The sequence below is a fragment of the Zobellia sp. OII3 genome, from assembly GCF_002211465.1.
In the GTDB taxonomy this organism is placed as follows: Bacteria; Bacteroidota; Bacteroidia; order Flavobacteriales; family Flavobacteriaceae; genus Zobellia; species Zobellia galactanivorans.
On sequence record NZ_MWRZ01000002.1, the window covers coordinates 288,357 to 346,027 of the forward strand.

53 protein-coding genes (1 of these 53 only partly in view) are annotated in these 57,671 nt (G+C 42.5%); 28 read left to right on the forward strand and 25 right to left on the reverse strand.

Going from position 1 to position 57,671, the window contains the following annotated elements; translation table 11 throughout:
* On the reverse strand, positions 1 to 132 hold the 5' portion of the coding sequence (locus tag B4Q04_RS08340; RefSeq protein WP_088696541.1) for a YegJ family protein. The gene continues 744 nt to the left of window position 1, outside the view; only the first 132 of its 876 coding nucleotides appear in the window; the start codon lies at positions 130 to 132; its stop codon lies off the left edge, out of view.
* 70 nt (positions 133 to 202) lie between these two features.
* Positions 203 to 601, reverse strand: coding sequence for a YchJ family protein (locus tag B4Q04_RS08345; RefSeq protein WP_013995417.1), 399 nt, complete (start codon positions 599 to 601; stop codon positions 203 to 205).
* A 176-nt stretch (positions 602 to 777) separates the two neighbouring features.
* On the opposite strand from B4Q04_RS08345, the gene B4Q04_RS08350 reads away from it, so the two are divergent.
* The 5 genes from B4Q04_RS08350 to B4Q04_RS08370 all read left to right on the forward strand — a co-directional run bounded on the left by B4Q04_RS08350 (position 778) and on the right by B4Q04_RS08370 (position 6,667).
* Entirely contained in the window at positions 778 to 1,635 is an 858-nt protein-coding gene (locus B4Q04_RS08350; RefSeq protein ID WP_088696542.1) for a sugar phosphate isomerase/epimerase family protein, read from the forward strand.
* 230 nt (positions 1,636 to 1,865) lie between these two features.
* On the forward strand, positions 1,866 to 4,250 hold the full coding sequence (locus B4Q04_RS08355) for a TonB-dependent receptor (RefSeq protein WP_013995419.1): 2,385 nt from the start codon (positions 1,866 to 1,868) through the stop codon (positions 4,248 to 4,250).
* A gap of 37 nt (positions 4,251 to 4,287) precedes the next feature.
* A complete protein-coding gene (locus B4Q04_RS08360; protein ID WP_088696543.1) occupies positions 4,288 to 5,442 on the forward strand; it encodes a PepSY-associated TM helix domain-containing protein in 1,155 nt (384 codons plus the stop codon).
* A gap of 197 nt (positions 5,443 to 5,639) precedes the next feature.
* On the forward strand, positions 5,640 to 5,999 hold the full coding sequence (locus B4Q04_RS08365; protein WP_088696544.1) for a pyruvate kinase: 360 nt from the start codon (positions 5,640 to 5,642) through the stop codon (positions 5,997 to 5,999).
* Between the two features lie 101 nt (positions 6,000 to 6,100).
* Entirely contained in the window at positions 6,101 to 6,667 is a 567-nt protein-coding gene (locus B4Q04_RS08370; RefSeq protein WP_013995422.1) for a TlpA family protein disulfide reductase, read from the forward strand.
* A gap of 21 nt (positions 6,668 to 6,688) precedes the next feature.
* Here the strand turns inward: B4Q04_RS08370 and B4Q04_RS08375 are convergent, their stop codons facing one another.
* Entirely contained in the window at positions 6,689 to 7,084 is a 396-nt protein-coding gene (locus B4Q04_RS08375; protein WP_013995423.1) for a DUF983 domain-containing protein, read from the reverse strand.
* 198 nt (positions 7,085 to 7,282) lie between these two features.
* On the opposite strand from B4Q04_RS08375, the gene B4Q04_RS08380 reads away from it, so the two are divergent.
* Positions 7,283 to 8,158, forward strand: a complete 876-nt coding sequence (locus tag B4Q04_RS08380; RefSeq protein ID WP_088696545.1) for a helix-turn-helix domain-containing protein — start codon at positions 7,283 to 7,285, stop codon at positions 8,156 to 8,158.
* A 16-nt stretch (positions 8,159 to 8,174) separates the two neighbouring features.
* On the opposite strand, the gene B4Q04_RS08385 is transcribed toward B4Q04_RS08380, so the two are convergent.
* Both B4Q04_RS08385 and B4Q04_RS08390 read right to left on the reverse strand, forming a co-directional pair.
* The gene (locus tag B4Q04_RS08385) at positions 8,175 to 8,939 is read right to left on the reverse strand and encodes a TIGR02757 family protein (protein ID WP_088696546.1); all 765 of its coding nucleotides are present in this window, start codon (positions 8,937 to 8,939) and stop codon (positions 8,175 to 8,177) included.
* Between the two features lie 32 nt (positions 8,940 to 8,971).
* Positions 8,972 to 9,664, reverse strand: a complete 693-nt coding sequence (locus B4Q04_RS08390; protein ID WP_013995426.1) for an ABC transporter ATP-binding protein — start codon at positions 9,662 to 9,664, stop codon at positions 8,972 to 8,974.
* 208 nt (positions 9,665 to 9,872) lie between these two features.
* Between B4Q04_RS08390 and folE the strand changes: the two genes are divergently transcribed.
* From folE to B4Q04_RS08415, 5 genes are all read left to right on the forward strand, one after another.
* Positions 9,873 to 10,472, forward strand: a complete 600-nt coding sequence (gene folE, locus B4Q04_RS08395) for a GTP cyclohydrolase I FolE (RefSeq protein WP_013995428.1) — start codon at positions 9,873 to 9,875, stop codon at positions 10,470 to 10,472.
* A 79-nt stretch (positions 10,473 to 10,551) separates the two neighbouring features.
* Complete coding sequence (locus B4Q04_RS08400; protein ID WP_013995429.1) at positions 10,552 to 10,857, forward strand: hypothetical protein; 306 nt, start codon at positions 10,552 to 10,554, stop codon at positions 10,855 to 10,857.
* Positions 10,858 to 11,140: 283 nt separating this feature from the next.
* Positions 11,141 to 12,361, forward strand: coding sequence for a sulfite oxidase (locus B4Q04_RS08405; RefSeq protein WP_088696547.1), 1,221 nt, complete (start codon positions 11,141 to 11,143; stop codon positions 12,359 to 12,361).
* A complete protein-coding gene (locus tag B4Q04_RS08410; RefSeq protein ID WP_013995431.1) occupies positions 12,362 to 12,850 on the forward strand; it encodes a hypothetical protein in 489 nt (162 codons plus the stop codon). It begins immediately after the preceding gene.
* A gap of 45 nt (positions 12,851 to 12,895) precedes the next feature.
* Positions 12,896 to 13,792, forward strand: coding sequence for a sterol desaturase family protein (locus tag B4Q04_RS08415; protein WP_013995432.1), 897 nt, complete (start codon positions 12,896 to 12,898; stop codon positions 13,790 to 13,792).
* Positions 13,793 to 13,836: 44 nt separating this feature from the next.
* Here the strand turns inward: B4Q04_RS08415 and B4Q04_RS08420 are convergent, their stop codons facing one another.
* The 8 genes from B4Q04_RS08420 to B4Q04_RS08455 form a co-directional block, all read right to left on the reverse strand.
* Positions 13,837 to 16,056: a TonB-dependent receptor gene (locus B4Q04_RS08420; protein WP_088696548.1), complete on the reverse strand. Its 2,220-nt coding sequence runs from the start codon at positions 16,054 to 16,056 to the stop codon at positions 13,837 to 13,839.
* 53 nt (positions 16,057 to 16,109) lie between these two features.
* Positions 16,110 to 16,439: a hypothetical protein gene (locus tag B4Q04_RS08425; RefSeq protein WP_013995434.1), complete on the reverse strand. Its 330-nt coding sequence runs from the start codon at positions 16,437 to 16,439 to the stop codon at positions 16,110 to 16,112.
* A 52-nt stretch (positions 16,440 to 16,491) separates the two neighbouring features.
* Positions 16,492 to 16,794 (reverse strand): DUF6787 family protein, encoded by a 303-nt coding sequence (locus B4Q04_RS08430; RefSeq protein WP_013995435.1) that lies wholly within the window; start codon positions 16,792 to 16,794, stop codon positions 16,492 to 16,494.
* Positions 16,795 to 16,821: 27 nt separating this feature from the next.
* Positions 16,822 to 17,277, reverse strand: a complete 456-nt coding sequence (locus tag B4Q04_RS08435) for a DUF6146 family protein (protein ID WP_013995436.1) — start codon at positions 17,275 to 17,277, stop codon at positions 16,822 to 16,824.
* A 106-nt stretch (positions 17,278 to 17,383) separates the two neighbouring features.
* The gene (locus B4Q04_RS08440; RefSeq protein ID WP_088696549.1) at positions 17,384 to 18,016 is read right to left on the reverse strand and encodes a DUF937 domain-containing protein; all 633 of its coding nucleotides are present in this window, start codon (positions 18,014 to 18,016) and stop codon (positions 17,384 to 17,386) included.
* A gap of 287 nt (positions 18,017 to 18,303) precedes the next feature.
* A complete protein-coding gene (locus B4Q04_RS08445) occupies positions 18,304 to 19,254 on the reverse strand; it encodes a D-2-hydroxyacid dehydrogenase (RefSeq protein ID WP_013995438.1) in 951 nt (316 codons plus the stop codon).
* A 106-nt stretch (positions 19,255 to 19,360) separates the two neighbouring features.
* Complete coding sequence (gene serC / locus B4Q04_RS08450) at positions 19,361 to 20,425, reverse strand: 3-phosphoserine/phosphohydroxythreonine transaminase (protein WP_013995439.1); 1,065 nt, start codon at positions 20,423 to 20,425, stop codon at positions 19,361 to 19,363.
* 76 nt (positions 20,426 to 20,501) lie between these two features.
* Positions 20,502 to 21,542: an acyl-CoA reductase gene (locus B4Q04_RS08455; RefSeq protein ID WP_088696550.1), complete on the reverse strand. Its 1,041-nt coding sequence runs from the start codon at positions 21,540 to 21,542 to the stop codon at positions 20,502 to 20,504.
* Between the two features lie 130 nt (positions 21,543 to 21,672).
* On the opposite strand from B4Q04_RS08455, the gene B4Q04_RS08460 reads away from it, so the two are divergent.
* Entirely contained in the window at positions 21,673 to 22,026 is a 354-nt protein-coding gene (locus B4Q04_RS08460) for a 4Fe-4S dicluster domain-containing protein (protein ID WP_013995441.1), read from the forward strand.
* Positions 22,027 to 22,178: 152 nt separating this feature from the next.
* Here B4Q04_RS08460 and B4Q04_RS08465 read toward each other — a convergent pair whose 3' ends face one another.
* Genes B4Q04_RS08465 through B4Q04_RS08475 form a run of 3 tightly spaced genes read right to left on the reverse strand, consistent with a single transcriptional unit; the run spans position 22,179 to position 27,102 of the window.
* Positions 22,179 to 25,436 carry a TonB-dependent receptor gene (locus tag B4Q04_RS08465; RefSeq protein ID WP_088696797.1) on the reverse strand — a complete coding sequence of 1,086 codons (3,258 nt, stop codon included), beginning with the start codon at positions 25,434 to 25,436 and terminating at the stop codon, positions 22,179 to 22,181.
* 35 nt (positions 25,437 to 25,471) lie between these two features.
* Positions 25,472 to 26,467, reverse strand: a complete 996-nt coding sequence (locus B4Q04_RS08470) for a FecR family protein (protein ID WP_013995443.1) — start codon at positions 26,465 to 26,467, stop codon at positions 25,472 to 25,474.
* Positions 26,468 to 26,523: 56 nt separating this feature from the next.
* Entirely contained in the window at positions 26,524 to 27,102 is a 579-nt protein-coding gene (locus tag B4Q04_RS08475) for an RNA polymerase sigma factor (protein ID WP_088696551.1), read from the reverse strand.
* Positions 27,103 to 27,383: 281 nt separating this feature from the next.
* Here B4Q04_RS08475 and ychF point away from each other — a divergent pair, with 281 nt between their 5' ends.
* The 3 genes from ychF (at position 27,384) to B4Q04_RS08490 (ending at position 31,835) form a co-directional block, all read left to right on the forward strand.
* The gene (gene ychF, locus B4Q04_RS08480) at positions 27,384 to 28,478 is read left to right on the forward strand and encodes a redox-regulated ATPase YchF (protein ID WP_013995445.1); all 1,095 of its coding nucleotides are present in this window, start codon (positions 27,384 to 27,386) and stop codon (positions 28,476 to 28,478) included.
* A gap of 210 nt (positions 28,479 to 28,688) precedes the next feature.
* Positions 28,689 to 31,016 carry an ATP-dependent helicase gene (locus B4Q04_RS08485; RefSeq protein ID WP_013995446.1) on the forward strand — a complete coding sequence of 776 codons (2,328 nt, stop codon included), beginning with the start codon at positions 28,689 to 28,691 and terminating at the stop codon, positions 31,014 to 31,016.
* 198 nt (positions 31,017 to 31,214) lie between these two features.
* Positions 31,215 to 31,835 carry an L-threonylcarbamoyladenylate synthase gene (locus tag B4Q04_RS08490; protein ID WP_013995447.1) on the forward strand — a complete coding sequence of 207 codons (621 nt, stop codon included), beginning with the start codon at positions 31,215 to 31,217 and terminating at the stop codon, positions 31,833 to 31,835.
* Between the two features lie 24 nt (positions 31,836 to 31,859).
* Here B4Q04_RS08490 and B4Q04_RS08495 read toward each other — a convergent pair whose 3' ends face one another.
* Positions 31,860 to 32,666: a DUF1853 family protein gene (locus B4Q04_RS08495; RefSeq protein ID WP_013995448.1), complete on the reverse strand. Its 807-nt coding sequence runs from the start codon at positions 32,664 to 32,666 to the stop codon at positions 31,860 to 31,862.
* 152 nt (positions 32,667 to 32,818) lie between these two features.
* Here B4Q04_RS08495 and B4Q04_RS08500 point away from each other — a divergent pair, with 152 nt between their 5' ends.
* From B4Q04_RS08500 to B4Q04_RS08510, 3 genes are all read left to right on the forward strand, one after another.
* Entirely contained in the window at positions 32,819 to 34,216 is a 1,398-nt protein-coding gene (locus B4Q04_RS08500; RefSeq protein ID WP_088696552.1) for a Gfo/Idh/MocA family protein, read from the forward strand.
* Positions 34,217 to 34,334: 118 nt separating this feature from the next.
* Positions 34,335 to 35,492, forward strand: a complete 1,158-nt coding sequence (locus tag B4Q04_RS08505) for a vWA domain-containing protein (RefSeq protein WP_013995450.1) — start codon at positions 34,335 to 34,337, stop codon at positions 35,490 to 35,492.
* Positions 35,493 to 35,562: 70 nt separating this feature from the next.
* A complete protein-coding gene (locus B4Q04_RS08510; protein WP_088696553.1) occupies positions 35,563 to 37,032 on the forward strand; it encodes a magnesium chelatase in 1,470 nt (489 codons plus the stop codon).
* 71 nt (positions 37,033 to 37,103) lie between these two features.
* Here the strand turns inward: B4Q04_RS08510 and B4Q04_RS08515 are convergent, their stop codons facing one another.
* Positions 37,104 to 38,468: a Kelch repeat-containing protein gene (locus B4Q04_RS08515; protein WP_013995452.1), complete on the reverse strand. Its 1,365-nt coding sequence runs from the start codon at positions 38,466 to 38,468 to the stop codon at positions 37,104 to 37,106.
* Between the two features lie 417 nt (positions 38,469 to 38,885).
* Between B4Q04_RS08515 and B4Q04_RS08520 the strand changes: the two genes are divergently transcribed.
* From B4Q04_RS08520 to B4Q04_RS08530, 3 genes are all read left to right on the forward strand, one after another.
* On the forward strand, positions 38,886 to 41,207 hold the full coding sequence (locus B4Q04_RS08520) for a chondroitinase-B domain-containing protein (RefSeq protein ID WP_088696798.1): 2,322 nt from the start codon (positions 38,886 to 38,888) through the stop codon (positions 41,205 to 41,207).
* A gap of 16 nt (positions 41,208 to 41,223) precedes the next feature.
* On the forward strand, positions 41,224 to 42,282 hold the full coding sequence (locus tag B4Q04_RS08525; RefSeq protein WP_088696554.1) for a polysaccharide lyase family 7 protein: 1,059 nt from the start codon (positions 41,224 to 41,226) through the stop codon (positions 42,280 to 42,282).
* Positions 42,283 to 42,432: 150 nt separating this feature from the next.
* Positions 42,433 to 44,766, forward strand: coding sequence for a chondroitinase-B domain-containing protein (locus B4Q04_RS08530; RefSeq protein ID WP_088696555.1), 2,334 nt, complete (start codon positions 42,433 to 42,435; stop codon positions 44,764 to 44,766).
* Between the two features lie 63 nt (positions 44,767 to 44,829).
* Here B4Q04_RS08530 and B4Q04_RS08535 read toward each other — a convergent pair whose 3' ends face one another.
* Both B4Q04_RS08535 and B4Q04_RS08540 read right to left on the reverse strand, forming a co-directional pair.
* Positions 44,830 to 46,323 (reverse strand): sensor histidine kinase, encoded by a 1,494-nt coding sequence (locus B4Q04_RS08535; protein ID WP_088696556.1) that lies wholly within the window; start codon positions 46,321 to 46,323, stop codon positions 44,830 to 44,832.
* Entirely contained in the window at positions 46,320 to 47,018 is a 699-nt protein-coding gene (locus B4Q04_RS08540; protein WP_046288092.1) for a response regulator transcription factor, read from the reverse strand. The genes B4Q04_RS08535 and B4Q04_RS08540 overlap by 4 nt, the downstream gene beginning before the upstream one ends.
* Before the next feature lie 387 nt (positions 47,019 to 47,405).
* On the opposite strand from B4Q04_RS08540, the gene B4Q04_RS08545 reads away from it, so the two are divergent.
* Entirely contained in the window at positions 47,406 to 48,296 is an 891-nt protein-coding gene (locus tag B4Q04_RS08545; protein ID WP_088696557.1) for an anti-sigma factor, read from the forward strand.
* 65 nt (positions 48,297 to 48,361) lie between these two features.
* Here B4Q04_RS08545 and B4Q04_RS08550 read toward each other — a convergent pair whose 3' ends face one another.
* Both B4Q04_RS08550 and B4Q04_RS08555 read right to left on the reverse strand, forming a co-directional pair.
* Positions 48,362 to 48,844, reverse strand: coding sequence for a hypothetical protein (locus B4Q04_RS08550; RefSeq protein WP_013995459.1), 483 nt, complete (start codon positions 48,842 to 48,844; stop codon positions 48,362 to 48,364).
* Positions 48,845 to 49,041: 197 nt separating this feature from the next.
* Positions 49,042 to 49,479 (reverse strand): hypothetical protein, encoded by a 438-nt coding sequence (locus B4Q04_RS08555; protein WP_046288093.1) that lies wholly within the window; start codon positions 49,477 to 49,479, stop codon positions 49,042 to 49,044.
* 73 nt (positions 49,480 to 49,552) lie between these two features.
* Here B4Q04_RS08555 and truA point away from each other — a divergent pair, with 73 nt between their 5' ends.
* The 3 genes from truA (at position 49,553) to B4Q04_RS08570 (ending at position 52,353) form a co-directional block, all read left to right on the forward strand.
* On the forward strand, positions 49,553 to 50,350 hold the full coding sequence (gene truA, locus B4Q04_RS08560) for a tRNA pseudouridine(38-40) synthase TruA (RefSeq protein WP_088696558.1): 798 nt from the start codon (positions 49,553 to 49,555) through the stop codon (positions 50,348 to 50,350).
* A gap of 40 nt (positions 50,351 to 50,390) precedes the next feature.
* Positions 50,391 to 51,482 carry a magnesium/cobalt transporter CorA gene (gene corA / locus B4Q04_RS08565; RefSeq protein WP_013995462.1) on the forward strand — a complete coding sequence of 364 codons (1,092 nt, stop codon included), beginning with the start codon at positions 50,391 to 50,393 and terminating at the stop codon, positions 51,480 to 51,482.
* 73 nt (positions 51,483 to 51,555) lie between these two features.
* A complete protein-coding gene (locus B4Q04_RS08570) occupies positions 51,556 to 52,353 on the forward strand; it encodes an alpha/beta hydrolase (protein WP_013995463.1) in 798 nt (265 codons plus the stop codon).
* A gap of 5 nt (positions 52,354 to 52,358) precedes the next feature.
* Here B4Q04_RS08570 and cysM read toward each other — a convergent pair whose 3' ends face one another.
* Both cysM and epsC read right to left on the reverse strand, forming a co-directional pair.
* Complete coding sequence (cysM, locus tag B4Q04_RS08575; RefSeq protein WP_013995464.1) at positions 52,359 to 53,243, reverse strand: cysteine synthase CysM; 885 nt, start codon at positions 53,241 to 53,243, stop codon at positions 52,359 to 52,361.
* The gene (epsC, locus tag B4Q04_RS08580; protein WP_088696559.1) at positions 53,233 to 54,027 is read right to left on the reverse strand and encodes a serine O-acetyltransferase EpsC; all 795 of its coding nucleotides are present in this window, start codon (positions 54,025 to 54,027) and stop codon (positions 53,233 to 53,235) included. Before epsC ends, cysM begins: the two co-directional genes overlap by 11 nt.
* A gap of 93 nt (positions 54,028 to 54,120) precedes the next feature.
* On the opposite strand from epsC, the gene B4Q04_RS08585 reads away from it, so the two are divergent.
* Positions 54,121 to 54,801, forward strand: coding sequence for a DUF2461 domain-containing protein (locus tag B4Q04_RS08585; protein ID WP_013995466.1), 681 nt, complete (start codon positions 54,121 to 54,123; stop codon positions 54,799 to 54,801).
* Here B4Q04_RS08585 and B4Q04_RS08590 read toward each other — a convergent pair.
* Positions 54,790 to 55,200 (reverse strand): hypothetical protein, encoded by a 411-nt coding sequence (locus tag B4Q04_RS08590; RefSeq protein ID WP_046288094.1) that lies wholly within the window; start codon positions 55,198 to 55,200, stop codon positions 54,790 to 54,792. The two genes, B4Q04_RS08585 and B4Q04_RS08590, sit on opposite strands and share 12 nt — an antisense overlap.
* Before the next feature lie 150 nt (positions 55,201 to 55,350).
* On the opposite strand from B4Q04_RS08590, the gene B4Q04_RS08595 reads away from it, so the two are divergent.
* Positions 55,351 to 56,706, forward strand: a complete 1,356-nt coding sequence (locus tag B4Q04_RS08595) for an NAD-dependent succinate-semialdehyde dehydrogenase (RefSeq protein ID WP_088696560.1) — start codon at positions 55,351 to 55,353, stop codon at positions 56,704 to 56,706.
* 240 nt (positions 56,707 to 56,946) lie between these two features.
* Positions 56,947 to 57,546, forward strand: a complete 600-nt coding sequence (locus B4Q04_RS08600) for a hypothetical protein (protein WP_013995469.1) — start codon at positions 56,947 to 56,949, stop codon at positions 57,544 to 57,546.
* Positions 57,547 to 57,671 lie beyond the last annotated feature (125 nt).

Below are 57,671 nucleotides of genomic sequence, written 5' to 3' on the forward strand. Positions count from 1 at the left end.
GAAGGTTAATCTGGCCTTTTCCATTGCCCAATTCATCCTTTCATCTTCATTGGGCATATCGTAAACATCTGGGTTTCCCCTACGTTTCCTGATGTTCTGTTTTCTGCCGAATATTTTCTTTATGATGCCCATAGTAGGATTTTTTAATAGTTAATACAGTTGTTTTTAATAGAAGCTCATTTCGAAATATGTGTTTCAAACCTTATAAATTTCTATGGACGCCATCAACATATACCCAATGACCATTTTCTTTGCTAAAGTTCGATTTTTCATATATAACGCCCATTTGACCGTTTTCCATATAATAGGCCTTGAATTCTACGGTGCCCGAACTATCGGTTTCGCTTCCTTCGGAAGTATATAAGACCTCAAGTTTTAACCAGTTTACCGCCTTGGCCCAGGTCTTTATCCTACGTTTTTCAATTTTGTTTGGTCGGGTAGTGCTGTGGTGGCTTTTTTGTAGATAATCGATGTCCCCTAAAACAAAGGCACTATAACGGGAACGCATTAGAGCCTCGGCCGTGGCTACGCTACGAATATCCGTATGGGCTTTTTTACAGCAGTCGCTATAGTTCACTTGAGGGTTGCAAGGACATGGCATACGAAGAGATTTAAGACTTAAAACTACATATTTCGAAGAGCTTGTAAAAATTATATTCGACCTATGTAGGTGAATTTCCGTTTTTCTAAACCAGAGGTGCCGTATTTTAAGATTATGGCCAGATAATTTTTAATCAGATATAGTATCTTAGCTTATTACAGAAAACTCAACGACAAATGAAAACATTTAAAGTACTATGTATGTGCCTACTAATGGCAAGCAGCTCATTTATCAACGCCCAAGACAGTTACGGGGGCCTCGCTCTATATACCCTAAGGGATGACATGGCTTCCGATGTGGAGAGCACCTTGAGAGCGGTAGCCGATGCCGGTTACAAGTATATTGAAGCGGCAGGATATGAGGACGGAAAGTTCTACGGAATGACGCCATTGGAATTTAAAAAGAAGTTAAAAGAACTAGGCTTGAAGCCCATAAGCAGTCATCAGGGAAGTGTGACCCTTGAAAATGCCGATGCCATGATAATCGATGTAAAAACAGCCGGGTTTAAGTACTTTGTGGTTCCCGTACCCCCGATGGGACTCTTTACGGTTGACGAGGAAACCATGACAATGGGTATGACGGGAGGTGCCGAGAATTTGGCGGGAATTTTAGATATACTGGGTGAAAAATGCAAGAAAGCGGGACTCAAGTTGTTGTACCACAATCATGACTTTGAATTTGAGAAGGATGAAAATGGGGTAGTGGTCATCGATTATCTTTTAGAACACTGCAATCCGAAATGGGTCAATTTTCAAATGGACTTATTTTGGGTGACCAAAGCAGGTGCCGATCCTATAGCCTATTTCAAAAAATATCCGAAGCGATTTAAGATATGGCATGTAAAAGACATGAACGAAGACGGTTGGTTCGCACCGGTAGGTACGGGAAGTATCGATTTTGCCCGAATCTTAAAAGAGAAGAAATTATCCGGTATGAAATACTATATGGTGGAACAGGATAAAACCTATAAAACAACACCATTGGAAGCCATTAAGATAAGTAGAAAAGGACTCGAAAAATACGGGTTTCATTAAGTAATATAGATTACTAAATAAAAAACCACCGTCATGCAAGGGTGGTTTTTTTATGCCTTATATCAAGGGTTTGGCCCGCTTTTAAATGTTAAAGTTTAATATTTATGATTTGTATATCAACAAGTTAATTATCTCTATTTAGATTTAGTATAAATAATTTGGATGTTTTGCAATGTCGCTATATTTTTGCGTCGAATTTAACTATTTGTAACAAGTCTAAATAAAAACCAATGAGATTTTCTCTACTATTCCTCCTTGGATTCAGCTTTTTTTGGGGGCATGCACAAGAAGCACAGTATAGCATTAACGGAAGGGTAACGAGCAATGACGGAGAGCCAGTGGCCTATGCCCATGTTGCCATACTGAAAGCCAAGAACGGAGCGGCTGCAAACGAAAATGGGGAATATAAAATTACCGGGGTGGTACCTGGCTCCTACGAATTACAGGTCAGTGCCGTTGGGTTTAAAACCATAAAAAAAGCGGTAAACCTTAGCGATAGAGATATTACGGTCGACTTTTCCGTTCGTATGGATACCGAGCTTGAAGAAGTAGAAGTATTCGGTTCGCGTTATGAACATCCTGACAAAATAGAGGCCTTGACCCGTTTGCCATTGGCCACCTATGAGCAGATCCAAAGTATCTCGGTAATTTCTGAAAAAGTCATCGAAGACCAAGGTACCCTTACCATTGCCGATGCTACCAAAAACGTACCGGGGGTATATTCCTTTGCTACTTATGGAAATCGTAGCGAAAGTATGTCTTCACGAGGGTTTAGGGGCATTCCTATTTTAAAGAACGGGGTACGTGTGCATTCCGATTTTAGGGGTACGGGTATTCTTACCGATATGCAAGGGGTTGACAACATTCAAGTCCTAAAAGGGGCAGCTTCCATTACCCAGGGCGTCGCCACCGATTTGGGTAGTCCTGGTGGAGTCATCAATATCGTTACCAAAACTCCCAAGTATCAATTTGGCGGTCAAGCCTCTTTTAGAGGGGGGAGCTTCGGGCAGACCCGTCCCACATTCGATGTTTACGGACCATTGACCGAAAAGCAAAACACCGCCTTTCGAATCAACGGGGCCTTGGAACAAGCCGATAGCTATCGCGCCGGGGTTTCTTCCCAACGTTTTTACATTAACCCTTCCTTTGAATGGCGTATCGACGAGGGAACCACATTGACCATGGAAATGGATTATTTTGATGACAGTAGGACTCCCGATCCAGGTACGGTAAATTTGGCAGAAAACGACACCAATGCCATATATGACCTTCCCCATAGTCAGTTTTTAGGCTATAAAAATGATAAAAGCCTTACCCAGAACCTGAATTATTCCGCTCGCTTTAAAAAGACGCTCTCCGATAAATTGAGCTTGAATGCGGCTTATTTCGCCTCGAGTTTGGATCTAGATCTTAAAAATGCCAGTTTAGGAGGCGCCATTACCGACGGGGAAGGCAACACGGTTTACAATCTAAGGACGCGAGGGTATGCTATATCTACCAGGGAAGATAAAAACAGTGTGCTTCAAATAGACCTTATCGGTGACGATATGCAAACAGGTTCTATCGGACACACCTTTCAGGTAGGTATGGATTATAGAACTTCTAAGTACAACACCTCTAGCAGTAGTGTAGCCGTGCTGGACACCTTGGACGTTTTCTCTACCATATCGAATCAACTGCCCGACGACCTTGGTCTAAGCGACCCAAGTACGGCCGGATCCGAGTCTAGGTCCATAGGCTTTGTGGCCCAAGACGTTATTACCTTCAACTCTTGGTTAAAATCGTTTTTAGGCTTCCGTTACAGTACTACGGAAACCAGTACCGAGACCGAAACTACGGATAGCGATGCCTTCAATCCCCTTGGTGGTATTATTGTTTCGCCTATGGAGAACCTTAACGTGTTCGCTTCCTACACCAATAGCTCCTACCCAAGAACAGGTACCCGTTTAGGGGAAGACGGTAAGGAATTGGGTAACGAGCGTTTTGATCAGTTCGAAGCCGGTATTAAGACCAACTGGCTCGATAGCCGCTTGCGCTTTAACCTGACCTATTTCAAAATCAACAATAAGAACATTAATCTTCCCGTATATGACGAGAACTGGATCGCTACCGGATTCTATCAAAAAGGAGGAAACGACCAAAGACAAGGGGTAGAAGTAGAACTTACCGGGCGTATACTTGAAAACTTCGAAGTCATAACCGGATATTCGTACATCGATGCCCAATATAAAGAACACACTTCCTATGTGTATGGTTCCGCACCCTTGAATACGCCTAAGCATACGTTTAACGTGTACGGTAATTACGCCTTTAGAAACAGCTTGAAAGGCTTGTCAATAGGAGCCGGCGCCTATTATACGGGTGAACGGCCGATCAATGATTGGAGTGCCGGAGCCGTAACCCACGAGGGTATCGTTCCTGGCCAAAAACCTTTTGATGTTGAGGCCTATACCTTGGTGAACGCACAAGTCGCCTACCGAATTAACGAAAACTGGGGCGTGCGTGTCTTGATGAACAACATTTTTGATGAAATCGGTTACAATGCCTACCGTACCCGATATATCAATCAAACCGACCCTAGAAGTTTCTATGGGATGATTACTTATAAGTTTTAGAATCAATTAGGGTGCCGAACCAACCAATACGAAGGCAATGCAGAAATATAGCTTGAGAAAATTTATCAACGATGTACATTTATGGCTAGGATTGGCCAGTGGTATTGTTTTGTTCCTTGTTTGTTTGAGTGGCACCCTACTTGTTTTTGAAGATGAAATAAAGTCGTTTTTTACCGATGATTTTGTAGTCGAGGCTACCCAAGGGGAGAAAATGTCGATCGAGCTGCTCTCCGACAAATTGAAGGAAGAGGGCGATATCACTGCGGTAACCCTCCCTGCCACGGCGAAGGAGCCTTATCTCTTTTCCATAAAGACCGACCCCAAACAACGAAGGGGGAGTACGTATTATGTAAACCCCTATACGGGAGAGTACCAAAAGGAATTGAAGTCCTCCCTCGATGGATTTTTTATGACCATGTTCCGCCTGCACCGTTGGTTGTTGCTCGATATAGAAATAGGAAGGCCTATTGTGGGGATAGCCACGATCATATTCTTGATCCTATCCATCAGTGGAATCGTTTTATGGTTCCCCAAGCGGTTAAAATGGAAAAATTTCAAGCCAGGCTTTAAAATTAAGTTTTCGGCCAACTGGAAGCGTATTAACCATGATTTACACAATACCTTGGGTTTTTATGCCTGTATTTTTTTGGTGATTATGTGTTTGACCGGACTTTGTTGGTCCTTTCAATGGTACCGAGATGCCGGAAGCGCAGTGCTTGGGGCTAAAATATTCGGAAATCGAGGAGGTGGCCCTAAGGTAAGCTCTTCCCTCGCCAAGGATGCGAAAGTAGTGTCCGTAGCCGAAATACTGGAGGTGGTCAATACAGAACTGGCCTATGAAGGACAGATTAGGCTTGCTCTGCCCAAAACCGAAACAGAAGTATACACCATTACCAAAAATGATGCTTCAGGACGCTCTCCTGTCATTACCGATAAATTGGTTTTGGATCGAGACGGTACGGTCTTAAAAAAGGAAATATTTGACGAGAAACCCCTGAACGTTCAGGTCGCGTCTTTGATCAGACCTTTACACCTAGGCGATATCTATGGTAGCTTTTCAAAGACCTTATACTTTTTGGCCTGCCTGATCGCCACAAGTTTACCTATTACGGGAACATTGATCTGGTGGAACAAGTTGCAGAAAAAAAGAAAACGAAAAAAAGGAAAGCCCCTAAGGCTGGAAACGGTTTAGTTGCTCGACTTTTATTCAAAAGGATGCCTATCGTTCGCTGTTGGCATCCTTTTTTTTTATACTTAGGCTTCACTTTCATATGGGGATGCTTAGCCGCCAGTCCCTTATCCTACAAAACCAATTTTGTTGATAATTTCTTTGCCCCGGATTCTTGAAATGAAGTGGGAAGCCATTAATTTTGCGGGCTTTCAACAATCATGAGACAACTAAAAGTAGGCGATAAATTATACAATACAAAGCAAGAAGGGTTTAACGACTTTGTCAGGTACTCCTTTTCCGAAGTAGTAAGACTTACCAAAACCTTGGCGGTTCTAAGAAATGGGATCAAACTCATTAATCAGCCTAGAATATCCTATATAACCGAAGATATTGGCTACTCGGTAAACCGACAAAAAGGGGTACATTGGCACTTGGTATCCTTAGAGGCCATACGAAAGGCCCAGATTGAAAACGAAAAAATTGCGGCTTACGAATGGTTTGAGAATAAAAAGTTTTCCTTGCAAGAAAAGCAATGGATATACAAACAGTTCAAAAAAATGAGCGAAGGCGAACAATAGGCATGGGAGACTTAATCTGCCTCCAATTCCTCAATGAGTTTTAACCAAATCAAGGCCGATACTTCTTTGACCATAACTACCAGTTTTAGTAACTTGCCGTAATGAAAAAAAGAAAATTTAGTATCGCTGATATTTTACTGTTCGTATTTATTCTGCTCTTGGTCATACCCCAGACCAGAAAGCCTATTCAGGTAGCTTTGAGTAGTGTAAAAATGCAGTTCTTTTCACCATCACCCCTTGATAAGGAAGACCAAGCGAAACTAAGTCCCTTTGCATATAAGGTCAGTACTTTAGACGGTACGAATACCTCCATAGAGATAGGGGGCAATAAGGTTACCTTTATTGGCTATTGGGCTACTTGGTGCCCGCCTTGTATTGCAGAAATGCCCAGTATTCAAAAGCTATACGATGATTATGGTACTTCGGTCGAGTTTGTACTGCTGACCCACGAAAAAACGGAAGTGGTACAGCGTTTTTTAGATAAAAAGAAATTCAGTCTACCGGTATATATTCCAAGAATGCAGGCTCCTGAATTGCTTCACGGCAATAGTATACCTACCAATTTTATCATTGACAGATCAGGAAAGATCATCATAAAGGAAACAGGGGCCACCGATTGGAATGCCGAAAAAATCAGAACGATTTTAGACGGACTCATCGCTTCTTGATTCTATTTTGGAAAGTACACCTTAGGTCCTTTGTTTCCTTTTAAGGGATTGACCATAGTGCATAAAAAAATTGATCCAAATGTTTCGGGAAAGCCGAAGCACTATGGGCAAGACCAATACCATTTCTACAACGATAATGGCGTAGGTGCTTATCAAGCCTAGACCGATTATCAGATAACAAAGGAAAAAAGCAAAGCCAGCAAAACAAAGTCCTACGGGATAACTTACATACATGGCACCGTAGAAAAAGGAAGGTTCTATTTTGTACTTGGTATGACAGTGACTACAGCGCTCTCTCATTTTTAGGGTGCTTGAAAGTTTATACGGATTGGCCGTGGTATACATACTTTCGCTTTGGCAAACGGGGCAAGTACCCGTAAATATGCTGTAAATCTTTGTGCCCTTTAAAAATTTCATATGCTATTTTTTTCTAGTACAAGAACCTCATGTTATGAACTAATGTGACATACAGACCTTCTTGCACTTTTTGAACCAATGTAACACCAATACAAACTGGTTGCATTGCTATTATATAGCAAAATTAATAGTAATACTGATGTTAAGTCTTATAGCTTTATCGCCATTTTTTGTACTTTTAAGACATATTTGCATCTCGTGAAAATTGTACCGGTCTTACATATAGAACAATTTGAAGAAGAACATTCTTCGGTCGATTTTTATAGTAACGCCTTGGCCGCCCACCTCAAAAAGAACGAAACCATCGTGCATAGGCCACACAAACACGATTTTTTTCTTTGTGTGTTATTTTTAAAGGGTAGGGGTGTTCATGAAATCGATTTTAGTTCCTACCCCATTGAAAAGGGAAGCCTCTTCTTCTTAAAACCTGGGCAAACCCATAGTTGGAAGTTCGACTCTGCAGTGGAAGGTTATATCTTTTTTCACACCCAATCCTTCTTTGAGTTGAATATTTCCGGGGTTAAGTTGCATCAATTTCCGTTTTACTATTCCTATAAAAATCCCCCTAACCTGACCTTGTCACCAGAAGCGCTTCAAGATATAGCGGTACGTTTCAATGAAATCAACCAAGAATATCACGCTAATGCAGTCTACAAAAGGCAGAAATTGGCAAGTCTGATCAACTTGGCCTACATTGACCTTAGTCGATATTATGCCGCTTTTGACACTACGGAGAATGTATTGTCGCCCACCTATTTAAAAATTCTTTCTGAATTGGAGCAAACGGTGGAGCAATATTACAGAAGTGAGAAACAGGCCCGTTTTTATGCGGACAAACTCCATATTACCACAAAACATTTGAACCGCGTTACCAAGAGCACCTTAGGCAAGACCACGACCGAATTGATCAATGACCGTATTCTTTTGGAAGCCAAACGGCTCATTGTACATTCCCAGACATCTTTGGCCCATGTCGCCGAATTCTTGGGCTATGAAGATTATGCCTATTTTTCAAGGGTTTTTAAGGCAAAGACTCAGAGTACGCCTTTGGAGTTTAAAAAGCGTTATCAATAAAACGCAAGGAAACGCTCTAGAATTTTTCAAAAACCCCCAAGCCGAAAAGGGCGAAGTCGTATTTTACCGGGTCGCTAGGATCTAGTTTACGTAGGTTTTTGTCAAGTTCGGCCAAGGCTTTGGCATCGTTCTGTTTACGGTCGAGGAGTTTCAACTTTCTACCTACGTTTCCAGAGTGCACATCCAGGGGACAGGATAGTTGGCTGGGTGAAATGCGCTTCCAGATACCGAAATCTACGGAAGTGGCGTTGCTACGTACCATCCAACGTAAAAACATATTGATCCGTTTGGCGGCCGAACCCTTTAAGGGGTCGCTCACATGTTTTTGGGTACGTATGGGGTGGGGGAGTTCAAAAAAAGTCTTTTTAAAAGCCGATATGGCCGTTTGCATCGAGTCTTCCTCGGCATGTTCGGCAAAAACCGCTTCCAGTCCCCCGTGATTGATATAAATGTTTTGGAGGCTTTTGATAAAATAGTCCAGATCCTCACTGTTGAAGGTCCGGTGCACAAAACCCGAGAGTCGTTCCGCATCGTCGGGTCTGTAGTCAAGTACAAAATCATAGGGTGAATTGCCCATTAGGTCCATCAGCCTATTGGCATTGTTGATAATGCTCTTGCGATTGCCCCAGGCAATAGTGGCCGTGAGGAAGGCACTGATTTCGATATCTTCTTTGCGTAAAAATTTATGGGGAATTTGAATGGGATCCGTTTCCAAAAATTTCGGATGCTCATACTGTAAGACCTTGGCGTCTAAAAATTCCTTTAGTTCGGTGCGGTTCATTCGATGCTTTCTTTAAACAGGGGCAGTGGGTTTTAAAGCTCCGTAACATCGGCCACCACTTCCTTGTTTACGATGAGTCCGTCTACCATGGTCAGCTTTCGGTCGGCCATATCTGCCAGCTGCTCATTATGGGTGACGATAACGAAGGTTTGTCCGAACTCGTCACGGAGTTCAAAAAAGAGTTTGTGCAAATTGTCGGCACTTTCCGAATCAAGGTTCCCGCTAGGCTCGTCCGCAAAAATAATTGAAGGGTCGTTGACCAAAGCCCGGGCGACGGCCACCCTTTGTTGCTCCCCCCCGGAAAGTTCGTTCGGCTTATGGTTATATCGGGCCGATAGTCCTAAAAAATCCAATAGCTGCTTCGCTTTTTTTTCGGCCTGTGCCTTAGGTGTTTTTTTAATAAATGCAGGAATACAGACATTTTCAAGTGCCGTAAATTCGGGGAGCAATTGGTGGAATTGAAAAATAAAACCAATATGTTCGTTTCTGAATCTGGCCAAGTTTTTGTCCGACAATTGGGTGACTTCGGTATCGTGGATCAGCAATTTGCTGTCCGACGGATTCGATTGAACGTCTAGCGTGCCAAGAATCTGCAATAAGGTCGTTTTTCCGGCCCCGGAAGCCCCCACTATGGAAATGACCTCGCCTTTCTTAATATGAAGGTCTACCCCCTTTAATACTTCTAAATCGCCGTAAAACTTTTTAATATTATTGGCTTTGATCATATATCTTGATGCTTAATCCCCGTGAATTTTATCAAAAAACGTGTACTAAATTTTAATACGAGGGTAAAAGTAATGAAAATTGCCGTTTGCGAAGGCTTCACTTTACACCCTGTTTTTGTTCCGAAAAGAATAAATTGGCGCATTGGTGCAGAAAACTGTACTTTTGTCGACTATTTATATCCTTACGGTAACGAAATAAAAGAGCTATATGGCACCCTATAGAAATTTAGAAGAATATGATTTGGAAATTACTTCGGAAGTCAAAGACCGATTTTCAAAAATTATCGATGGAATAGGGGAGGACGTTACTCGCGAAGGATTGGTAAAAACTCCCGAAAGAGCGGCCAAGGCGATGCTTTTCCTTACCCAGGGATACCAACAGGATGCCGTTGAGATTCTTGAAGGGGCGATGTTCAAGGAAGATTATGACGATATGGTCATTATCAAGGACATTGAACTGTATTCGCTCTGCGAGCACCACATGCTGCCTTTCTTTGGCAAGGCACACGTGGCCTACATTCCTAACGGACATATTGTGGGGCTAAGTAAAATCCCAAGGGTGGTCGATGTTTTTGCCCGTCGCCTTCAAGTACAGGAACGTTTGACCCATGATATTCTCGAATGCATCAACAACACCCTTAAGCCAAAAGGTGTGGCAGTGGTTATTGAAGCATCACATATGTGCATGATGATGCGTGGAGTTCAAAAACAAAATTCCGTGACAACCACCTCTGGCTTTCGTGGACAGTTCGAAAAAATCGAGACCCGAAACGAGTTTTTAAAACTGATCAGTTCCGATTTGTCTTAAGCCCATAACGGAGCACTTCGACTAAATTATTTTTTGGCATTCTTATTGCTTTTGATAATAAGAATAAATACTTTTCAATATGTCAAAAAATAAGGACGAGAAATATAAAAAACTACTTCTAGGCCTGCTCTTCGATGGTATAGGTATGCTTTCCTTCGTTATTCCGTTTATCGGGGAGTTCTCCGATATTGTATGGGCGCCTTTGGCCGGTTGGCTGATGACCCGTATGTACAAGGGAAAAATCGGGCAAGGTGCCGGTATCATCACTTTTTTAGAGGAAATTGTTCCGGGTCTAGATGTGATACCCACCTTTACCTTGATGTGGTTGTACACCTATGTTTTTAAAAAAGCCGATGCTGCCGAAACCACAGAAATAAATCCCTGATTTTTGCTCGGGAATAGGTTAATGGGAATTTTTATATGCCCTAAAAAGTCTATAGATTTAATAGGTATTTAGCTACAGTATTCATTTGTAATCGATTAGGGTGACTTTTTAACAAAAGCCCGAAATCCCAATGTTTAAAGGGCTTTAAATTCTTTATTTTATTTTGTTTAAGTTTTTTTGATCGACTTAAAACTAAATCCTTAAAAAAAAATTAAAATCAAATAATAGCACAGGGTAGTATATTAAATATCTATAACTTTGAGAGTAAACCAGACCTAAATTTATGCAAAGAAGAAAGTTTATTGGAAGAGCGGCCCTTGCATCTCTAGCGGGTATAATCGGTGCCGACATTGTCTACGGATCAAAAATGGCGGAAAAGTATGTACCCTTGGCTCTTCAGGATCCCGACCCTTTTAAGTTGTTCAACAAAGACAAGGAGATGGTCGTACTCAACGACAAACCATGGAATATGGAGGCCCAGGCCCATCTTTTAGACGATAAGGTCACACCGAACAAGTATATTTTTGTCCGTAATAACGGACTCATACCTGAGGCAATAGATGTAAAAAATTGGACGCTTACCATCGATGGTGAGTCCGTCAAACAAAAAAAGACCTATACCCTTGAGGAGCTCAAATCAAAGTTTAAGCACCATACCTATCAATTGACCTTAGAATGTGGCGGTAACGGAAGGAGCGAATTCGACCCACCCGCTAAGGGAAACCAATGGACGGTAGGCGCGGTGTATTGCGCAAGTTGGACCGGTGTTCGGCTTCGTGACGTTCTCGAAGATGTTGGCATAAAAGACGACGCCGTGTATTTTGGCTACCATGCGGCCGATATCCACCTGAGCCGAGACCCTGGGAAAGAACCTATATCAAGAGGGGCCCCTATGGCTAAGGCCATGCAAGACGAAACCCTATTGGCCTTTAAAATGAACGGCGAAGATATCCCCTTGGCACATGGGTATCCACTTAGGGTAATTGCCGGCGGCTGGCCTGCATCGGTGTCGGGCAAATGGTTACAGCGTATCAGTATTAGAAATATCGTTCACGACGGCACCAAAATGACAGGCACCGCATACAGGGTTCCCTGTAAACCTGTTGCCCCAGGGGAAAAAGTAGCGGACGAAGATATGTGCATTATAGAGTCGATGCCGGTAAAGTCACTGATTACCTATCCGAAATCGGGCGCCACTATTCCCGAAGGAAAAAAATTAACGGTCAGGGGCCATGCCTGGGCCGGGGAGCTAGAGGTTGCCAAAATGGAATACTCTATTGATTTTGGTTCTACCTGGAAGCAATGTAAGCTTGAAAAACCTGCCAACCGATTGGCCTGGCAGCATTTTTCTGCCCAAGTGGAATTTCCACAACAAGGGTACTACGAGGTTTGGGCGCGCGCGACCGATTCAAACGGATTTAGCCAGCCCATGTTATTACCGGGGTGGAACCCCAAAGGCTACCTGAACAATGCCTGTCATAGAATAGCCGTAAAAGTTGCATAGATGAAGAAGCCGAACCACGACAAACTGAAACAGGAATTTCGGGGATTCTACAGGGTATTGATCCTTACCTGTACCATAGTAGCTATTTTTGCGGTCGGATTGATCTACCTTTTGGTCGACCCCGATCTATCGGCCTTTAAGAATAACGGACCTGATGCCGAGATAGTCACCGTGCCGGTAGAGGAAGATGATTTTGACAAAATAGAAAACGGGATCCACGTACGGACCGGTTTTGTCGATGCCCCGGGAATGATGGAGACCGTTCAAAATTGCACTAATTGCCATTCCGCAAAACTGGTGATCCAAAACCGAATGAACAAGGAGCGCTGGAAGGCCACGATCAGATGGATGCAGGAAACCCAGAATTTATGGGATTTAGGGAAGAATGAAGATATTATCATCGATTATTTAGTAACCAACTATCCCCCCAAGAAAAAAGGCCGAAGGGAAGTTTTAACCGATATTGATTGGTATGAACTGAAAGATTGAACACCTTTTTTCGACCAATACCCAAGTTTATAGCTTGCTTTTATTATGGAAAAATATCTTGATGCATTTCTCAATTCCTTTATGGGTACACTCAATTGGACCTGGAAGTCGATTGTATTTGAAGTCCCTTGGTACACCAATTATTTTTGGGGAATCATCTTGCTCTCCATATTGGTCTGGATTCTCGAAATTGCTTTCCCGTGGCGCAAAAACCAAGCCGTTTTTCGAAAGGATTTTTGGTTGGATGCCTTTTACATCTTTTTTAATTTTTTCCTTTTCACCATAGTTATTAGTGGATTTTATAAGTGTTTGGAACTATTGTTCTTAGATATAGGGATAGCATCCAATACTTTAGCATTGGTCGATTTAAAGGAATGGCCGGAAATCTTTCAACTATTGGTCTTTTTCGTGCTCTTGGATTTCGTGCAATGGTTTACCCATATGCTACTTCATAGATATGCCTTTTTATGGGAATTCCATAAGGTGCACCACAGTGTAAAGGAAATGGGTTTTGCAGCCCATATGCGCTACCATTGGATGGAAAATATTTTTTATAAGCCCTTAAAAACTTTTGCAGTAATGATATTGGGAGGCTTTGAGCCGGAGCAGGCCTATATTGTTCATTTTGTTGCTATTGCCATCGGTCATTTAAACCATTCCAACATTAAACTTACCTGGGGACCGTTAAAATATATCTTCAATAATCCGGTCATGCATTTGTACCACCATGCCTATGAACTTCCCGAAGGAAGAAAGAATGGCGTTAATTACGGCATAAGCTTGAGTATGTGGGACTATCTTTTTAAAACCGACTACATCCCCGAAGATAGTGGCCTCGTTCCTCTGGGCTACGAAGGGGACAACGAGATGCCCAAGGGCTTTATTGGCCAGTTCGTTTATGGTTTTCATTCCAAGCGAAAAAACAAAGCCACAAACCCATAGGAAGCTTTCCTGTCGGCCTGCGGCTTCGCATCTTTTTAAAAGGGTTAAAGCGGAATGCTTATCCCTAAATTTATATTCCTTCCAATATTCGCTATACCATCGGTTTTCAGACGGGACAAGTGCGAAATATAATCGGTGTTTAAAATATTGTTGGCGCTAACGCGAATATCGATAGGGTAACCAAAAAGAAGGGTCTTTCCTCCAAGCCCCAAGCTCAAAAGGTTATACCCGTCTGAAGCGAGTTCAAATCCACTGACCTTATCCTGTTTAAAAACGGATTTAAGCGTGACGAAAGCATAGTAGTTCTCTAGCCAACTGTTACTTTTGGTGAATTCCGTACGTAGGGTGTTGTTCAGGGCGTTTGCAGGAATCAAAGGCAAATAGCTGTCGTCTTTAAGTTTTCCGGTAACCATTTCAAAACTACTCTCAATATGTAGCCAATCTAAGGGATGTGGATGTATATGTAATCCGATTTCCCCGCCGTAGAGTTTGGCGTCTTGCTGTTCGTATAAGAAAACAGTATTTCCGTCGATGGTCTGACCATTGGATTGAATAAAGATATAATCGTTTACTGCGTTGTAAAACCCGTTGACATAGAACTCTACGTGTTCGTTTTTATATTCTAGAGAGATGTCGGTCTGCAGGTTTTGTTCGTTGCTCAAATCGGCATTACCTATTTCGTAGCGGTTCGTGCCTTCGTGTACCCCGTTAGAAGTCAATTCGGCCAAATTGGGCGCCCTAAAACCCGAAGCCAGGTTAATTCGGGCGGTAAGCCGTTTTAAGGGTTCCAGCTTATAACCAATGGCGGCATTCACACTATTGAAGTCCCGATCTATCGGAGCGATATACCCCTCTTCACCGGAGATCCCATTTTCCTCACCGCTCAGGGTACGCCGATCATAGCGGAGTCCGAGCTGTAGGTCGCTATTGTTCTCAAAATGAAGGTGTGATGTGGCCAAGAAACCGATGTCGTTGGTCGTGGCATCGGGAATCAGGACTTCTTCCCCGAAATTGGTATTGGTTTGGTGCATTCCTTGCGCACCGACAATAGTTTCCCAGTTGCCCCATTTTGGCAAGTGATAGAGAAGATTGTAGTTGAAAGTGGCCAAATCCATATCAAGGGCGGCACCTTCTTCCCCTTCCTCAAACTCTTTTCTTGTATTAAAGGTATAGCCCAAAATGGTTTCCAAACTTGACGCTCCAAAGAAAATATTGGTTTTTGAACTTACAATATGGTTATCTATTTTTTGAAAGGGGGAAAGGGGTGCGCGTTCATTGGTCTGAGCACCTATTTCTTCTGGAATACCCAGTTTTAGGTAATTGTAGTTATAACGAAGTTCCGTTTTAAAATTGTTTTCCTGATAGGCGATACCCGTTTTTACATCGTGTTCCTGAAACCTCGAATTGGTTACCGTTACATCATCGCCTGTGTGATAATCGGTATGACTGGCCGTGCTCCCCCTTAAAATAAACTTGAACTTTTCCCCAGAGGTTTTAAACCCGGCATTGGCATTAAGCCCTTCGGTGTTTGAAAAATAATTAAGATTAAGGTCGCCTTCGGTACTGTTCGCCACTGCAAACTTTTCAGGGTTAAGGTAGAGTACCCCGCCCATGGCATCTGAGCCGTAAAGGAGGGAAGCAGGTCCCTTTATAACCTCTACACTCTCAATACCCGCATCACTTATACCAAGACCGTGTTCATCTCCAAACTGTTGATTTTCAATTCGAATGCCTTGGGTATACACGAGTACACGGTTAGAACTAAGTCCTCGTATGACCGGCTTGCCTATTCCAAGGCCGGTAGAGACACTTTCCACCCCTGGAACATTGGTAATCCCGTCGGAAAGCGTAACCGCCCCCTTGGTCTTAAGGCTCTTGATATCGGCCCTTTCTACCTTCATCACATTTTCACGCTGTAGCTTATGAAAGGGGGTCGAAACGATAATTTCTTCCATTTCAATAGCACTGGATGCCAATTGGGCATCATAAGTGTTGTTGCCGGTCGTGATTAAAATAGACTTCGACAAAGTTTGAAAACCAATGTGGGAGATAACAATCTTATAGCTCCCCGTTGGCAGGTTGTTCAATTCATAACTTCCGTTTTCATCGGTGACCGTACCCTTTTCCAACTGTGGAAAATAGACCTCCGCACCAAATAATTTCGTGTTTCCCCTTGGATCGGTAACAGTTCCCGATAAAGCGTTTTGGGCGTGTACATAAGTTCCCAACATTGCAAAAAGCAATGCATATATAAAGCGTTCCATAATAATTATGATTTAAAGTAATACTTAAAATAAAGTGATATAAATCGAGGTAATTATGAAAGTTGGGGTGGTCCCCTAAGTACAAAATGTAGTTTTTGGTATTTGCTTAAAAAGAAGTAGAAATTGTTGGTATTCTCCCTAGTGATTTCAGGGGTATAAGGTGTAAAGGCAATTAAGAAAGGAGTGAACTGAGGGGAGAGATGGAACTTTTGAAAATCACAATCCAACTCGGCTTCATGCACGTGAAGGCTATCGGCTTCGGTACACTCTTCGGAATGGTGTTCGTAAAGGGCGTGTGCAAGTTTAGTGATCGAAGGTGCAAGGATACAGACCACCAGCAAAACGGAAATCGTTGAAGTTAAAATGCCGATGATTTTATTCATGCCACAAAACTAGAAAAAATTACAGTAGTCGTTTCGTTAAAGAATTGGTAAATTATTTAAGCAAGAACCCTAGGCCAAGCCTGTGGATCATTTTCTTTTCAAAATTCCAGAAGAACCGAAACTGACCAAAGAGCCATCCAAAGGCCACCAAAAGCACTTGGTAAATAGGGAATATCAAGAAAATACGTGCCGTCCAGTATAACCAAGCACTCGTAGTTTCGCTGTCAAGACCTATAAAAGAAGTAATGGGGGCAGCAAGTTTGGTAGCACAGGAGCCGGTAATGGCAAAGACCAAAAAAATGACGGCTAACTGAAAATTGGAGTCTACGCCCCAGCGTTGTTTAAGTTTTTTCATAACAAGAATCTAGACAAATATAGGGAATCAAATTCTTGGTACAAAAGGCCCTAGTCGCTGATTGTATTTTCTTTGGAAATAAATAAAGTAATTATAGAGCTTGTAATTCACCTCGTAGCCGTAATCCGTATGGAAATCATAGTTGATCTGCTGCTCATAAAGATTGGGGTCATAGCGCATGGGCTGCATTACCCTTTGGTTGTAGTTGGTGACGAAAATCTGGTTTCTGCTTTCAAGAAACTCTTGGGAGTAATAGTTTCGGGGTTTGGCTATGCTCTCTAACCAAAAATTGAAACCGGGTTCAATGATGATAATTTCGTATTCGGTGGCATCGTCGGCAATTTTTACCGTATCCGCCTCCTTTTGACGAAAGGCAGCTTTCTCTTTATCGGATATTACGGTTTCTTTTGAACTTGAACAACTGCCCGCTATCATTACGAAAAAAAGACCGAGTGTGCCTAAAACTAAATATATCTTTTTCATAGCTTCATCTTTTAGCAGTATTGCAACAACTTCTATACCAATTTACAAAAAAAAAAGCCGCTTGTATCAACAAACGACTTTTAGTGATTTTGCAAATGTAAGTGGTCTATTTTCCGAAGAGACCACCTAGCATACCGCCAATTCCTCCTTTTTTACCACCAAGGGCCATAGAGGCTACATCGTCAAGTATACTTCCGTCACCGTCGGAATCTAAAAAAGATTCGATCAAAGACTGTTGTTGGTTACCGGAATCACCGCCACCCATCAAGTTTCCTAAAAGGTCGCCAATGCCATTGGAATCGCTAACGTTCTGTTCTTTGGTCTGTTTTCCTAGGTATCCTAATAGAATAGGGGCCGCTACTTTCAATATGGTAGCAACGGAACCTGCATCCATTCCTGACTTTTGGCTTAATGCATTTTCAACCTGAGTCTGTTTTCCCCCTAGGACATGACCAAGAATACCTGCACCATCGTCCATTACCGATTGATCCACACCTCCACTGAAAAGTCCGCCAAGATTATCTAAGATACCCCCGTCGTGCTTGCCCGATAGGGCGCTCATCAATCCTTGTGCTCCCTCGGGAGAAGACGCATTTTTTTTCATTGCGCCCATTAAAACGGGGAGGGCCATACTAAGCACACTACCGGTTTGGTCGGTAGAGTTGCCCGTTTGGCTGGCTACGCCGCTTATTAATTGTTTGCCCATAGGGCTGCTTAGTAAGTCTAATAATCCTGACATAATGTTTAGTGTTTATGTGTTTATGTGTTTATGTGTTTATAATTGATTAACAATTTACGAAAAGATTCGGTCAAAAATACTAGAAAGGAAGAAGAACCCTTATAATCTCTTGCCCAAACCTTCATTATACAAAATATACCTATCTGATTCGTAATGAGTTGCCGACAAGAATTCCGTAGAAAAGCGAAAAAAGTCTTGTGGTTTTATCCGTAGAGGTTTAATTGAAAAAAATCCCCGCCGAACGATACCTTGTTCAACGAGGTTATGGTAAACGTATTGTACTCGACTTATTTTAATAGTGTAATGATCTGTTCTGCCAATTCGGTGGAAATACGGTTCTGTGCTTCACCGGTTGCGGCACCTATATGGGGTGTAAGCGAAATATTCGGGTGCATCAATATCCTAATTTCAGGTGAAGGCTCCGATTCATACACATCAAGTCCCGCAAAGGAGACGTTCCCGTTTTCAAGGGCATCTACCAAAGCGACTTCATCGAGTACACCTCCACGGGCGGCATTTACGATACCGACCCCAGGTTTCATTTGCTCAAATTCCTTTTTTCCCAAAACATAACTTTTTTGAGCAGGAACGTGAAGCGTAATAAAATCGGCGGTTGAAACCAATTCGTCCTTAGTTTGTGACTCAAAATCAAAAGTTAGCGATCGTCCGTCGAAAAAGGGCAGCTCGATCGATGCCTTTTCAAGAAATGGATCGTGGTAAATGACTTTCATACCTACGCCCAGTGCGATTTTGGCCGTGGCCTGACCGATTCTTCCAAAACCGATAATACCCAGGGTCTTTCCCCGTAGCTCCATTCCGGCAGCGTAGGATTTCTTCAATTGCTTGAACTTGCTATCACCTTCAAGCGGCATATTCCTATTGGCATCGTGCAAATACCTGACTCCCCCAAAAAGATGGGCGAACACAAGTTCGGCCACGGATGAAGATGAAGCCGAAGGGGTATTGATAACATGAAGCCCCTTGCCCTTGGCGTATTCCACATCAATATTGTCCATTCCGACCCCGCCTCTTCCTATAAGTTTTAGGCTAGGGCAGTTGTCGATAAGGTCTTTACGCACCTGTGTGGCACTGCGCACCAACAGACCGTTTATTTGATTATCGTTAATGAAATTCTGTAATTGTTCTTGGGCCACCCTAGTGGTCAGTACTTCAAAACCAGAATCTTCAAGTACTTTGATGCCCGCTTGGGCCATTCCGTCATTTGCAAGTATTTTCATTTGATTCAAATATTGGTTTGTATTGAAATAAAAAGGCCGTCCGTCGGCAAGGCATGTACCAACGGTCGTCCTTTTTTATGATCTTAATTTTATAGGGAACAGGCTGTTATCCTTTTCTTTCCATTTCGCTCATCACATCTACCAAAACCCCTACACTTTCTAGGGAAAGGGCATTGTACATAGAGGCGCGATATCCACCTACGGATCGGTGACCGTTGATTCCGTTGATTCCGGCTTCCTTCCAAAGGGCATCGAAGGTTTCTTTTAGCCTATCATCGGCCAGGTTAAAGGTAGCATTCATGTTCGAACGGTCTTCTTTCTTGGCAAAACCTTGAAATACAGGATTCAGATCAATTTCAGAATAAAGCAATTGCGCCTTCTTCTCATTGATTTCCTCAATCGCCGCAATACCACCCAAGTCTTTGAGCCACTCTAATGTCAACATAGAGGTATAAACCGCAAATACCGGAGGGGTATTGAACATACTATCTTTGGAAATATGCACTTGGTAGTCGAGCATACTTGGGATTTTTCTTGAGACCTTCCCTAGAATATCATCTTTTACCACGACCAAGGTTGTACCGGCGGGGCCCATATTTTTTTGTGCTCCGGCGTAAATCAGGTCAAATTGGGTGAAATCAAGTTGTCGCGAAAAGATATCGGAACTCATATCGCAAACCAAAGGCACATTTGTCTTTGGAAATTTCTTGATCTGCGTACCGAAAATAGTATTGTTCGAAGTCAAATGAAGATAGTCTAAACCTTCGGGTATGGCATAGCCTTTCGGGATATAGTTAAAGTTCTCGTCTTTTGATGATCCAACTTCCATAATATCCCCGAACATTTTAGCCTCTTTAATGGCCTTTTCGCTCCAGGTACCGGTATTTAAGTACCCTGCCTTGTTTTCAAGAAGGTTATAGGCCGTCATAAGAAACTGCATACTTGCCCCACCTTGAAGAAAAAGTGCTGAATATCCTTTGCCTTCCAAGCCCAAAAGCTCTAGGGCAAGACTACGTGCCTTTTCCATGACTTCAACGAAGTCTTTGCTTCTATGGGAAATTTCTATAAGCGAAAGTCCCGATTCGTTAAAGTCCATTATAGCTTCAGAAGCTTTTAGAAATACCTCTTGCGGTAGTACACAGGGTCCGGCACTAAAATTGTGTTTTTTCATAAGGTGTAAAATAATTTAAGAGGATAAAGGTCTTGAATTTAAGGGAAAACGTAACTATTTATCACGAAAAATTCCATTAGTTTTTTAACAGGAAGTCAACAGTGTCAAGGTTGTCGGCGTAGTCCGTTAGCGAGGGTTGTTGGGTCTTTCCAAAAGGTATTTCCCCCTCTACGACACCTTGCCCCACAATGCACTGTAGTTCATCCGTGTCAGACGCAAGCCCTTCCTTCAATGAAGAAAGGTCCTTATAACGTTCGTAGAAGAGCGAAGCAATAGGGGAGCTATAGCTTTTATCTTCCTTAAGGATCAAAAATCCGTTATCGAGTATCTTAAACTCCGACATCAGATAGACCGCTTTATTGTAATCGTAGTTATTCGCATATTTAACGTGCTCTACAATAGGGTGGTGGGGGTACACGGCCTTAAAAAGCGTATCGAAATCATAGGTATCGGGAACAAATATCTTACTGACACTTCTACACCCCAAACCGTAATAACGGAATACATCTTCCCCTAGGGCATTGAGCTGTTCCGTCGATTCGTTTCCGGTCAAAACGGCAACCGAGTTTCTGTTTTTTCGAATAATATTGGGTACCTTACTGAAATAGTGCTCAAAATAGCGGGAGGTATTATTGCTTCCTGTAGCGATTACGGCATCGAAGCCCTCTAGACGCCCATCGGAAATTTCAATGCTGTCTTTTAAGGAAGGTTCAATAGAAACCAAGTAATCCTTAATAAAGATATTGAGCACATTATCGTTGGAAGACAATTTGGCCAACACCTTGTTTCCGGTAATGAGTACCGACAGAAAGTCGTGAAACCCAACTAAGGGAATGTTTCCTGCCATGATCAGGGCCACCGTTTTCGGGCGGTTCTGTTTGACGTCGTAGGCAGATAGCCAAGCGGTAAGATTTTCATCGGTAAGCAATTCGCCCCAGCTTTTGAGTGCGTGTATTACATTTTCCCGGGTAAACCAACCATTTTTATGTTTGGATAGGACAATGGCCTCGTCTAATTTTCGCGACCATTCATCGTTTGGTGTTTCCAATGTAACAAACTCCCTAAGAAAGTGGCCGAGTTTAACAAAAGCAATAAAAGTTTTGTGATGGTCGTTCATATATTTGTTCAAAATTGTATTCCGAAGTACCTTTGTGCAAAAGTAAGAATACTGAATCGATTTTTGCTTTTAAGATTAAAATGAAAATATAACGAACGGGTTAAAGTCCGTTCAGCTTAATAAAACGAATATGGCGATAGTTATAACGGATGAATGCATCAATTGCGGGGCTTGTGAGCCTGAGTGTCCGAATACTGCAATTTACGAAGGAGCTGATGAATGGCGTTACAGTGATGGCACTTCTCTCGAAGGGGATGTTGTGCTTCCAAACGGTAAGGCGGTGAACGCAGACGAGGTACAAGAACCGATCAGTGATGAGATCTATTATATCTCACCTGATAAATGCACCGAATGCATGGGCTTTCATGAAGAGCCACAGTGTGCAGCGGTCTGCCCGGTAGATTGTTGTGTGCCTGATGATGAACACGTAGAGTCGGAAGAGACCCTTTTGGCCAAACAAAAATTCATGCACCCCGACAGCTAGGGCGTTGGGCTAATTTTTTAATCGAAAGACATTACATAGAAACCTGGGCACTGCCCGGGTTTTTTGTTTCTTGATATTCACATAGACAAAATAAAAGCCGCCTAGTTATAGGCGGCTTTTGTTCAAGCAATAATATACTTAAATGTAATAGCTTAGAACTTATAGTTCAACGATAAGTTGAACATGGTTCCTAATTGACTGAAATGGTAGCCGTCATAAGTCATTTGAGAATACCTTTGGTTGAAGGTAATCAGGTTAGAAGGCGAATTCACGACCGCGGCACCATCTAATATTGCCTGACCGGTTGCCGTAGCATCAACAAAACTCCATTCGGGCAATACATTAAATAAATTGTTGACATTCAATGCAATCGTAAACTTTTCGGTTGCATTAAAATTTATCCCTAAATCGGTCACGATTTTTGGGGTAAACTCTGTACTCAAATCAGAACCACCATCTGCTGCGGCCCCTGCAGGAATATCGGCAGCATTAATAAAAATGTCTTCAAGGTCTTGCAATCCTTGTTGTTGGAACCTTGTTTTTCCGAAATAGGTATTGTTCAGGGAGAAACCGAATTTATTGATATTATAGTTTATTCCAAAAATCCACTTCGTTTCAGGACGAGAAGTAAAAAACAAGGCCTCTTGGGTTCCGTTCACTACGGATTGACCTGAGTTTTCCACTAGAGGAATGTTCTTGACCGGACCATCAAGTTCGTTTTGAATCGTATAGTTTCCCGATAAATTCAAATCTAGACTACCTGCCCCAAGTGCAATGCCCCTATAAGCAAGAACTACATCTACACCCGAAGTCCTTGTATCAATGGCGTTCGAGAAAAAGCTAACATCACTTAAATTATTGTTCGCCAAAAGAACGTCTAACGGGTTGGCAGCATCGCCGCTTCCTCCAATTTCATTCCCCAATACAATTCTATCTTCTACGGCAATATTGTAGTAATCGAAAGTATAGCTGAATTTATTGGCTATTTTCCCACCAAAGCCAATGGTAAAGTTCGTAGACGTTTCGGCATCCAATTGCGGTATGCCCAAAAGTTTGGCTTGTGTAGACACGTTGTTGATCAAACCACCTACTTGAATACCTTGACCGGGAACAAAACTATACTGGGCTTTCTGAGTGTAGATCTGATGTAAGGTAGGCGCCCTAAATCCAGAAGAGATCGAACCTCTTAAGGTAAACGCATCAGCCACTTTGTAACGTGAGCTAAACTTATATACAAAAGCATTGCCAAAATCAGAATAGTTTTCCGTTCTAATAGTACCACTTAACAAGAACGCATCGGTTACATCGTAATCTAAACTTAAATAGCCCCCAATGTTATATCTATTGAATTTACCGGAGTTTTGTGGAGAGGCACCCGCAAATGAATCGGCACCGCCACCATCATAAGAAGCTAGCTCCCCTTCTATGATTTCAAAAGTTTCTGTTCTGAACTCAGCACCGACACCTATACTTATTTTATCGGATAGCAATCTTGAGATATCAATATTCCCAACGTTGTGTGTGAATTTGGTTCCACCAGGATTGAAGGATTGTTGACTATTTTCACGATACAACTGCGAACCTTCCGTGATTTCCCCATCATCTACCGAACCATTTCCATTGGCATCGAGAAAGACCGAAGGGGAGTATACAAAATTAGAATTGTGTGAATTATTGACCTTATAGGTCTGTAAGTTACCACCAGTGGTAAAACTAGCGTCTATATTCCAATCATTAATGGTCGACTTGAATCCGATAGTACCGTTATAATCACTAAGCAAACCCTCAAAGGTAGGTACATAACCTACATAAGCGCCGTTAGGGCCATCAGGAAAAAAGTCGGTCAAGTAGCTCGAATAATCCGTTCCGTCAATATCAAGCGGTGATAATGACTCGGCTTGCCTCCAGTAGGGGGTTCTATAGTTGGCAAAACTGTTTACCGCCTTATACACATAAGCTGCATTTCCGTATAGTTGTGTGTTATCACTTAAATCATAGCCGAAATTGACCGAAAATTTGGCCGCTGCCGTTTCTGGAGAACCATTGATGTTGCCCGCATCAGGGGTTTCTGCCAAGAAGTTGTTTACCAGGTTCAACCCTGCCTGGTTTCTAGCGATCAAACTCGCTTCATCATGTCCGTTTTCGTAGTTTTCCGTATCCAGCGGGTCCCGATAAACAAAATCGGCGTATTCACCGCCGGCATCTACCGTTCCAGGTCGATTGGCCTGGTTTACTTTAGATAAATCAATGGTGTAATTGATAAAACCCTTGTCTTCACCTATTGAACTTCCATTATTCAAGGATACCCCGAACATTTCACCGTCACCTTCCGAGGTAATTCCCGTACGCACCGTGGCGGAACCTTCATTGGGACTATCTTTAAGGATGATATTCATAACACCGGCAATGGCATCGGAACCATATTGGGCCGAAGCACCATCCCTAAGGATTTCCACTCTTTTTATGGCGTCTGTCGGTATGGCGGAAATATCCGCACCGGTTTCACCACGTCCCGGTGAGGTTTGTGTGTACAAAAGGGCACTCAAGTTCTTACGTTTACCGTTTATCAAGATCAGGGTCCTACTTGGACCCATATTACGAATTTCATAAGGATCGAGTAAGGAGGTGGCATCGTTTACGGGTGTTTGAACCGTGTTGAACGAGGGAATTCTATACTGTAAAGCTTTATCAAATGTCGCTTGCCCTGTAGAAGTTAATTCCTTGACACCCACAACGTCAACGGGTAACGGTGTATCCGTGTTGCTTCGAGGAGCGGTTCGCGACCCTACAACAATAAACTCCTCCAATTGTACGCCCTCCCTAAGCGATACGTTTATAACCGATTTTCCCGCTACCTTTTTTTCCGTGGTCGGAAATCCTATATAACTATAGACCAAGGTGGCATTATCGGAAACCTCAATGGTATAATTTCCGTCAAAATCGGTAGTAGTACCATTGGTCGTTCCCTTTTCCACCACATTAACACCTGCTAGCGGGTTGCCATCTTGATCTTCAACCTTTCCAGAAACGGATTGCTGAAGTACGGATAGATCCAAAGTGGTAGTGTGGCCCAAAGTATTAAGAAAAAGCTTCTTAGTTTTTATTTTCTCGGCTTTCTTGTGGTATACGACATAATAGCTATTGCCCAAATACTCAAAGTCAAAACTGGTTTTACTCTCGAGTTTATGTATGATTTTATTGAGCTTATTATATCGGTATTCCTCAGGATTTAGATTCTCCCCAGATATAAGGCTGGCATTATACGTAAAAAAAACCTTGTGTTTTTTACTTATCTCGGCGAGAAAATCGGAAAGGGTAACGTAATTTTTCGCTTCCCTGTCAAGGTTTTTGTCCGAAGCCTGAATCGGAATACTTCCGATCAACAGGCTAGCGGCTAACAGTGTTTTCATAATAGTGTTTCTCATAGTAATGATTTGATTTTGAGTTAATTTTTAAACATTAAAAGTCTATTGTCTTTCTCGACAATTCGGGTTCCTGTCGATTTTTCTATAGCCGACAAACAGATTTTTAGATTTTGGTTGGGGATGCCTCCCGTAAGTTTTTGATGTTTTAGTTCTTCGTCAATGAATTCCGTTTTTAGGCCATAGGCCTGTTCTATATTTTTCATGACCTCATATACCGAGGTGTTGTTGAATATATAGGTTCCTTCACGCCATAAGGAATAGGAAAGTTCTTGGGTCACCCTGTCATGGGTTATGGCCTTGTCTTCATTGGAATACGATACCAATTCGCCCGGTTTCATTTTTTGGGAGGTGCCGTTCCCCAGCAAAAGCTCAATGCAGCCTTCATCTAAAAGAACGCCGGTCTTATTGTTTCGGGTGCTTACATGGAATTGTGTTCCGAATACTTCTACCTTTAAATCTTTGGTATTCACCCAGAATTTGGCTTTGGTAGAGGGAATGGCTTTTACCTTAAAGTAAGCCTCTCCCGATAGATTTATATTTCGGGGGCTGCTTTTGTCATAACTTATTTGAGAATTACCGTTTAAGATGACAGACGTACCATCGGGCAGTTTTAAATCGATGATTTCCCCAAATAGGGTAGTGTGGGTAACCGTGGTATCGGCAGGTATAAAAATATAGGCCAAGCTTATCATGAGAACCAAGGTGGTCGCCATTGCCATATATTTTACGGTAATGAACGAAAATCTTTCCTTATTAATACTTTTTTCTTCCACTTCTACTAGGGCTAGTATATCGCTAAGGGCTTGATCTATTTTAGTTTCCGAAACCTGGGTCTTGTTGAATTTGATACCTAATATTATAGCCTTGGCATTGTACACCGTTTCTATTTTATCAGGATGTTGCCCAATCCATTTGTTCCAGAAGGCCACATCGTTTTGATTATGGTTCTTTGCCCAGTTTACGAACGATATATCGTCGATCAGTATCTCTAAGAGGGATAGTTCTTCTTTGCTCATAAACAGGGGCTTCACTAATAAAGAGGCTAATGTTTATTATTTATACCCTATTATTTTTAAGTTTTTTCAAAGACCGCCGATATTTCTCGATCTTCGATCTCATTTCTTAGTTTGGTAAAGGCCTTCTGCAAGGTGTTCAATACGCTTTGATAAGATATATCCATAACCTCCATGGTATCTTTTGTAGATAGGCCACTATAGTATTTTAAGTAGATGACTTCTCGCTGTCGTGTGGAAAGTGAGTTAAGTAAGATGGCCAGGGTTGTCGTCTTGATATGGCTCAATTCTTGTTCGATTTTCAATTCTTCGGGTGAAAATCCAAAAGACTGACCTAATTCAAATGACGTATCATAAGAACTAAATTGCCGTTCCTTTTTCAAACTTTTTAGAATTGCCCTTCGAAAAGAGGTAAATAAGTAAGATTTTACGTGGTCAACTTTTCTAATTTTTCCTCGATTTTTATGTAAGTAGATAAAAAAATTTTGAAGACAATCCTCAGTAATAAATTGGTCCGAAGAGATTTTTATTCCGTAACTGTAGAGTTGTGGATAATAGGTTTTGAATAATGAAGAAAAGGCGTTTTGATCTCCTTCCGTAAATAATTCCCATAAAGATTTTTCAGAAAAGGTGTTCATATTTTAGATCTGGGCTTGGCCTAAATATATGCAATGATTACTAAAATAACGTTAAATGTTTTAATTTAATTTGTCATTTTTGACTATTTCATGATTATATGTCAACGATACACTTATTTTTTTGAAAATATTTCAACACGGACTACAGCACTTAAATCTACTTATAAGACCTAAGCAAGAGGAGAGTAGATTTATTAAAAATACCAATTCAAAAAGTTATCTTTGCACCCTATTTTAGAAGCCCTTTTTAATTTATTCAAACTTTAATTACAAATTTCAAGATGAAAGCAGGTATTGTAGGATTGCCAAACGTAGGAAAATCAACTCTGTTCAATTGTCTTTCCAACGCCAAGGCGCAAAGTGCCAATTTTCCTTTTTGTACGATAGAACCAAATATCGGGGTGGTAAATGTTCCCGATGCCCGGTTAGAGAAATTGGAATCATTGGTAGATCCAGAACGTGTTTTGCCCGCAACGGTTGAAATCGTAGATATTGCCGGTTTGGTAAAAGGGGCTAGTAAAGGGGAAGGACTGGGAAACCAGTTCTTGGGAAACATTCGTGAAACCGATGCTATACTACATGTACTCCGTTGTTTTGACAATGACAATATTGTTCATGTCGATGGTTCCGTCGATCCGATAAGGGACAAAGAGACCATTGATATGGAACTTCAATTGAAAGATCTTGAGACGGTAGATAAAAAACTGGACAAGGTAAAGCGTGCCGCCAAGACGGGTAATAAGGAAGCCCAAAAAGAAGAAGCGGTGCTCTTGAAGCTGAAAGAAGGTTTGGAAGCGGGAACTTCGGTTCGCGCCATCGATATATCGGAAGACGATAGAAACGAATTTGTAAAACCCTTGCAATTCATTACCGATAAGCCTGTAATGTATGTTTGTAATGTAGATGAAGATGCCGCCGCTACAGGAAATGACTATGTAGAAAAAGTAAAGGCCGCCGTTGCCCAAGAGAACGCCGAAGTAATCGTCTTGGCCGTTGGTACCGAAGCGGATATTACCGAACTTGAAACCTATGAAGAACGCCAAATGTTCTTAGAAGACCTTGGTTTGGAAGAACCGGGTTCGGCTAAATTGATTCGTGGCGCCTATAAATTGCTCAACCTTGAGACCTATTTTACGGCGGGGGTCAAGGAAGTTCGTGCATGGACGATTCCCGTTGGCGCTACCGCTCCTCAAGCAGCTGGGGTAATCCATACCGATTTTGAAAAAGGATTTATCCGCGCCGAGGTGATTTCTTATAAGGATTTTGTTCAATTTGGAAGTGAAGCCAAAGTTAAGGAAGCGGGTAAGATGCGCGTAGAAGGCAAGGAATATATCGTGAAGGATGGCGATATCATGCACTTCAGGTTTAACGTATAACCTGCTTTTCCCCATTTTTACAAATTTATCGTTATATGCGGCTACCGTGTTGCACGGTTGAACGCATAGAGCGGCACGCACTCCCATGCCTCGAACGGACTCCCTGATTTCGACATAAACGGAACCCTCTGTTTATAAAAGAGGTCAACTATGTTTTAAGGTAAACCTATTTATGGTTAAATTCACCGCTACAAAAAATACCCTAGTAAATTGGATAATTTTATAGATGAACTGAACGACGCCCAAAGGGCTCCCGTTCTGCATAAAGATGGCCCCTTAATGGTCATTGCCGGAGCCGGCTCGGGCAAGACAAGGGTGCTTACCTATCGTATAGCCTATTTGATGCAACAAGGTGTTGATGCTTTTAACATATTGGCATTGACTTTTACCAACAAGGCCGCACGTGAAATGAAAGAGCGTATCGCCAAGATTGCGGGTAGGGCAGAGACCAAAAACCTTTGGATGGGTACCTTTCACTCCGTTTTTGCCAAGTTATTGCGGTACGATGGCGATAAATTGGGCTTCCCGAGTAATTTCACCATATATGACACCCAAGATTCGCAAAGGCTGTTGGCTTCCATTATCAAGGAAATGGGACTCGACAAGGATATCTATAAGTACAAACAGGTGCAGAACCGTATATCCTCATACAAGAACAGCCTGATTACCGTAAAGGCCTATATGCAGAACCCTGAACTGGTAGAAGCCGATGCCATGGCCAAAAGGCCAAGAATGGGAGAAATCTACCAGAACTACGTAGAGCGTTGCTTTAAGGCCGGTGCGATGGACTTTGATGATTTGTTGTTGCGCACCAACGAGCTATTGAACCGCTTCCCCGAAGTGCTTATGAAGTACCAAGACCGGTTCCGATATATTTTGGTAGATGAGTACCAAGATACCAACCATTCCCAATATTTGATCGTAAAGGCCCTAGCCGACCGCTATCATAATATTTGTGTGGTGGGCGATGATGCACAGAGTATCTATTCTTTCCGCGGGGCGAATATCAGCAACATCCTCAACTTTCAACGCGATTATGAAAATGTGGGCATGTACCGCCTTGAACAGAACTATAGGTCTACACGAAATATCGTAAATGCGGCCAACTCCATTATCGAAAAGAACAAAGACCAGTTAGAGAAAGTGGTTTGGACCTCGAACGATGACGGCCCTCCGATCAAGGTACACCGCAGTACCACCGATGCCGAGGAAGGGCGTTTCGTAGCCGGATCCATTTGGGACCATAAGATGAACGAACAGATGGGCAATGGCGAATTTGCCGTGCTCTACCGCACCAACTCACAGTCCCGCGCCATAGAAGACGCCTTACGAAAGCGCGATATTCCATATCGTATCTATGGGGGACTATCCTTTTACCAACGGAAGGAAATCAAGGATGTTTTGGGATACTTGCGATTGGTAATCAACCCGAAAGACGAGGAGGCCCTTAAACGGGTCATCAATTTCCCGGCAAGGGGTATAGGACAGACCACCCTTGATAAACTTACGGTAGCGGCCAATCATTACAACCGTTCCATTTTTGAGGTTATTCAGAATCTCGATAAAATTGATTTAAAAATCAACGCGGGCACCAAGCGAAAGCTACAAGATTTTACCACCATGATCCGCAGTTTCCAGATCATGAACGAAACGACCGACGCCTTTACCTTGGCCGAACATGTGGCCAAAAAATCCGGACTCCTTTTAGAGTTTAAAAAAGACGGAACGCCAGAAGGTATCGGTAAAATGGAAAATATTGAAGAGTTGCTCAACGGTATAAAGGATTTTGTGGAAGGACAGAAAGAAATTGCCGATGCTACAGGAAGTATTAGTGAATTCTTGGAAGATGTGGCCTTGGCAACGGATTTGGATAACGATAAAGGCGATGATGACCGTGTGGCCCTAATGACCATTCACCTGGCCAAGGGATTGGAGTTTCCCTATGTTTATATCGTAGGTATGGAGGAAGACCTCTTCCCTTCAGGAATGAGTATGAATACCCGTAGCGAATTGGAAGAAGAGCGAAGGTTGTTCTATGTGGCCCTGACCCGGGCCGAAAAGCAAGCCTATCTTACCTATACACAAAACAGGTACCGATGGGGCAAACTGATAGATGCCGAACCCAGTCGGTTCTTAGAGGAAATCGATGAGAAATACATAGAAAACCTCACTCCGATCGATACCGGCTATCGGTACAAACCTTTATTGGACGGCGATATTTTCGGAGAGGTGGACAAAAGCAGGTTACGTCAGAACAAACCGGTGAAAGGCACCCCGCCAAGTCGAAAAAAACCGAATGAAAACCAGCTTAGAAAGCTGCGGAAACTCAAACCGGACCTGGCTACGCCCGTGGGCAACACCAATTCGGTAGACCCCAATCTGGCAGAAGGCTGCCTTATCAACCATACGCGATTTGGTCGAGGAAAAGTATTGAAAATAGAAGGTGTGGGCAATGACCGAAAGGCCGAGATCCAATTTGAAAAGGGCGACGTAAAGAAATTATTGCTTCGCTTTGCCAAATTGGAAGTTATAGGTTAGGTGACGATTCATTACACTATAAACAAAGCCCCAAGAAATAGATTCATGGGGCTTTGTTGTTTTAAACCATATCATTGCTTTTCCTTAAAAGTGAATAAATAGACAGAAAAACAATCCCATAAGGCAGGGGGTGATCCATAGGGTTTGAGAGAAGAAAAAAATGTAGTAATTTAGATAAGGTCTTATAAGTGAAATGCTATGGCAGAGTTTATAAAAATATATAAGGACAATCCGAACCCAAAGGAAGTAAAAAGGGTAGTCGATGTTTTGCGCAAGGGCGGGCTGATCATTTACCCAACTGACACGGTCTATGGCCTAGGTTGCGATATTACCAATTCGCGCGCCTTGGAAAAGATTGCCCGAATCAAAGGAATTAAATTGGCCAAGGCCAACTGGTCTTTTATCTGTGCCGATTTAAGCAATCTGTCAGATTACGTTCGTCAAATCGATACGGCCACCTTTAAAATTCTCAAAAGGGCCTTACCGGGGCCCTATACCTTCATTCTTCCGGGTAACAACAATCTCCCCAAAGATTTCAAGAAGCGAAAAACCGTTGGAATCAGGGTACCTGACAACACCATAGCCAGGGCACTGGTGGAAGGACTGGGCAACCCCATAGTTTCTACTTCCATTCGTGATGATGATGATCTGTTGGAATACACCACCGACCCGGAACTCATTTTTGAAAAATGGGAGAACTTGGTCGATATCGTAATCGACGGCGGTTATGGCGATAATGTGGCGTCAACGGTTATCGACCTATCGAATGGGGAAGCCGAAGTCGTCAGGGAAGGTAAGGGAGATATAGACATATTTTAAACCTAGGCCCTTCACAGGTCTTACTTACCACCAGGCCACAAATAGTTTTTCGAATTGGCCATCCGATTTTTTCAGCCAGACCATGGGGGCACTTGTATTTTCGATACGTAGGCGCACTTCTTTTAAAATTTCGGAATGGGAAGACCAATCAACGTTGTTGTGCGGTGCAACGACCCATTCCGATTTAATGGGCAGGTAATAATGGTAGGTTTTAAAATCGGCGGTATCAAAGTCCTCCAACCGAAGCCAATACCCATAAACACAAGCTGTATTTAAAGGTTCTATATGAATATGGGGCTTTTGAAAGGGCATGAACAATTGGGCCTTAAAACAGGCTTGATGAACAATGGCTTCATGGTCGATGCCTCTTTCCGATAAAGCCTTGATACCACTTTCCGTATGCAAAAGGGCAAACTGCCTATCCCTTATCTTTTCCATTTTACTAAAGAACAAATCCCTACGGTTAGGGCCGACCAATCGGTGAATGGGCTCTGGTAGGCTCGGGTCTACGATATAGAATTTATAGGTCAATTCCACATGTATCAATTTTTTCGTCTCCCTATGCCGTAGTATAAAGTCAATTTCGCCAATGGTCCGGTTATGGTCTTTGATCGGCAGATTGTGCAGCAGTAGTTCGTAGGTAGTGTCATGAATCAACAAGCGGGAGAATACCTCTTCCATTTGATGGCCAAGGCGCATTTTTTTTAAAATTGGTCGTGGAGTAAATCCATGCAAATCGATATCGGGAAAAACGAATTGTTCTATTCCGAATTCCATTTCCCTCCATAAAGCAGGGGTAGCCAAAAACCCGAAGCACTGTTCTTTTATCATCTTTTACGAAGGTAGGTTCTCTTAAGGGCCTTTCAAAAAAATAAAGGGCCCTTGGCACTACTTTTTGAATTGCAGTATCCTATATCTTCAAATTACCTAAAACTTCTTTATATTGTAGACTCATTTCTACAAACAACCACAAAAAAAGACAGATGAATTCGAACAGAAGAAATTTCCTAAAAAAAACCTCATTGGTAGGGGCCGGCATCGCATTGGCACCGAATATTTCCCAAGCTATTTTTTTAGGAACGGACAGGCCTTACTCGGCCCAATACATGGGAGGCTTTGCAGCACCTAAATTAGACAAGGTGCGTTTTGCCTTTATCGGGGTAGGAGCTAGGGGATCTGGACATGTGTCTCAAATTGCGGCAATAGAAGGTACAGAGGTCGTTGCTATTTCCGACCTCTATGAAGACTTGGCCAAAAAATCCGCAAATGTCTGTAAAGAAGTCGGTAAAGGTCAGCGACATAAGAAGGTGAAATTGTATACCGATGGTGAGAACGATTGGAAAAAAATGCTGAAGGAAGAAAAACCCGATGCCGTAATCATCGCAACGCCTTGGGGATTACACGCCCCTATGGCCATCGCGGCCATGAATGCCGGCAGCCATGCTTTTGTAGAAGTACCATTGGCATTGACCTTGCAAGAAATGTGGGACATTGTTGACACTTCGGAAAAAACGAAGAAACACTGTATGATGATGGAAAATGTCAACTACGGCAGAGATGAGCTGTTGTACTTGAACATGTGTAGAAAAGGGGTAATCGGGGAATTATTGCATGGCGAGGCAGCCTATATCCATGAATTGCGTTTTCAAATGAATGAGGTAGACCGTGGTACAGGTTCTTGGAGAACACCACATTATGCCCATAGAGATGGAAATCTCTATCCAACCCATGGTTTGGGTCCCGTAGCACAGTATATGAACATTGCCCGTACAGAAGATAACTTCAAGTTTATCAATTCGTTCTCATCTCCCGCAAAGGGCCGTAAACTGTATGCCGAAAAGAACTTCCCTGCAGATCATAAATGGAATAAATTAGATTACAAAGGAGGGGATATCAATACCTCTATCATTAAGAGTACTTTGGGCCGTACCATTATGGTACAGTGGGACGAAACCAGTCCACGCCCCTATACCCGTCACAATATGATTCAGGGAACCAAGGGCACTTTGGCCGGCTTTCCGACCCGAATCGCCTTGGAAGGTGGTGTTGAAGGTGCTACGGAAGACCACCATCACTGGGCAGAAGGCGAGGGCTTGGCCAAAATTTACGAGAAATACGAACATCCTTTATATAAACGGGTAGGTGAACTGGCCAGAAAGATGGGCGGTCATGGCGGAATGGACTTTATAATGTTATTCCGTATCGTTGAATGTTTAAGAAACGGGGAGCCTTTAGACCAAAACGTTTACGAAGGTTGCCTATGGAGTGCGGTTTCGCCCTTAAGCGAAGCTTCCGTGGCAGCCAATGGGGCTCCACAAGAATTTCCTGACTTTACTCGGGGCGCCTATAAAACGACAGCGCCCTTGGGAATCATAAGCTAAGCACAACCTTCCCCATAAAATAGCAAAGGAGCAAGGCTTTGTATGTGCTAATAGTCCGTAACCGTTAACATTTCCTAAAAAGGGAGGTGTTGACGGTTTTATTAAGTAATTTTATGTTATGGCTATGAACACGAGAAAAGGGTTCCGGTTTTCAACCTATGAAGCACCGGAACAAACTCCCTTTGAAAAACTTTTTGATATTTTTCAAGAGCTCATTACCCATACTTCGGGTGATTTTGACGAGGCTATAGATTGGCTGCGTGAATTGGACAAGGAGTATGAACTGACCGATGATGAATATACGATCGATGATTTCATAGAGGAGTTAAAGGCAAAAGGATACATTCAGGAGGAATTTGACGATGATCCTTCCGATGGAGAAGGGGATGAGGGCGATGAAAACGGTGGAAAGGGAAATATTTCCATTACCGCCAAAATGGAACGCCTGATCCGACAAAGGGCTTTGGACCAAATTTTCGGAAAAATTAAGCGCAGCGGCTCGGGAAATCATAAAACGGGAAAATCGGGACAAGGCGATGAGCATACCGGAGATTTCAGGGAATACCGTTATGGCGATGGCTTAGAGCATATTTCCATGACCGAAAGCTTGAAAAATGCACAAATCAACCATGGTATTGGCAGTTTTCAACTCAATGAGGAAGACCTGGTCGTAGAAGACACCCAACATAAGGCACAGATGAGTACGGTGCTGATGATAGACATCAGCCATAGTATGATTCTATACGGGGAAGACCGTATTACACCCGCTAAAAAAGTGGCGATGGCGCTGGCAGAATTGATTACGACCCGCTATCCCAAGGATACCCTGGACATTCTGGTTTTTGGCAACGATGCCTGGCCCATACCCATTAAAGACCTTCCCTACCTAAAAGTCGGACCCTATCATACCAATACGGTAGCGGGACTCCAATTGGCCATGGATATCTTACGGCGTAAACGGAATACCAATAAGCAGATTTTTATGATCACCGATGGAAAACCCAGTTGTCTAAGGCTTCCTGACGGTACTTACTATAAAAATAGTGTCGGTTTAGATGATTACATTGTCGAGAAATGCTACAATATGGCACGGCAGGCCAGAAAACTGCATATTCCGATTACCACATTTATGATTGCCCAAGATGCCTATTTAATGCAATTTATCCGGCATTTTACCGAGGCGAACAAGGGCAAGGCCTTCTTTACGGGATTAAAAGGATTGGGGGAAATGATTTTTGAGGATTATGAAAACAACAGAAGAAAACGGCTAAAATAAAAATTAGGGATTTAGGGAAAGCTGAAGCTTCATTTTGAAACGATATTGACTAGAAAAGCGATTGCGATATATGAAATTAGATTATAAAAATATAAATACCCTAGGCCAGCTAAAAGCTGCCGGGTACCAGACCAAGAGTATCAAAGATGAGTTGCGGGACAACCTTATCGAAAAAATAAAGAAAGGAGAAGAGACCTTTACGGGAGTTTGGGGTTATGAAGATTCGGTGATTCCCGAATTGGAAAGGGCCATTCTGTCTCGTCACAACATCAATTTACTTGGGTTGCGCGGACAGGCTAAAACCCGTTTGGCCCACCTAATGGTGAATTTATTGGATGAATACATTCCCGTAGTGGAAGGTTCAGAAATCAATGACGACCCTACAAAGCCTATGTCTAGATATGCCATGGAGCTTATCAAGGAAAAAGGGGATGACACCCCAATTTCTTGGCTGCACAGGGATGAGCGTTTTGCCGAAAAATTGGCGACACCCGATGTTACCGTGGCCGATTTGATAGGTGATGTCGACCCCATAAAGGCGGCAAACCTTAAATTATCTTATGCCGATGACAGGGTAATCCATTTTGGAATGATCCCCCGGGCCAACCGTTGTATCTTCGTAATCAACGAACTACCCGACCTTCAGGCTAGGATCCAGGTGTCTTTATTCAATATTTTAGAGGAGGGTGATATACAAATTCGTGGATTTAAACTGCGATTGCCCCTAGATATTCAATTTGTGTTTACGGCAAACCCCGAGGATTATACCAACAGGGGAAGCATTGTAACCCCTTTGAAAGATAGGATCGGCTCACAGATCTTGACCCATTATCCCGACGATATTGAAACGGCGAGAAAAATTACGGAACAAGAAGCCCGTCTAGATGAACGTCAAACAAATTCCGTCTACGTTCCCGATATTGCCAAGGACTTGTTAGAGCAAGTGATTTTTGAGGCCAGGGAGAGCGAATATGTAGATGCCAAGAGCGGGGTAAGTGCCCGTACGAGCATTACCGCTTTTGAAAACCTTTTGAGCACTGCCGAAAGAAGGGCCCTATTGACCGATGCGGAAAGTACCATGGTGCGCTTGAGCGATTTTATGGGAATCATTCCCGCTATTACCGGAAAGATCGAACTGGTCTATGAAGGGGAGCAAGAAGGTGCCGATGGCGTTGCCGAAATACTGATCGACGATGCCGTAAAACGTTTGTTTCCCAAATATTTTCCCGCCATTAACAAATTGGAAAGAAAGGATGCCCAAACGCCGTATGACGGACTTCTAAGCTGGTTCTTTCAAGGGGAAGGCTTTGAGCTTTTAGATGAGTTTACCGATGAGGAATACAAACGTAGTTTGGATGCCATTCCAGAATTGAACCAATTGATAAAGGAACATCAACCCGATTTTCCCAAGGCGGATGTATATTTCTTAAAGGAATTGATCTTATGGGGACTCGTTTCACACAATAAATTGAGTAAAAACCGATTTTCGGAAGGTTACCAGTTTAAAGACCTTTACGGAAGCTATATCGATAAGCTGTAGCAGCTTACAGTCTTAAAAAACAAAAAGCCCTCTCTTAACGAAAGGGCTTTTTTTATGCGTATATGACAGGTTTATTCAATCATCCAAACATCACTGTTGTGGGCCCTTGTATTGTCTTCTTGATTAATTTTAAGACCTCCCGAAATAAGTATTTTATCATTAAATATTACCGAAGCATGCCCCATTCTGGCCCCGTAGGAGGCACTGGTCGTTAGTTTGTTCCAATGGGTTCCATTATCGGAATACCATACATCAGCGAAGGTTGTAATGTCTTGATGAAAAGTACTTTGGTTTACGATCGCCTGCCAACCTCCAATGACCCACATCCTATTACCGGTAACAAGAGAGGTATGATTGGCCCGTAATTCAAATACAGAATCCGTATCGACTTCCGTCCAATTAACACCGTCCGTAGAAGTATAGATATCATTATAAAATATAGGGGATGAATCTTCAACGGAAGTTCCGCCTATTAAATACATTTTTCCATCAAAAACTACGGTGGTATGGTCGGTACGTGGAGAGAATTGCGTGCTTTCGGCAGCTTGTACCCAATTAATTCCATTTTCGGAATACCAAACATCGTTCATTTGGTCTGAGACCTTGGTACCACCTATGACCCAAAGTTTACCATCGTAGACTACTGTAGAATGACCTTCTCGAGACCCAAATCCGGGATTAGTAGTTTCCTTGGTCCAGTCTTTTCCGTTAGTAGATGACCAAACATCACTGAATCCTCCAGCAATTACCCACAACTTGTTTTTAAAGACAACCGCTGTATGATTGCTTTTGTTAAAAAAACCAAAAGGATCTTCTGCTTCCAATTGCCATGTTTCACCATCTGTCGATGACCAGATATCATCATATGAAGTGGTATCGTCCCTGCCGCCTATCATCCATAATTTTCCGTCGAACTCGGTAATACTATGGTTTCTTCTTGCTCCGAAGCCTACATTGGCAGTTAAGGCCGAATCGGCAAATGAAAATCCTTTGGTGCTAAAGCTAAAAGTCTCGCTACTCTCCGTTTCACCACCCTTGCCATCGCTAGCGATTACTTTCCAATAGTATACTTTATCTCGATCTAAACCTTCGGCTATGGTGAACTCGGTCGCTGTTAGGTTTTCCGCCAATATGGTTTCGGGAGATTCATTGGTATCCAAGAGTAGGGTATAGGTAACCTCGTCGCCATCCGAATCGGTAGCGGCGGTCCAGCTTAAAACCGGGTGTAAGTCTACATCCGATGTACCGTCTTCCAAACCTGCAAGACTGAATTCGGCGGGAGCAGTGTTTCCCGACCCTTCTTCCTCTCCATTTGGCACTTCCTCCTGAGGCTGCCCTGTGTCTTCGTCAGGCGCATCAATTTGTACATCGTCATCCGAACAGGCGTTAAAAATTACTAGGGAAAGACAGATTAAAAAGAAATCTTTAAACTTCATAGCGGGGAATTTTAAGTTAGACTTAAAGAACTATCGGTTTGGCAAAATATTTTGAAGTTTAGACCAAGTGTTATCTCTCATGGATGAACGTCTTATTACCTTTATAAAAGCTTAAGTTGTTCCTTTCGTTCATAGGATAATGATGAAAAAAAAGGCGCGTTAAGACGGTTAAGGGCGAAACAATTTGTTTTAAATAATAAAACGACTATATTTGGTAAACCAGTTTGGTAAACCAATTAAGGCGATTCGTACGAGTTATCTTAGTCTTTGCACTTTACGGTTTCAATGTATGAGAAACCACAATGTCCGAATTAAGTCACTACGTCAACGCTTTTCGTGCCGTTCATTTGTACTCGACCTTGGTTCGGAGTCAATCGGCATAACAAAATGACAAAACAAATCCTATCAGTAAGTAACATGACAAAAGCCAGTTTATTAGTACTAAGTGTGGTTCTTTCCTTGTTTTCCTTTATCGAAAACCCAAACGATAAAGGGATTTACGTAAAGAATAGCACAGAATTGAATGAAGCCATAGATCAGGCAAATCCTGGAGACGAAATTATCATGGCCAATGGAGATTGGAACGATGTTCAAATCCGATTTTTGGGATATGGAAAGGAAGGGCGGCCCATAACCCTCAAGGCGGAAACACCTGGCAAAGTCTTTATTGGCGGAAAATCGGACCTAAAATTGGGCGGGGAATACCTTGTTGTCAACGGTTTGTACTTCATCAATGGTGCATCGCCTTCTAACTCGGTCATTGAATTTGCCATTAACGAAGATACAGTGGCCAATCACTCCCGAATTACCAATTCCGTCATCTTAGATTTCAATAAGGCCCAAAGAAACGAGACCGACCTTTGGGTATTGTTCAAGGGAAGGCATAACCAGTTGGATCATTGCTACATCGCCGGAAAGTCCAATAGAGGCCCCACGGTCAGAATTGATTTGGCCGGAAACCACAACATAAAGAATTACCACAAAATCAACAACAACTATTTTGGCCCAAGACCCCCAAAAGGCGGGCCTAGTGCCGAAACCATACAACTAGGGAACAGTTATACTTCCATGACCCCGAGCCACACCTTGGTAGCTCATAATTTCTTCGATAGGTGCAATGGAGAGGTGGAAGTCATTTCAAGCAAATCAAATTTTAATGAGTTCAGGAACAATGTCTTTTATAAAAGCGAGGGCTCATTGGTAACAAGACACGGCAATTACTGTATCATAGACGGTAACTATTTTATAGGAGATACAAATTCCGAACAGATCGGCGGCGTTAGGTTGATCGGAACAGGTCATTGGGTTACCAACAATTATTTCTATAACCTAAAAGGAAAAACCTTTAGGAGTCCACTTGCCGTTATGAACGGTATTCCAAAATCACCCCTCAATAGATATATACAGGTTACGGATGTGGTAGTGGCCCACAACACATGGGTCAATTGCACCTCGCCTTTGCAGTTCGGGGTCGGTTCCAATGTGGATCAAAAAGACATTCTTCCCGCCTCGGAAATCAGGTCGGAGCGCCCGATTCGAACGATAGTGGCAAATAACCTTATCTATAGTGACAAGGGAGATAAACAGCCTGTGGTTGCCCACGATTCCTTAGATGGAATACGCTTTAGAAACAACCTCATAAATAATCAAGGACTTTCATTCCGAAAGCTTCCAGGGGTGGAAACCAAAGATTTCTCCCTTTCCGAATTAGAAGAAAATGTCCTGATTCCTGCAAATGACCTGTCGGGTTCAGCGCTGTACAAAGGTTTTGAATTTGATCAGATTACGACCGACCTTTTTGGGAACTCCAGGGCGGAACAAAACGCGGTCGGTGCCATTGTTAAAGCCCCGACCCAAAAGCCGAATCTTATGGACATCTCCCAATACGGTCCGGATTGGTTTCCTTTAAATTCCGATAAAAAGCATGTAGCCAAAACCTATTCCGTACGTTCAACCTCCCAATTGATCAGTGCGGTGCAAAAAGCAAAACAGGGGGATACCATACGTTTGACTGCTAGCAAATACAAGCTTAAAACCCCGTTGAAAATCGATAAACGCTTGACCCTACAGTCGGCCGATATCCATAAGAAGGCTACCATTCATTACAACGGTGCCGCAAAGACCCCGGCATTTGAAATGAACCCCAAAGGACAACTGACCCTAAAAGGGCTTATCCTTAAAGGGGAAAAAGCCCAATATGCATTTGCCAGTTTGAAAAACAATATGTCCAGTCTCTATAACTTAACGGTCGTAGATTCTGAAATATCGGGTTTTGACTATGTGCTCAAGGCCTACAAATATTCCTTCTCCGAATACATTCAACTGAAATCTACCGTAATTACCGATTGTGCCAATGGTCTGGAGCTGTCGGAAGAGACCGACGACAAAGGCGAATACAATGCCGAAAACATATATATTGACAATTGCCGTTTTAAAGGCGTTGGCAAAAACGTAATCGATTATTACCGAGGGGGCTACGACGAATCGACCGTGGGAGGCAATCTGGTCGTGACCAACAGCAGCTTCACTCAGTGCGGGGCAAAGGAAGAAAGCGAAATTTTACTCAACACCTATGGTATTATAAACGTAAACCTTTCCGGAAACAAATTCCGAGACAACCAAGTGAAGTATGTGGCCCGCCTTTGGGGAGCAAAGAACAATATGCATTCCGACAATGAAATAACAAATTCAGGGGAGCTGATCGTTGAAGAAAACCTCCCACTCAAATTGATGTATTAAACCATACAACCTAAAAATGAAAAAAACAGTATTAGCTACAGTTACCGTATTCGTCCTTTTCGCCTGTAAAGACAAACCTAAGGCCACTACGGACAGTGCATCGGAATCGGCCGTTGCAATGAAAAACACCACTAAATACCCAAGTGAGCTTATCCCTCAAATGGATGAATGGAAAATTCTCTTAGGCGATGGCACCCATAAAGAAGACCTTGTGAATTATGCGAAGGATGACTTTTTTTATGTTGAACATGAAAATGACACGGATTGGGTAGTATTCAAAACACCGAACTCGGGCATTACCTCAAGGACCTCAAGTAATACCAGAACGGAATTAGGGCAGAAAAAACACTGGATTCCCGAAACAGGAGGGAAGTTGAATGCAACCTTAAAGGTTCAACACGTCTCCACTTCGGGCGATGCTAGGGTTGCCGCGTCATACTCTGTCGTGGTCGGCCAAATTCACAGCGATGAAGGACACGAAAACGAACCGATAAAAATCTTTTACAAAAAATTTCCAGGCCATACAAAAGGCTCCGTTTTTTGGAATTACGAGATTAACACCAAGGGGGATAATTCAAAGCGATGGGATTACTCCACGGCAGTTTGGGGATACGATATGTCGGTCGTTGGCCCAACGGCTACCTCATACCCCGAAGAACCGGAAGACGGTATAGCCTTGGGGGAGGAGTTTAGTTATGAAATCAACGTTTATGAAGGTATCATGTACCTCACTTTTTCTAGTGAAGGCCACAAGACCATTAAATTCACCAAAAACCTATTAAAATCCGATTTTACCAAGAAGTCCGATATTCCTCAACAGATAAAGACGCTGTATGCTTCAATAGGTCGTGACGGTATCGAACGTGAAAATGCCTATGCCGGGGAAATACAATACTTTAAGCTAGGAGCCTACAACCAAACCAACGGAAAATCCCCAGAGGATAATCTGGTATGGAGTACAGGGGCCGACGTTTACGATGGTGACATTGCCAAGCAATATGCAAATGGAAGCTATGTCGAGGTATGGTTCAAAGAAGCGACGCTTGGAAGTGGAAGCGCCCCAGAAGCCCAGTGATGCTGCGGAAAGTACCCCCCCCTTCTATTGGGGTGATATGATTTAAGGGACCCGTTTTATATATTAAATACCGATTTTGTGTTAAATATTTGTCGGTTCTGTAATAATATGTATTTTTGGTAAACCAAACTGGTTAACCAATTTAGAGCTATGAGACACTTACACAATTTTTTTTCTTTTATTTTTCTTCTCGGTACCTTCTCGTTTGTAACGGCCCAACAAAAAAATACGGTCAAGAACGTAGCCGAGTTTAATGAAGCGCTCCGAACGGTACAACCGGGCGATAGTATTGTTCTTGCCAATGGTATATGGAAAGACTCCGAACTTCTGTTTGAAGCAGAAGGGACGGCAGAAAAGCCCATTACCCTTACGGTAGAAGAAAAAGGAAAGGTGACCTTGGAAGGCGAATCGAACTTAAGGATGGCCGGGAATCATTTGATTGTAAAAGGTCTGGTCTTTAAAAACGGCCATACACCGACCAATGCAGTGATTTCCTTTAGGAAGGACCGGGAGAAAATGGCCAATCATAGCCGCTTGACCGAATGTGTTATTGACAACTTCAACAACCCCGAGCGTCAGGTACAGGATTACTGGATAACCATCTATGGTAAAAACAACCGTATTGACCACAACCATATCGTAGGGAAAAAGAATTTGGGCGTCACCATGATCGTCGGCCTCGACACAGAAGGTAGCAGGGCGAACAACCATAAAATAGACCACAATTATTTCGGGCCACGCCCCACTTATGGAAATAATGGTGGCGAAACCTTACGAATTGGGACGAGCCATCATGCCATGGAAAATTCCAACACCTTGGTAGAATCCAATTACTTTGACCGATGCAATGGCGAACATGAGATCATCTCGAACAAGTCTTGCCAGAACACTTTTAAATACAATACCTTCTTTGAGTGTACGGGAACCTTAACTATGCGTCATGGTAATGAAACCTTGGTCGATGGCAATGTCTTTATTGGTAACGGTAAGCCGAGTACAGGAGGGGTTAGGGTAATTAACGAAAGCCAGACGGTCATTAACAATTACCATATAGGATTAACCGGATATCGTTTTCGAGGGGCTTTCGTTATGATGAACGGCGTACCCAATTCCCCGCCAAACCGCTACGTTCCGGTAATCGACTCAAAAGTAAACAACAACACTTTTGTAAATTGTGAAAATATCCTTTTTGGCGCGGGTAGCGATGAAGAAAGGAGTCAAGCTCCCCAAACTTCCGAATTTTCAAGGAATATCATTTATAACGATACCAAGAAAGATATCTTCACCATTAACGATGATATTAGCGGAATTAGCTTTAAAAACAATATCCTCGGGAAGAATTCTGAAACCACTATTGAAAAAGGCTTTGTAAACGCCGACATTCAATTGGTAAAAAACGGGCAGGGCTTCTTGATTCCTACCTCAAAAAAAATAAAGCATAAGGTAACCATAAGTCCGAATATCGCCACCAAGGAAAATACAGGGGTAACTTGGTATTCCAAGGAAGATAAAACCGTTGCATTGAATTCTGGTAAAACGATCAAGGTAAAAGCGGGGATCAACACTTTATATGATGAAGTAAAGAAGTCCGAAGCAGGTGATATCATGCTTTTGGAAGAAGGCGGCACCTATTTGTTGACCAAGGCCGTGAAAATAAACCATCCCCTTTCCTTTAAAACGGAGGGAAAAGAAAAGGCTAAGATCTTCTTTGAAAGAATGATGGCCTTTGAGATCCAAGATGGAGGAAGCCTGTCTTTGGAGAACATAAGCTTTGACGGGGCAAAATCCCCGGATTACGCAGGTAATTCCGTTATAAGCACCAGTAAAAACTCGATGATAGAAAACTATAAGTTGTTTATTGATAAATGTGAGTTTAAAGATATGGTCGTCAACCATTCTTTTGATGTGTTAAGGGTTTCAAAGGGCACTTTTGCCGATACCATCAGTATCAAAAATTCGACCTTCAGAAAAATTACGGGAAGTATTGCTGCACTAGACACCGAAACCGATGACATAGGGGCCTATAATGTAGAGTACTTCATCATGAAGAACAATATCATTAGCGAACTACAAGGAGTGGCATTGCGGTTGTATAGAGGCGGTAAGGACGAAAGTACCTTCGGGCCTTTTCTAGAAGTCGACCACAATGTATTCGATAAGGTCGGGTTCGGCAAGAAAAATAAATACAAGTCGGCCATCTCCCTTTACGGTGTGCAGGAAATCGATATCAAAAACAATATTTTTAGGGACAGTAAGGCGATTCAAATGCACTTGGTAGTTGGTGAACCTATTGTAAAAGTCCGGAATAACGCCTTGAGCAATTCCGAGAAACTCGTGGTAACGGGAGACCAGGAATACTTCGTAGAAAACCAATGGGACCTAGACCCTAAATTCTCCGATGAATCATCATATACCTTAAGTGCAGATTCTCCCTTAAAGGGAAAAGCTACCGATGGGGGCGATTTGGGCGTAATTTCCCAATAAAGATCAATCCGAGACAAGATCATACTAAAAAAGGCCTAAGTTTTATAAGCTCTAGGCCTTTTTCTATATTTGGTAGGCCGGTAGGTTGAAGATAAATGAACTCCCTTCCTTGGGTTTGCTTAAAACGGTAATGGTAGTATCATGTAGGTCCATTATCTTTTTGACTATGGCCAGACCTAGTCCGACGCCGTGTTTTTTGGCACTTTTATCCACCTGCTTATAGCGGTCGAATATAAAGGGTTGCTCGTTCACGGGTATGCCTGTTCCGGTATCGGTAATGTTTATCTCTACGTTTTTTCCTTTTTTCTGTAAGGATAAGGTCACCTTACCATTGGCTTGGGTATATTTTAGGGCATTCTCTATTAGGTTCTGCAAGGCCCTTTCCACAAGGCTTACATCGGCAAAGACCATACAGTTCTCTTGGGGATTATCCAATTGAAGTTCTATTTGCTTTTGTTCGGCAAGCACCCTGAATTTGGCGATCAGGTCGTGGGAGAGTTCGGTTATGGAAAAGGGTTCTTTTACAGGGGTAACCTGTTCCGCTTCCAGTTTTGAATATTCAAAGAGTTGATTTACCAAATTCGAAAGCTTATCCACATTATCATGTGTAATCTGTAGATACTCTTTTTTTTGTTCTTCAGAAAGGGTGTCGTTCTTTATCTGTAAGGTCTCTATATATCCTTTTAGAATGGCCAAGGGCGTTCTAAGATCATGCGATACATTGGCAATGAGTTCCCTGCGCAAGTGGTCTACCGATTTCATTTTATCCATATTGCCAACAATACTATCGGCCATTTCATTGAACGATTTAGCGAACACCTCAATATCCGAATCTTGGGGATCGGCAATTCGCGCTTCAAGGTCGCCATCGTGAAATTTGCGTACGGTCTGTGTAATCAACCTTAGGTTCTTGGTCAAAAACCAAATGGCCATAAGGCCGATGACCAACGAAAAGAGCATGGTAAGAAAGGTAGCCCCGATACCCAGTTTGGCAAAGTACTGCCCCATAAGGTTATCGCTAATTTCTTGAAATTTCTTTCCGGCCAGCACGACATACATATATCCGTTACGACCGTCGACGGAGTAGGGGGCCGCCGAAAAAATCTTTTGTTTCCCGGGGTTTCTAGGATCATCGCCCAAAACAAAACGTTCCCCTTTGTTTTTGATGAACGATTGAATAGGGGCCAAGGAAACCGTTTTTATGGAACTTTTGTCCCCATGGTCTAAAACGACAGAATACAGAACATCGCCGCTTTCATTCAACAAATAGACCTCGATACTTTGGTTAACGGCCATCATATCGTGCATCAGGTCACCGAATAAGGGCTTGTTTACGCTGCCGTCTTCAAGAAAGGGGGAGGCATCCTTAAATTTTTCCGCAATTACATGATGGGCCACGTCGGCATTAAGGCGTTGTGTGGTTTCTTGACTGTATTTATTGGCAAAATAGCCCGTGATAAAAATATAGGAAGACCCCATCAACAAAACAAGGAGTACAAAGGCCAACCAAAGTTTTTTGATCAGCTTGGGCGTCAAGGTTTTTTCGTTTTGACTCATAAGGTGATATCTTCATTAAACTTATAGCCCACGCCCCAAGTCGTTAATATATACACCGGATTGGCCATATCCGATTCTATCTTGGCCCGTAATCGGTTGATATGTGAGTTTACCGTATGTTCGTATCCTTCAAAATTATAGCCCCAAATCATATTCAATAATTGGGTTCGGGTATAGTTACGCCCTGGATTAGAGGCCATTAAGACCAATAGTTCAAATTCTTTGGGAGAAAGTTCCACCTTGGTATCGTTCAAAAGCACCTTTCTTTTGTCTATATCTATGGAAAGTCCTTCACAAGAAATGGTAGCCGTATTGTCGGTTTGGGCCTCTTGGACATCCGTGCGGCGCATTACCGCCTTGATACGGGCCAATAGTTCCCGTATACTAAAGGGTTTGGTAATGTAGTCGTCGGCCCCGATCTCTAAGCCTAGAACACGGTCAATTTCTTCCGACTTCGCCGTAAGCATTATAATGGGCGTGTTCTTTTCGGCCCGTAAACTCTTGCAAATTTCAACTCCATCCATACTGGGAAGGGTCAAATCCAAAAGTATAAGGTCATAGTTGTTTTCCAAGGCCATTTTCAGTCCTTCCGCACCATCCATGGCCTTCGATATCTTATAAATAAGGTCCGTAAGGTGGATTTCCAAAAGCTTGATGATTTCTGGATCATCTTCTATTATCAATATTTCTTTCATCATACAGCTTACGAATGAAATCAAAAAGTATCACATAATCATCACAACCCCATTTAAAACAGATAAACGGTAAGGCTAGGGCTACTAGCTACACGTATTGCATTTTAAACTGATAATCAACAGGTTGTTAAACAATGTTCATTGAACGGGCCATACCTTTTGGGGAGAAAGTACAGGGGGTTTCATTCTATATTTCACTTTGGTCGTAATGCTATACCGTTCCTTTACAAACTTTTACGGAATAAGTCGCTTTATGCAGGCTTAGGGCCCTAAACACTAGGTAATAAACATTGGTGGGACTTAGCGGTTATTGAAAGTTTATCTTTCTGTGATACTCTTGTTATACTCCTCCCTTTATTTTGCCTCATAATCTAAAAACTAAAAAAAATGAAAAATTGTAAAATTAAAACAGGACTCTTCATTGCGCTCTTCGGGCTATTGGTAGTTTCGTGTAGTGATGACGATGATGATACGGTGATGTTACCAGAGGCGTCTTCCTTAAACCTAAATTTGACCGGATTGGAGAATTTGGGAGATGACTATCTATATGAAGGTTGGGTCATTGTAAACGGTGCCCCTGTTTCTACAGGAACGTTTTCGGTCGATGACTCGGGAAAGCTTTCCGCTACCGAATTTGAAATGGAAGCTGAAATATTGAACAGCGCTACAAGCTTTGTATTATCCATAGAACCGAATCCGGATCCATCGACAGCCCCTGCCGACACTAAAATCTTCGTAGGTGATTTTAACGGGGATACCGCGAATTTGGGCACAGGTACCGTAGCTCCGTCCTTTGATGATATCGAAGGAAAATTTATTATAGCGGCACCAACGGGTACAGGGACCGATGAAGAAAAATACAGTGGAATCTGGTTTTTGGACAACAGCTCGGGAAGCGCAGTAGCCGGACTAAAATTGCCACAGCTTGAAGCAGGCTGGAAGTACGAAGGATGGGTAGTCATCGACGGTGTTCCGGTAACTACGGGAACCTTTACGGCAACGGATGCGGCCGATGAGCAAGCCCCGTTCAGTGGAAGCAACCCCGGTCCGAACTTTCCAGGTGAAGACCTTTTGGTCAATGCCCCGTCACCCTTGGTTTTTCCGACCGATGTAAGAGGTAAGGTCGCCGTAATCAGCATCGAACCTTTTCCAGACAATAGTACCGCCCCGTTTACCTTGAAGCCTTTGGTAGGCATGGTGGCCGCTGATGCCATGGGAGTCCAGGAAATCGCCACGAATGTAGATGGTAGCTTTCCTTCAGGAAGCGTTACCAGATAGGGGAAGCCTTATAAAAAAAGAAACCCCGCTTTTCAACGGGGTTTTATTGTTTTAAAGAAATGAGATCATTCCCAAGAATCGATATGTTGGTTCATATCATCAAATTTATAATCCCCGACCAGGTCTTTTCTATATTTAATGGCTAGCAAGGTAAGCCCCAAAAGAGCCACGTGTAGCAAGAAAATAAGGATACCTAAAGGAAAGAAACTGGCAGGAATAATATGGTTCTGAAATTCGGAATAGCTTGTTAAGATAAACAAAGACTCAAAAGTCTTAAAGACGTATACGGCAAAAACTACGTAAAGAATGTATTCAATATTGCGCATTTGCGGGTCTGTCAGCTCATCTTCCTTGATTTTAAACCAAAGCACATATAAAAATGTCAAATGGGTCAAGCTCAATAGGGGGAAAATGTAGTTGTTAGGTTTTAACAAATAAAAGGAATTGGTATAAAGCCCATAAAAACTAAAAATAATAAGAAGTGCAATCACCGCGATCGACACGTTTATTGTCTTTTTCCAAGGCAATATTTTTAAAATAAACTTCATAAAAAGTTGTTTTCCAGGGGTGAGGGATTGATTTAGCTGACTAAAAAACGTCCTTTTTGTCAGTTTATTTAAAATAATCGTTGAACTACAGTATACCTTGTTGAGCTATTTGTGAAAGCCCAAATTACCTGCTCTAGGGTATCAAACCCGAACTGAAAAAGCATTGTATTCCACTCAACTGATTCAGTCCGACAATATTAGGTGATCCAAGCTTTGGAAGAACTAAATTTCGCAAAAAATAGTAAAGCAATACTTATGATAATCACCATAAGGGCTAGAATCAAGGCGCCTTCACCCATTACTTGAAGGGTATCGCTCAAGAAAAATTGATATATGTTCTGCACAAGCACTCCTATCAAAGAAACCAAAAAGGCGGTACGGGCCCATTTCTTTCTAAAAAGCAGCGCAATACAGCCGAGGGTTCCGGCCCAAACGGCAAAGGCATAGGCAGCCGTTACCCAACCCGGCCTCGATTCGTACAACAATCTTTGTTCTTGGGTAAATTGGCTTAGTTGTTCAACACTCATAAAGGCATCGGCCACGTATGAGGCCGCACCTATCAGATTCCACAATAAGGCGACAACGCTTACAATCCAAAACCACACGGGTGGTTTTATTCTACTTTGGGAAGTCATATCGGTTGGGTTTAGAAGCTTATTCACTACAAAATACAAAAAAAATAGTAGCTTGGCCCTAAAGAGAAAATTCATGCAAAAACAACGTTATTGCTATTTGCTACGTGTTCAATACCTTGGTTTTCGCTATAGTGGGTGGCAAAAACAACCCAAACAGAAAACCATAGAGGGAATGCTGGCCAAAACCCTAAAGTTTGTTTTGGCCGACCGCTCTTTTAAGATATTGGGTGCAGGCCGTACCGACGCAAAGGTATCTGCCGTGAATATGGCCTTTGAACTATTTGTAGATGATATGGGCCTTGGGAACCTCAATGAATTCCTTAGCTTTTTTAACGAGAACTTACCGCCCGATATCCGGGTCTTGAGCATTAAGGAGGTGGATAAGGCGTTTAACATCATACAAGACGCAAAACAAAAGGAATACATTTATCTCTTTTCCCACGGTGAAAAAAACCATCCCTTCTGTGCGCCCTTTTTGGCCAATATATTACAGCCCTTGGATATTGATGTGATGATCAAGGCGGCCAAGCTTTTTGAGGGAAGTCACGATTTTAAGACCTATACCGCCCGCCTTCAAGAGGGCACTACCACATTTCGCACCATTATCTCTTGCGAACTCAAACCGAACGAAGTCTTAAAGGCCAATTTTTTTCCTAGGGAAAGCTATGCCTTACACGTAAAAGGGGAAGGCTTTATGCGCTATCAAATACGGATGATCATGGGGGCCTTGATCCAACTGGGAAAGGGGGAGCTGTCTATGGCCGACATTCAAGATTCCTTACGACCGGAAACTACCATGAAGCTTACTTATGTGGCCCCAGGCTCAGGTTTGCTACTTCATGAGCTACATTTTACCGATCAGAAAATCTAGTTGGCCACTTCTTACTATATTTATAAAAATTACGCTGTTTATGGCCAGACGAAAAAGATTGGGAAAAATACTTCCTAAAAAAGCATCCAAATTTCAGAAGAAAATGGGCAAAGCCCCGGGTACCATTACCTATATGGGGCGTAGGGAAGGAGGGACCAGCGTAGTCAATATTTTGGAATACAATGAGAATGTCTTAAGCGAACACATTCCCGGAGATATCGATGCCATTGTCGCCCATAAAGAACTGCCCGAAATTTCATGGATCGACATCGTCGGAATCAGTGATGAAGATTTTATCGCTAAAATAGGAAAACGCTTCGGACTCAATCCCTTGGTATTGGAAGATATCGTAGATACCCATCAACGGCCCAAAATCGATGAATACGAGGATTATATTTTCGGGGTTTTCAAAATGCTGTATATCAATAATGAGCAGGAAATCGTCTACGAACATGTCGCCATGGTCTTGCTAGAAAGCTGTGTACTCGTATTTCAAGAAATGGATGACGATGTGTTTAAAGGGGTCAGGCATCGTATCAAGAATAAATCGGGCCGTATAAGAACACGAGGCGCCGATTATCTGTTTTTTGCTTTAATCGATGCTATAGTAGACAACTATTTTGTAGTTCTCGAACATTTGAACCATAAGATAGAGGAGTTGGAAGAAGTGGTCTATGACAATCCCACTCCCGAAATCGCCCATGAAATCCAAATGATAAAAAAGGAGGTGTTGCGGATACGGCGTTGGATCTTTCCCGTAAAAGAACTGGTCAGTCGCTTGATCGATACAGAAAACCCACTTATCACCAAAGATACCAAGGTTTTTCTTCGCGATGCCCTTGACCATTCTTTGGAAATAAACGAAAGTATTCAAATATATAGGGAAATGTCGATGAGCCTTATGGAAATGTACATGAGCAATATGAGCAATAAAATGAACGAGGTGATGAAGGTACTGACCATTATGGCCTCCATTTTTATCCCCTTGACCTTTATTGCCGGCATCTATGGTATGAATTTTGACCATATGCCCGAACTGCATTATGAAAATGGATACTATTACGTATGGGGCGTCATGATCGCTCTTTTTATAGGTATGATGATTTATTTTAAGAGGAAGAATTGGTTGTGATAGGATCTAGCGATTTTACCTTCTTATTTGTAATTTTCCAAAAAAAAATAACACTCACCAAACGTAGTACTTCATGCGAAGATTGAAAAAATGGGGATTGATACTTGTAATTTTGTATGTCTTGATCGCTGTTCTAGCTTATACCTACCAAGAGCGACTCGTGTTCTTTCCCTCTAAAATGCCGCTTTCACACACTTACGATTTTTGTCAAGATTTCGAGGAGTTCTATCTTACGGCCAATGACGGGGCCAAACTTAACGCCGTACACATCAAACAACCTGAAGCCAAGGGAATAGTGCTTTATTTTCACGGCAATTCGGGCAATATTTCACACCTTACCCATGTGGCCAACCTCTTCTCTAGAAAAGGATACGAATCGGTTTTGGTCGACTATAGGACTTATGGAAAAAGTACAGGGGAGGTCAGTGAACAAGCCCTCTATGACGATGCACAGATGTTTTACGACTATATCCGTGAGAAGTACGACGAAGAGGATATCTTGGTATACGGACGTTCATTTGGCACTGGTATAGCTACCTGGCTTGCGTCAAAGAACGAACCCAAAAAGTTAATATTGGAATCCCCGTTCTATAGCGCCGTGGCCTTGGGAAAATACCGCTTCCCTTTTTTACCGATCGATTGGCTCTCGAATTTTCGGTTTCCTTCAAACGAATATGTCAAAAAAATAGACTGTCCCATTTATATTTTTCACGGTAAAGAAGATTCGGTCATCCCATATGAATCGGCCCAAAAGCTATACGAAGCCATTCCTGGAAAGAATAAAGAACTCTTGACCATTGCGGAAGGAGGCCACAATTATCTTCAGGACTTCAAGACCTTTAAGGAGGGAATGGACAAAATATTGAACTAAAAGCCCTATTCGAACAAGTCTGAAGAAAGGTAGCGGTCGCCCCGATCACAGACAATGGAAACAATAACCCCACTTTCAAGGGTTTCGGCCAAACGCAAAGCCGCAGCCGCCGCTCCACCGCTGCTCATACCGGCCAATATACCTTCTTCCTTGGCCAACCTTCGGGCCATTTCCCGAGCATCGTCTTCACTTACCTCTATGGTCTGGTCTATTTTTTTTGAATTGAAAATTTTTGGCAAGTACTCTTGAGGCCATTTACGAATACCGGGTATACTAGAGTTATCGGTAGGTTGTACCCCTACGATGGAAACCGATTCGCTTTGTTCCTTTAAATAAGTAGAGGTTCCCATAATGGTACCGGTCGTTCCCATGGCCGATACAAAATGTGTTATTTTTCCTTGGGTATCTTTCCAAATTTCAGGCCCCGTACTCTGGTAATGTGCTTTCCAATTGTCATTATTGGCAAACTGGTCGATCATCACATAGCCTTCATTCTTTACTTTTGCCTCGGCATAATCACGGGCACCCTCTATACCGACTTCGGCAGGGGTCAAGGTTACTTTGGCACCGTAGGCCCGCATGGTCTTCACCCGTTCTATAGTGCTTTTCTCCGACATGACAAGTTCAATGTCCAATCCGAAAATACCGGCAATCATGGCCAGGGCAATACCTGTATTGCCACTAGTTGCTTCGATAAGCTTCGAGTTTTTGCCGAAATCGCCCCGCTCGAGTCCATTTTTGATCATATTAAGGGCAGCACGATCCTTTACGCTGCCACCAGGATTATTTCCTTCCAGTTTAAAGAACAGCTTAACGTTCGGGTTTTTGTTCAAAACCTTTGATTCAACCATTGGCGTATTACCGATAAGGTCTAAAATACTATGAGACATGTGGAAGTGTTTTTATTTTAATTTCTGGGGTATGGAAAACAGTTGAATTGGGTGGTACCGATGCGGTCAACCAGGCATTACCTCCAATAATGGAGTTTTCCCCGATTACGGTTTCACCACCTAGAATCGTGGCGTTCGCATATATGGTAACGTTGTTTTCAATGGTAGGGTGCCGTTTGGTACTCTGTAAATGTTTGGCAACATACAAGCCGCCCAAAGTCACCCCTTGGTATATTTTTACGTGGTCTTTAATAATGGCGGTTTCCCCGATGACCACACCCGTACCATGATCAATATGAAAGGAGTTTCCGATTTGGGCACCTGGATTAATATCCACCCCGGTCTGCCGATGTGCGTATTCCGTCATAAGGCGCGGTACCAAAGGAAACCCTTCACTATAGAGTTCATGGGCCAAGCGATAAATAGCAATGGCATAAAAGCCTGGGTAGGCCATATAGACCTCTTCAACCGACAATGAGGCCGGGTCGCAATTTACTGTAGCCTCTGCATCGAGATTAAGGTGCTGCAGTATACTAGGGAGTTTTTCTACATAATTTTCCCAAATCTTTTTGCAAGGTTTATTGGAGTCCCAGCATGCAAGGTCGACTACTTCATCAAAAAGAATCTCGAGTTTATCAAGGTTATTCTCTACCGGAGTATCGATATCAAAAAGGGTATAGAAAAGAAGGTTGGTAAACTCTTCAACCTTTTCTTTAAGTTTATAACGTAGGTTAGGCTGTTTTTTATGCCTGTTGATTTTGTCAATGATCGAAGTATGTTTCATATACAATTGCTGAAAGGGCTAAATTACTCATAAATCTAAAAGCCGATTTCGTTAAATGGTTAACTTTATCTAAAATAACAACATTTAGGTCGTATGTTAGATCCCATAATTACGAAAGAGACGCTCATTTTTTTAAGCCGGCTCGAAAAGAACAATAATCGCGAATGGTTTAGCGAAAATAAAAAAGAGTTCAAAAACCATGAAGCCCGAGTTAAGGTTTTCTACGAAGAGGTAGGCAACAAGCTTAGGCTTCATGATGAAATAGAAAAGGTAAAGATGTTCAGAATCTACAGGGACGTTCGCTTTTCTAAGGACAAAGCCCCCTATAAGACCCATTTTGCAGGTTCTTTTTCCCGTTTAGGGCCTCAACGCCGTGGCGGTTATTACTTACACGTAAAACCCGGGGAGTCTTTTGTGGCTACGGGATTTTGGGCACCGAACAAGGAAGACCTACTGCGTATCAGAAAGGAATTTGAACAAGATGCTTCGGAAATGCGCGAGATTATGGCCGAGCCAGGTTTTAAAAAGATATGGGGCGAGTTAGGGGGCGATGAAGTAAAAACGGCTCCCAAAGGTTTTGATAAGGCCCATATCGATATCGACCTCATTAAGAAAAAGCAATACGTTTTTGTTAGAAAATTTACCGACAAGCAAGTCTTGTCGCCGAACTTCGCCCATGAGATAGATGTGGCCTATAAGGCCATACGTCCTTTTTTCGACTATATGAGCGATGTACTTACGACCAACTTGAACGGTGAGTCCTTATTGGACTAAAACGGGGGCTTCGAACAGTTGTATATGGTCTTTCAGCCGAGCAACGACCATGTTCATCATACGTTTGTTCAATGCGGATGAGTTTTGGGTATAAATCTCGTACTCGTTAAGGGTAAAATGACCTATGATCATGCCCTTTAACGAATTCCGGAATTTAATATCTTTTTGGATCGCATTCTCAATGTAGTCAAAACGTCTTTCAAGGGAAAGGTCGTAAAACGCGTTTTTGTGCTTTTTGATGTAGTTTTTAAAGACCGCAACAAAAAGGTCATTCTGAAACTTGATAATGGGTCTTAGGGTCAGGTTTTGAAATCTCTCGTTTTCGCTCATACCCTCGGTAACTCTGGCGGATGAAATTTCAATACGGATGCTGGATAGACTATCGGATCGATCGCTCATGATGTAGCTTTTTATAAAGATATACATTAAGCCACTCTGGTCTTTTTAAGACAAAATTAGTTTTTAACGAGGTTATGAACAGCCCGTTTATGCGTTATTTTGTATCCTGAACAATGATATGGATAAAGGTTACCGGAAAAAACAAAGAAGATGAAACAGTCTATAAACCCTTATAACGGGAAGAAATTGTACGAGTTTAATGAGTTAACTAAAAACGATTTAGAATCAAAACTTAAAGTATCACATCAATGTTACCTCGAATGGAAAGAGACCTCCTTCGAAGAGCGATCGCGCCTAATGCACAAAGCGGCGGAACAATTGCGGCAGAACAAAGAACGATACGCCGAGGTGATTACCCTAGAAATGGGAAAACCGATTTCACAATCCATTGCCGAAGTAGAAAAATGCGCTTGGGTATGTGAATATTACGCCGAGAACGCAGAACATCAACTAAGGGATGAAATCATAGAAACGGATGCGGCCAGCAGCTATGTAAAATACCAACCTTTGGGTGTGATATTGGCCATAATGCCGTGGAACTACCCTTTTTGGCAAGTATTCCGATTTGCCGCGCCCAATCTTATGGCCGGTAACGTAGGTGTGCTCAAACATGCCTCTAACGTCATGCAATCGGCCGAAATGATCCAAGAGGTCTTTGGGAAGGCCGGTTTTCCCGAAGGATGTTTTCAAAATTTGATATTGGATAGTGACCAAATCAAATCGGTGATAGAGAACGATATCGTACAGGCGGTGACCTTAACGGGAAGTAAGCCTGCCGGGGCTTCCGTAGCCTCCATAGCCGGGGCCAATATAAAAAAGACCGTCTTGGAACTGGGCGGAAGCAATGGCTTGATCATTTTTGACGATGCCGATCTAGATCAAAGTGTAGCGACATGCATAAATGCCAGATTTCAAAATACGGGCCAAAGTTGTATTGCCGGTAAACGCCTTCTCGTGCACGAATCCATAGTGGATAGCTTTACCCAAAAGTTTATCGATAAGGTAAAAGAACTCAAATCGGGTGACCCAATGGACAAGCAAACCTATATTGGTGTGATGGCCCGTGAAGATTTGGCCCAAGAACTTGAACAACAAGTGAAGGGTTCTGTTGAAATGGGAGCCAAGATTATTTTAGGAGGCCACAGAAAAGGAACCTATTTTGAGCCGACCCTTTTATCTGAGGTCACGGCCGATATGCCCGTTTTTAAAGAGGAAACCTTTGGTCCTGTTATAGGGATTACTACATTTCAATCTGATGCAGAAGCCGTTGAACTTTCCAATCGATCCGAATTCGGACTCGGAGTGAGTATTTTTACGAAGGATAAAAATCGTGTAAAAGAACTGATCGGCAAGTTTAATGAAGGAGCCGTGTTTGTAAACGAATTGGTTAAAAGCGACCCTAGGCTGCCCTTTGGCGGAGTGAAGATTTCCGGATACGGAAGAGAACTGTCTTCCCATGGTATTAAAGAATTTTTAAACAAGAAAACGGTCTATGTTAAAAATTAATGTATCACTTTATGTAAATCTATTAAACAACTTATAATTAGTCCGTTGTTATTTATTTTATAATACACCTTACTTAAAATAACCTCTCAGGTGTTGCGCCATATTAAAAGATTTGACATGGAGTTTTATAGACCAAAGGACTTTAATAATTATCGGTAAGCTCCCACAAAATTTGCACATCTTTGAAACCTTTGTATCTTGTAAGAAATATTAACATTAACCATAATAACGAGTATTGAGATGCGCAAACATTTAGTATTGGCATTATTGGTAGTTACCGCAACTACCTATGCCCAAAAGATGAAAATAAACAAGGGGGACATCAAGAACCTAAAGGACATTTCGGCCTATACCTTGGAATTCGACTACAGTGATGTCCAAATCCCGAAATATGATTCGGAAGAGGATTTCTTGGCCGATAAAATGGCTAAACGGGAAGAAAAAGAGGCCGGTAAGGGAGAGGAGTTTAAAAAATCGTGGTTTGCCGATCGCGAAGAGCGCTATGAACCGAAGTTCATTGAGTCTTTCAACAAGCGTTTTGAAGATGGGGAGGTAGTTGCATCCAAAGATGCTGCCGATTACACCATGAAAATCCACTCCACTAAGATCTATGCCGGTTACAACGTGGGCGTAGTTCGGAAAAATGCAGAAATCGATGCGACCATAACGGTATATGAAACCGCAAATCCTAGCAATATTTTGTTGGAAGGAACGTACAAGGATGTTCAAGGATACGGCGCCATGGGTAACGATTACAACAGTGGCTACCGAATTTCGGAATGCTATGCCAAGCTGGCCAAGAACATTGCCGGTTATATCAAAAAGAAGGCCTTGAAGTAATTTTTCTATATGTACAAAAGCGGCTACTTCGATAGCCGCTTTTTTGTTTGGTCCTGAACCGTACCCGACCTTGGTTTGACCGATTCGACCAAGCTTATTTTTTTCCTGTAGTATAACATTGCTTT

Bases quoted from the DNA above. Each gene is read 5' to 3' on its own strand.
- B4Q04_RS08345 (WP_013995417.1), bottom strand. From the start codon at position 601: ATGCCATGTCCTTGCAACCCTCAAGTGAACTATAGCGACTGCTGTAAA.
- B4Q04_RS08350 (WP_088696542.1), top strand. From the start codon at position 778: ATGAAAACATTTAAAGTACTATGTATGTGCCTACTAATGGCAAGCAGC.
- B4Q04_RS08355 (WP_013995419.1), top strand. From the start codon at position 1,866: ATGAGATTTTCTCTACTATTCCTCCTTGGATTCAGCTTTTTTTGGGGG.
- B4Q04_RS08360 (WP_088696543.1), top strand. From the start codon at position 4,288: ATGCAGAAATATAGCTTGAGAAAATTTATCAACGATGTACATTTATGG.
- B4Q04_RS08365 (WP_088696544.1), top strand. From the start codon at position 5,640: ATGAGACAACTAAAAGTAGGCGATAAATTATACAATACAAAGCAAGAA.
- B4Q04_RS08370 (WP_013995422.1), top strand. From the start codon at position 6,101: ATGAAAAAAAGAAAATTTAGTATCGCTGATATTTTACTGTTCGTATTT.
- B4Q04_RS08375 (WP_013995423.1), bottom strand. From the start codon at position 7,084: ATGAAATTTTTAAAGGGCACAAAGATTTACAGCATATTTACGGGTACT.
- B4Q04_RS08385 (WP_088696546.1), bottom strand. From the start codon at position 8,939: ATGAACCGCACCGAACTAAAGGAATTTTTAGACGCCAAGGTCTTACAG.
- B4Q04_RS08390 (WP_013995426.1), bottom strand. From the start codon at position 9,664: ATGATCAAAGCCAATAATATTAAAAAGTTTTACGGCGATTTAGAAGTA.
- folE (WP_013995428.1), top strand. From the start codon at position 9,873: ATGGCACCCTATAGAAATTTAGAAGAATATGATTTGGAAATTACTTCG.
- B4Q04_RS08400 (WP_013995429.1), top strand. From the start codon at position 10,552: ATGTCAAAAAATAAGGACGAGAAATATAAAAAACTACTTCTAGGCCTG.
- B4Q04_RS08405 (WP_088696547.1), top strand. From the start codon at position 11,141: ATGCAAAGAAGAAAGTTTATTGGAAGAGCGGCCCTTGCATCTCTAGCG.
- B4Q04_RS08410 (WP_013995431.1), top strand. From the start codon at position 12,362: ATGAAGAAGCCGAACCACGACAAACTGAAACAGGAATTTCGGGGATTC.
- B4Q04_RS08415 (WP_013995432.1), top strand. From the start codon at position 12,896: ATGGAAAAATATCTTGATGCATTTCTCAATTCCTTTATGGGTACACTC.
- B4Q04_RS08420 (WP_088696548.1), bottom strand. From the start codon at position 16,056: ATGGAACGCTTTATATATGCATTGCTTTTTGCAATGTTGGGAACTTAT.
- B4Q04_RS08425 (WP_013995434.1), bottom strand. From the start codon at position 16,439: ATGAATAAAATCATCGGCATTTTAACTTCAACGATTTCCGTTTTGCTG.
- B4Q04_RS08430 (WP_013995435.1), bottom strand. From the start codon at position 16,794: ATGAAAAAACTTAAACAACGCTGGGGCGTAGACTCCAATTTTCAGTTA.
- B4Q04_RS08435 (WP_013995436.1), bottom strand. From the start codon at position 17,277: ATGAAAAAGATATATTTAGTTTTAGGCACACTCGGTCTTTTTTTCGTA.
- B4Q04_RS08440 (WP_088696549.1), bottom strand. From the start codon at position 18,016: ATGTCAGGATTATTAGACTTACTAAGCAGCCCTATGGGCAAACAATTA.
- B4Q04_RS08445 (WP_013995438.1), bottom strand. From the start codon at position 19,254: ATGAAAATACTTGCAAATGACGGAATGGCCCAAGCGGGCATCAAAGTA.
- serC (WP_013995439.1), bottom strand. From the start codon at position 20,425: ATGAAAAAACACAATTTTAGTGCCGGACCCTGTGTACTACCGCAAGAG.
- B4Q04_RS08455 (WP_088696550.1), bottom strand. From the start codon at position 21,542: ATGAACGACCATCACAAAACTTTTATTGCTTTTGTTAAACTCGGCCAC.
- B4Q04_RS08460 (WP_013995441.1), top strand. From the start codon at position 21,673: ATGGCGATAGTTATAACGGATGAATGCATCAATTGCGGGGCTTGTGAG.
- B4Q04_RS08465 (WP_088696797.1), bottom strand. From the start codon at position 25,436: ATGAAAACACTGTTAGCCGCTAGCCTGTTGATCGGAAGTATTCCGATT.
- B4Q04_RS08470 (WP_013995443.1), bottom strand. From the start codon at position 26,467: ATGAGCAAAGAAGAACTATCCCTCTTAGAGATACTGATCGACGATATA.
- B4Q04_RS08475 (WP_088696551.1), bottom strand. From the start codon at position 27,102: ATGAACACCTTTTCTGAAAAATCTTTATGGGAATTATTTACGGAAGGA.
- ychF (WP_013995445.1), top strand. From the start codon at position 27,384: ATGAAAGCAGGTATTGTAGGATTGCCAAACGTAGGAAAATCAACTCTG.
- B4Q04_RS08490 (WP_013995447.1), top strand. From the start codon at position 31,215: ATGGCAGAGTTTATAAAAATATATAAGGACAATCCGAACCCAAAGGAA.
- B4Q04_RS08495 (WP_013995448.1), bottom strand. From the start codon at position 32,666: ATGATAAAAGAACAGTGCTTCGGGTTTTTGGCTACCCCTGCTTTATGG.
- B4Q04_RS08500 (WP_088696552.1), top strand. From the start codon at position 32,819: ATGAATTCGAACAGAAGAAATTTCCTAAAAAAAACCTCATTGGTAGGG.
- B4Q04_RS08505 (WP_013995450.1), top strand. From the start codon at position 34,335: ATGGCTATGAACACGAGAAAAGGGTTCCGGTTTTCAACCTATGAAGCA.
- B4Q04_RS08510 (WP_088696553.1), top strand. From the start codon at position 35,563: ATGAAATTAGATTATAAAAATATAAATACCCTAGGCCAGCTAAAAGCT.
- B4Q04_RS08515 (WP_013995452.1), bottom strand. From the start codon at position 38,468: ATGAAGTTTAAAGATTTCTTTTTAATCTGTCTTTCCCTAGTAATTTTT.
- B4Q04_RS08520 (WP_088696798.1), top strand. From the start codon at position 38,886: ATGACAAAAGCCAGTTTATTAGTACTAAGTGTGGTTCTTTCCTTGTTT.
- B4Q04_RS08525 (WP_088696554.1), top strand. From the start codon at position 41,224: ATGAAAAAAACAGTATTAGCTACAGTTACCGTATTCGTCCTTTTCGCC.
- B4Q04_RS08530 (WP_088696555.1), top strand. From the start codon at position 42,433: ATGAGACACTTACACAATTTTTTTTCTTTTATTTTTCTTCTCGGTACC.
- B4Q04_RS08535 (WP_088696556.1), bottom strand. From the start codon at position 46,323: ATGAGTCAAAACGAAAAAACCTTGACGCCCAAGCTGATCAAAAAACTT.
- B4Q04_RS08540 (WP_046288092.1), bottom strand. From the start codon at position 47,018: ATGAAAGAAATATTGATAATAGAAGATGATCCAGAAATCATCAAGCTT.
- B4Q04_RS08545 (WP_088696557.1), top strand. From the start codon at position 47,406: ATGAAAAATTGTAAAATTAAAACAGGACTCTTCATTGCGCTCTTCGGG.
- B4Q04_RS08550 (WP_013995459.1), bottom strand. From the start codon at position 48,844: ATGAAGTTTATTTTAAAAATATTGCCTTGGAAAAAGACAATAAACGTG.
- B4Q04_RS08555 (WP_046288093.1), bottom strand. From the start codon at position 49,479: ATGACTTCCCAAAGTAGAATAAAACCACCCGTGTGGTTTTGGATTGTA.
- truA (WP_088696558.1), top strand. From the start codon at position 49,553: ATGCAAAAACAACGTTATTGCTATTTGCTACGTGTTCAATACCTTGGT.
- corA (WP_013995462.1), top strand. From the start codon at position 50,391: ATGGCCAGACGAAAAAGATTGGGAAAAATACTTCCTAAAAAAGCATCC.
- B4Q04_RS08570 (WP_013995463.1), top strand. From the start codon at position 51,556: ATGCGAAGATTGAAAAAATGGGGATTGATACTTGTAATTTTGTATGTC.
- cysM (WP_013995464.1), bottom strand. From the start codon at position 53,243: ATGTCTCATAGTATTTTAGACCTTATCGGTAATACGCCAATGGTTGAA.
- epsC (WP_088696559.1), bottom strand. From the start codon at position 54,027: ATGAAACATACTTCGATCATTGACAAAATCAACAGGCATAAAAAACAG.
- B4Q04_RS08585 (WP_013995466.1), top strand. From the start codon at position 54,121: ATGTTAGATCCCATAATTACGAAAGAGACGCTCATTTTTTTAAGCCGG.
- B4Q04_RS08590 (WP_046288094.1), bottom strand. From the start codon at position 55,200: ATGAGCGATCGATCCGATAGTCTATCCAGCATCCGTATTGAAATTTCA.
- B4Q04_RS08595 (WP_088696560.1), top strand. From the start codon at position 55,351: ATGAAACAGTCTATAAACCCTTATAACGGGAAGAAATTGTACGAGTTT.
- B4Q04_RS08600 (WP_013995469.1), top strand. From the start codon at position 56,947: ATGCGCAAACATTTAGTATTGGCATTATTGGTAGTTACCGCAACTACC.